The organism is Streptomyces sp. NPDC031426, from assembly GCF_055581585.1.
Window position 1 is genome coordinate 1 of sequence record NZ_JBVIJE010000020.1, and the last position, 57,385, is coordinate 57,385.

General features: G+C 69.4%; 49 protein-coding genes and 3 pseudogenes (1 of these 52 cut by a window edge). 30 read left to right on the forward strand and 22 right to left on the reverse strand.

The window, feature by feature from the left end; translation table 11 throughout:
• Nucleotides 1-546: KUP/HAK/KT family potassium transporter (locus ACZ5NH_RS31940; RefSeq protein ID WP_468780154.1), on the forward strand; the 546-nt coding region annotated here is incomplete at its 5' end.
• 46 nt (nt 547-592) lie between these two features.
• Here ACZ5NH_RS31940 and ACZ5NH_RS31945 read toward each other — a convergent pair.
• The gene (locus ACZ5NH_RS31945) at nt 593-889 is read right to left on the reverse strand and encodes a DUF3147 family protein (protein ID WP_468780350.1); all 297 of its coding nucleotides are present in this window, start codon (nt 887-889) and stop codon (nt 593-595) included.
• Between the two features lie 523 nt (nt 890-1,412).
• Nucleotides 1,413-2,198, reverse strand: a pseudogene (locus ACZ5NH_RS31950) (transposase); the annotation flags it as partial.
• On the opposite strand from ACZ5NH_RS31950, the pseudogene ACZ5NH_RS31955 reads away from it, so the two are divergent.
• Nucleotides 2,165-2,281 (forward strand): annotated as a pseudogene (locus ACZ5NH_RS31955) (transcriptional regulator); the annotation flags it as partial. The pseudogenes ACZ5NH_RS31950 and ACZ5NH_RS31955 sit on opposite strands and share 34 nt — an antisense overlap.
• A 54-nt stretch (nt 2,282-2,335) precedes the next feature.
• Here ACZ5NH_RS31955 and ACZ5NH_RS31960 read toward each other — a convergent pair.
• Entirely contained in the window at nt 2,336-2,467 is a 132-nt protein-coding gene (locus tag ACZ5NH_RS31960; RefSeq protein ID WP_468780155.1) for a hypothetical protein, read from the reverse strand.
• Nucleotides 2,468-2,772: 305 nt separating this feature from the next.
• On the reverse strand, nt 2,773-3,006 hold the full coding sequence (locus tag ACZ5NH_RS31965; protein WP_468780157.1) for a hypothetical protein: 234 nt from the start codon (nt 3,004-3,006) through the stop codon (nt 2,773-2,775).
• Between the two features lie 41 nt (nt 3,007-3,047).
• On the opposite strand from ACZ5NH_RS31965, the gene ACZ5NH_RS31970 reads away from it, so the two are divergent.
• Nucleotides 3,048-3,662: a hypothetical protein gene (locus ACZ5NH_RS31970; protein WP_468780159.1), complete on the forward strand. Its 615-nt coding sequence runs from the start codon at nt 3,048-3,050 to the stop codon at nt 3,660-3,662.
• Between the two features lie 56 nt (nt 3,663-3,718).
• Here ACZ5NH_RS31970 and ACZ5NH_RS31975 read toward each other — a convergent pair whose 3' ends face one another.
• The 3 genes from ACZ5NH_RS31975 to ACZ5NH_RS31985 all read right to left on the reverse strand — a co-directional run bounded on the left by ACZ5NH_RS31975 (nt 3,719) and on the right by ACZ5NH_RS31985 (nt 7,711).
• Nucleotides 3,719-5,014 carry a NucA/NucB deoxyribonuclease domain-containing protein gene (locus ACZ5NH_RS31975; protein WP_468780161.1) on the reverse strand — a complete coding sequence of 432 codons (1,296 nt, stop codon included), beginning with the start codon at nt 5,012-5,014 and terminating at the stop codon, nt 3,719-3,721.
• 699 nt (nt 5,015-5,713) lie between these two features.
• Complete coding sequence (locus ACZ5NH_RS31980) at nt 5,714-6,346, reverse strand: amidase domain-containing protein (RefSeq protein ID WP_468780163.1); 633 nt, start codon at nt 6,344-6,346, stop codon at nt 5,714-5,716.
• A 546-nt stretch (nt 6,347-6,892) separates the two neighbouring features.
• Nucleotides 6,893-7,711, reverse strand: a complete 819-nt coding sequence (locus ACZ5NH_RS31985; protein WP_468780165.1) for a COG4705 family protein — start codon at nt 7,709-7,711, stop codon at nt 6,893-6,895.
• 303 nt (nt 7,712-8,014) lie between these two features.
• Between ACZ5NH_RS31985 and ACZ5NH_RS31990 the strand changes: the two genes are divergently transcribed.
• The 10 genes from ACZ5NH_RS31990 (at nt 8,015) to ACZ5NH_RS32035 (ending at nt 18,711) form a co-directional block, all read left to right on the forward strand.
• On the forward strand, nt 8,015-8,335 hold the full coding sequence (locus tag ACZ5NH_RS31990) for a hypothetical protein (protein WP_468780167.1): 321 nt from the start codon (nt 8,015-8,017) through the stop codon (nt 8,333-8,335).
• Nucleotides 8,336-9,123: 788 nt separating this feature from the next.
• Nucleotides 9,124-9,693 carry a winged helix-turn-helix domain-containing protein gene (locus ACZ5NH_RS31995; RefSeq protein WP_468780169.1) on the forward strand — a complete coding sequence of 190 codons (570 nt, stop codon included), beginning with the start codon at nt 9,124-9,126 and terminating at the stop codon, nt 9,691-9,693.
• Nucleotides 9,694-9,706: 13 nt separating this feature from the next.
• Nucleotides 9,707-10,936 carry an acyl-CoA dehydrogenase family protein gene (locus ACZ5NH_RS32000; RefSeq protein WP_468780171.1) on the forward strand — a complete coding sequence of 410 codons (1,230 nt, stop codon included), beginning with the start codon at nt 9,707-9,709 and terminating at the stop codon, nt 10,934-10,936.
• Nucleotides 10,937-11,420: 484 nt separating this feature from the next.
• Nucleotides 11,421-12,464 (forward strand): ABC transporter substrate-binding protein, encoded by a 1,044-nt coding sequence (locus tag ACZ5NH_RS32005; RefSeq protein ID WP_468780173.1) that lies wholly within the window; start codon nt 11,421-11,423, stop codon nt 12,462-12,464.
• Nucleotides 12,465-12,468: 4 nt separating this feature from the next.
• Entirely contained in the window at nt 12,469-13,329 is an 861-nt protein-coding gene (locus ACZ5NH_RS32010; RefSeq protein WP_468780175.1) for an ABC transporter ATP-binding protein, read from the forward strand.
• Nucleotides 13,326-14,294, forward strand: coding sequence for an ABC transporter permease (locus tag ACZ5NH_RS32015; RefSeq protein ID WP_468780177.1), 969 nt, complete (start codon nt 13,326-13,328; stop codon nt 14,292-14,294). Before ACZ5NH_RS32010 ends, ACZ5NH_RS32015 begins: the two co-directional genes overlap by 4 nt.
• Before the next feature lie 112 nt (nt 14,295-14,406).
• A complete protein-coding gene (locus tag ACZ5NH_RS32020) occupies nt 14,407-15,771 on the forward strand; it encodes an LLM class flavin-dependent oxidoreductase (RefSeq protein WP_468780179.1) in 1,365 nt (454 codons plus the stop codon).
• Nucleotides 15,768-17,390 carry an FAD-dependent oxidoreductase gene (locus ACZ5NH_RS32025; protein WP_468780181.1) on the forward strand — a complete coding sequence of 541 codons (1,623 nt, stop codon included), beginning with the start codon at nt 15,768-15,770 and terminating at the stop codon, nt 17,388-17,390. The genes ACZ5NH_RS32020 and ACZ5NH_RS32025 overlap by 4 nt, the downstream gene beginning before the upstream one ends.
• Nucleotides 17,387-17,755, forward strand: coding sequence for a 4Fe-4S dicluster domain-containing protein (locus ACZ5NH_RS32030; RefSeq protein ID WP_390855333.1), 369 nt, complete (start codon nt 17,387-17,389; stop codon nt 17,753-17,755). The genes ACZ5NH_RS32025 and ACZ5NH_RS32030 overlap by 4 nt, the downstream gene beginning before the upstream one ends.
• A 56-nt stretch (nt 17,756-17,811) precedes the next feature.
• Nucleotides 17,812-18,711, forward strand: a complete 900-nt coding sequence (locus ACZ5NH_RS32035) for a TauD/TfdA dioxygenase family protein (RefSeq protein WP_468780184.1) — start codon at nt 17,812-17,814, stop codon at nt 18,709-18,711.
• 100 nt (nt 18,712-18,811) lie between these two features.
• Here ACZ5NH_RS32035 and ACZ5NH_RS32040 read toward each other — a convergent pair whose 3' ends face one another.
• Complete coding sequence (locus ACZ5NH_RS32040; protein WP_468780186.1) at nt 18,812-19,915, reverse strand: IS110 family RNA-guided transposase; 1,104 nt, start codon at nt 19,913-19,915, stop codon at nt 18,812-18,814.
• A gap of 391 nt (nt 19,916-20,306) precedes the next feature.
• Between ACZ5NH_RS32040 and ACZ5NH_RS32045 the strand changes: the two genes are divergently transcribed.
• The 5 genes and pseudogenes from ACZ5NH_RS32045 to ACZ5NH_RS32065 form a co-directional block, all read left to right on the forward strand.
• Nucleotides 20,307-20,720 (forward strand): hypothetical protein, encoded by a 414-nt coding sequence (locus ACZ5NH_RS32045; protein WP_468780187.1) that lies wholly within the window; start codon nt 20,307-20,309, stop codon nt 20,718-20,720.
• Nucleotides 20,721-20,964: 244 nt separating this feature from the next.
• Nucleotides 20,965-21,387 (forward strand): SsgA family sporulation/cell division regulator, encoded by a 423-nt coding sequence (locus ACZ5NH_RS32050; protein WP_391335123.1) that lies wholly within the window; start codon nt 20,965-20,967, stop codon nt 21,385-21,387.
• 40 nt (nt 21,388-21,427) lie between these two features.
• The gene (locus tag ACZ5NH_RS32055) at nt 21,428-21,757 is read left to right on the forward strand and encodes an NIPSNAP family protein (protein ID WP_468780190.1); all 330 of its coding nucleotides are present in this window, start codon (nt 21,428-21,430) and stop codon (nt 21,755-21,757) included.
• 513 nt (nt 21,758-22,270) lie between these two features.
• Nucleotides 22,271-22,696 (forward strand): SsgA family sporulation/cell division regulator, encoded by a 426-nt coding sequence (locus ACZ5NH_RS32060; protein WP_468780192.1) that lies wholly within the window; start codon nt 22,271-22,273, stop codon nt 22,694-22,696.
• Nucleotides 22,697-23,160: 464 nt separating this feature from the next.
• Nucleotides 23,161-23,340: pseudogene (locus ACZ5NH_RS32065) on the forward strand (ATP-binding protein); the annotation flags it as partial.
• A gap of 310 nt (nt 23,341-23,650) precedes the next feature.
• On the opposite strand, the gene ACZ5NH_RS32070 reads toward ACZ5NH_RS32065, so the two are convergent.
• Nucleotides 23,651-24,610, reverse strand: a complete 960-nt coding sequence (locus tag ACZ5NH_RS32070) for an amidohydrolase family protein (protein ID WP_468780194.1) — start codon at nt 24,608-24,610, stop codon at nt 23,651-23,653.
• A 151-nt stretch (nt 24,611-24,761) separates the two neighbouring features.
• Between ACZ5NH_RS32070 and ACZ5NH_RS32075 the strand changes: the two genes are divergently transcribed.
• Nucleotides 24,762-25,526 carry an IclR family transcriptional regulator gene (locus tag ACZ5NH_RS32075; protein ID WP_468780196.1) on the forward strand — a complete coding sequence of 255 codons (765 nt, stop codon included), beginning with the start codon at nt 24,762-24,764 and terminating at the stop codon, nt 25,524-25,526.
• 538 nt (nt 25,527-26,064) lie between these two features.
• Here ACZ5NH_RS32075 and ACZ5NH_RS32080 read toward each other — a convergent pair.
• From ACZ5NH_RS32080 to ACZ5NH_RS32095, 4 genes are all read right to left on the reverse strand, one after another.
• Entirely contained in the window at nt 26,065-26,661 is a 597-nt protein-coding gene (locus tag ACZ5NH_RS32080; RefSeq protein WP_468780198.1) for a TetR/AcrR family transcriptional regulator, read from the reverse strand.
• A 119-nt stretch (nt 26,662-26,780) separates the two neighbouring features.
• On the reverse strand, nt 26,781-28,289 hold the full coding sequence (locus tag ACZ5NH_RS32085) for an MFS transporter (RefSeq protein WP_468780200.1): 1,509 nt from the start codon (nt 28,287-28,289) through the stop codon (nt 26,781-26,783).
• A gap of 73 nt (nt 28,290-28,362) precedes the next feature.
• A complete protein-coding gene (locus tag ACZ5NH_RS32090) occupies nt 28,363-28,518 on the reverse strand; it encodes a hypothetical protein (protein WP_468780202.1) in 156 nt (51 codons plus the stop codon).
• Between the two features lie 177 nt (nt 28,519-28,695).
• Nucleotides 28,696-29,349: a TetR/AcrR family transcriptional regulator gene (locus ACZ5NH_RS32095; RefSeq protein WP_468780204.1), complete on the reverse strand. Its 654-nt coding sequence runs from the start codon at nt 29,347-29,349 to the stop codon at nt 28,696-28,698.
• Nucleotides 29,350-29,603: 254 nt separating this feature from the next.
• Between ACZ5NH_RS32095 and ACZ5NH_RS32100 the strand changes: the two genes are divergently transcribed.
• From ACZ5NH_RS32100 to ACZ5NH_RS32110, 3 genes are all read left to right on the forward strand, one after another.
• Nucleotides 29,604-32,825 carry a bifunctional cytochrome P450/NADPH--P450 reductase gene (locus ACZ5NH_RS32100; protein WP_468780206.1) on the forward strand — a complete coding sequence of 1,074 codons (3,222 nt, stop codon included), beginning with the start codon at nt 29,604-29,606 and terminating at the stop codon, nt 32,823-32,825.
• A gap of 160 nt (nt 32,826-32,985) precedes the next feature.
• Entirely contained in the window at nt 32,986-34,032 is a 1,047-nt protein-coding gene (locus ACZ5NH_RS32105; RefSeq protein ID WP_468780208.1) for a zinc-binding dehydrogenase, read from the forward strand.
• Nucleotides 34,033-34,140: 108 nt separating this feature from the next.
• Entirely contained in the window at nt 34,141-34,791 is a 651-nt protein-coding gene (locus ACZ5NH_RS32110) for a TetR/AcrR family transcriptional regulator (protein ID WP_468780210.1), read from the forward strand.
• On the opposite strand, the gene ACZ5NH_RS32115 is transcribed toward ACZ5NH_RS32110, so the two are convergent.
• Nucleotides 34,757-35,395 (reverse strand): TetR/AcrR family transcriptional regulator, encoded by a 639-nt coding sequence (locus tag ACZ5NH_RS32115; RefSeq protein WP_468780212.1) that lies wholly within the window; start codon nt 35,393-35,395, stop codon nt 34,757-34,759. The two genes, ACZ5NH_RS32110 and ACZ5NH_RS32115, sit on opposite strands and share 35 nt — an antisense overlap.
• 138 nt (nt 35,396-35,533) lie before the next feature.
• On the opposite strand from ACZ5NH_RS32115, the gene ACZ5NH_RS32120 reads away from it, so the two are divergent.
• The 6 genes from ACZ5NH_RS32120 to ACZ5NH_RS32145 all read left to right on the forward strand — a co-directional run bounded on the left by ACZ5NH_RS32120 (nt 35,534) and on the right by ACZ5NH_RS32145 (nt 42,384).
• Complete coding sequence (locus ACZ5NH_RS32120) at nt 35,534-36,679, forward strand: VOC family protein (RefSeq protein WP_468780214.1); 1,146 nt, start codon at nt 35,534-35,536, stop codon at nt 36,677-36,679.
• On the forward strand, nt 36,676-37,614 hold the full coding sequence (locus ACZ5NH_RS32125; protein WP_468780217.1) for a fumarylacetoacetate hydrolase family protein: 939 nt from the start codon (nt 36,676-36,678) through the stop codon (nt 37,612-37,614). The genes ACZ5NH_RS32120 and ACZ5NH_RS32125 overlap by 4 nt, the downstream gene beginning before the upstream one ends.
• Nucleotides 37,611-39,233 (forward strand): bifunctional 3-(3-hydroxy-phenyl)propionate/3-hydroxycinnamic acid hydroxylase MhpA, encoded by a 1,623-nt coding sequence (gene mhpA / locus ACZ5NH_RS32130; protein ID WP_468780219.1) that lies wholly within the window; start codon nt 37,611-37,613, stop codon nt 39,231-39,233. Before ACZ5NH_RS32125 ends, mhpA begins: the two co-directional genes overlap by 4 nt.
• A complete protein-coding gene (locus ACZ5NH_RS32135) occupies nt 39,230-41,263 on the forward strand; it encodes an acetoacetate--CoA ligase (RefSeq protein ID WP_468780221.1) in 2,034 nt (677 codons plus the stop codon). The genes mhpA and ACZ5NH_RS32135 overlap by 4 nt, the downstream gene beginning before the upstream one ends.
• Nucleotides 41,260-41,607: a DoxX family protein gene (locus ACZ5NH_RS32140; protein ID WP_468780223.1), complete on the forward strand. Its 348-nt coding sequence runs from the start codon at nt 41,260-41,262 to the stop codon at nt 41,605-41,607. Before ACZ5NH_RS32135 ends, ACZ5NH_RS32140 begins: the two co-directional genes overlap by 4 nt.
• Nucleotides 41,608-41,679: 72 nt before the next feature.
• Nucleotides 41,680-42,384 carry a hypothetical protein gene (locus ACZ5NH_RS32145; protein ID WP_468780225.1) on the forward strand — a complete coding sequence of 235 codons (705 nt, stop codon included), beginning with the start codon at nt 41,680-41,682 and terminating at the stop codon, nt 42,382-42,384.
• Nucleotides 42,385-42,523: 139 nt separating this feature from the next.
• Here the strand turns inward: ACZ5NH_RS32145 and ACZ5NH_RS32150 are convergent, their stop codons facing one another.
• From ACZ5NH_RS32150 to ACZ5NH_RS32175, 6 genes are all read right to left on the reverse strand, one after another.
• Nucleotides 42,524-42,844: a hypothetical protein gene (locus tag ACZ5NH_RS32150; protein ID WP_468780227.1), complete on the reverse strand. Its 321-nt coding sequence runs from the start codon at nt 42,842-42,844 to the stop codon at nt 42,524-42,526.
• A gap of 222 nt (nt 42,845-43,066) precedes the next feature.
• A complete protein-coding gene (locus ACZ5NH_RS32155) occupies nt 43,067-44,218 on the reverse strand; it encodes a VOC family protein (RefSeq protein WP_468780229.1) in 1,152 nt (383 codons plus the stop codon).
• A 153-nt stretch (nt 44,219-44,371) separates the two neighbouring features.
• Nucleotides 44,372-46,135 carry an FAD-dependent monooxygenase gene (locus tag ACZ5NH_RS32160; protein WP_468780231.1) on the reverse strand — a complete coding sequence of 588 codons (1,764 nt, stop codon included), beginning with the start codon at nt 46,133-46,135 and terminating at the stop codon, nt 44,372-44,374.
• A 443-nt stretch (nt 46,136-46,578) separates the two neighbouring features.
• A complete protein-coding gene (locus tag ACZ5NH_RS32165) occupies nt 46,579-46,929 on the reverse strand; it encodes a DoxX family protein (RefSeq protein WP_391335145.1) in 351 nt (116 codons plus the stop codon).
• Nucleotides 46,926-48,863: an acyl-CoA synthetase gene (locus tag ACZ5NH_RS32170; protein WP_468780233.1), complete on the reverse strand. Its 1,938-nt coding sequence runs from the start codon at nt 48,861-48,863 to the stop codon at nt 46,926-46,928. The genes ACZ5NH_RS32165 and ACZ5NH_RS32170 overlap by 4 nt, the downstream gene beginning before the upstream one ends.
• A gap of 95 nt (nt 48,864-48,958) precedes the next feature.
• A complete protein-coding gene (locus ACZ5NH_RS32175; protein ID WP_468780235.1) occupies nt 48,959-49,912 on the reverse strand; it encodes a fumarylacetoacetate hydrolase family protein in 954 nt (317 codons plus the stop codon).
• Between the two features lie 154 nt (nt 49,913-50,066).
• Here ACZ5NH_RS32175 and ACZ5NH_RS32180 point away from each other — a divergent pair, with 154 nt between their 5' ends.
• Nucleotides 50,067-50,738, forward strand: a complete 672-nt coding sequence (locus tag ACZ5NH_RS32180; RefSeq protein WP_468780237.1) for a TetR/AcrR family transcriptional regulator — start codon at nt 50,067-50,069, stop codon at nt 50,736-50,738.
• A 613-nt stretch (nt 50,739-51,351) separates the two neighbouring features.
• Nucleotides 51,352-52,431, forward strand: a complete 1,080-nt coding sequence (locus tag ACZ5NH_RS32185; RefSeq protein WP_468780239.1) for a PP2C family protein-serine/threonine phosphatase — start codon at nt 51,352-51,354, stop codon at nt 52,429-52,431.
• 678 nt (nt 52,432-53,109) lie between these two features.
• Here the strand turns inward: ACZ5NH_RS32185 and ACZ5NH_RS32190 are convergent.
• Both ACZ5NH_RS32190 and ACZ5NH_RS32195 read right to left on the reverse strand, forming a co-directional pair.
• Entirely contained in the window at nt 53,110-55,200 is a 2,091-nt protein-coding gene (locus ACZ5NH_RS32190) for a SpoIIE family protein phosphatase (protein ID WP_468780241.1), read from the reverse strand.
• Between the two features lie 486 nt (nt 55,201-55,686).
• Nucleotides 55,687-57,385, reverse strand: the 3' portion of a protein-coding gene (locus ACZ5NH_RS32195; RefSeq protein WP_468780243.1) for an MFS transporter. The gene runs 941 nt beyond the window's last position; only the last 1,699 of its 2,640 coding nucleotides appear in the window; its start codon lies beyond the right edge, outside the window; it ends in the stop codon at nt 55,687-55,689.

Here is a 57,385-nt window from a genome sequence, read left to right on the forward strand (position 1 = left end):
GCCGAACGGGTACAACTTGAGGGACCGCTCCCCGAGTTCATCGAAGACCTCCGCTCGGAGAAGGTGTCGACGCTCCGGATCCCGGGAACGGCCGTGTTCCTCAACCGGGGCAAGCAGACCGCGCCCCTGGCCATGCGGGCCAACGTCGAGCACAACCACGTGCGCCACGACCAGGTCGTGATCCTCTCGCTTGAGACAGAGCCCGTGCCCCGCGTCCCGGCCGACCAGCGGATCGTCGTCGACGACCTCGGTTACGCCGACGACGGGATCATCCACGTCACCGCCCGGTTCGGTTACATGGAGACACCGGACGTACCCAGCACCCTGGCCATGCTCGCCCCGGCCCAGACCGAAGGACCGTTGAACCTCGACCAGGCGTCCTACTTCCTGTCGAAGATCGATCTCCGGCGCGGCAAGTCACCGACGATGGCGCCCTGGCGCAAGCGGCTGTTCATCGCCACCTCCTACATCACCGCCGACGCCGCCGAGTACTTCGGCCTGCCCCGCGACCGCACGGTCATCATGGGCTCACACATCGAGGTGTAGACGCGCTCCAGCCGCTGATCGTCGGGCGGAGCGGGCCCGGGATGCACTACGCACCAGGTTCTTCAGGTCCGGTTTCGTCGCTTCCCGCTCCTGCCGCGCGGCCGACGGCATACCCACCGAGTGACACCACGGTCCAGGCTGCCGTCGCCACCGCCAGGGCGAGCCATGCCGAGTGGTGGCCCAGAAGGACGGCGGTGGTCAGTGCGACCAGAAGGCCGATGGTTCCCAGGGCGGCGCAGCGGGCGTCGTCGCGGGCGCCGCGCAGGCCCTCCTCCTTGGCCACCAGGGTCAGACTGGCCGGCAGGATGGCGGGAAAAGCGAATAAGACCCCGCCTACTGGCAGTCGCCGCGATGGCGGGGAGTACGCCGGTCAAATCAAGGACGGGACAGCCGACGATGAAGACGACGGCGCTTTGGCCACGGTCTGGGTGACGAAGAAGAAGGCGCAGTTGATCACCTGGTACCAGCGCCGTGAGGGCAGTGCGGCCACCGCCTCGTCTGCGCACCAAAATCCTGGCACGGACGCCCCTATTACGAGGGGCGCTTGAAACCTGTCTCACCAGGTTGAATACCCGATCCTGCCATCCACGCCCCCACCCGCGCGTGGCCGGCCGCGCCATGTGCTACGCGTATCGTTACGGACGAGTGGGCGGGTGCGATCGCAAATCAGGCACTCCCAGATCGTCGCAGGAACCCGGACTGCGTGAGGCGCCGACTGCATCGTCCGCGCCAGCGCAGCCGATCTCACGGCGCAGCCGCACCGGAGCGATCCGGTGCGGCGGCAACGTCTCAGGGCTCCGAGTAGAGTCCCGGAAGGAAAGACCCCGGCGGGGCCTCGCCGTATCACTCGTCTATCACAGACGCCCCTATAACGCGGGGGCGCGGGAAACCGGTCTGACCAGGTTAAAGACCTCGCGGGCGACATACCGCTTGAGGCATCGGATGATCTCGCGCCGGGTCTTGCCTTCCTGGGTGCGGCGTTCGTAGTACGCCTGGGTGCGCGGGTCGTGGCGCAGGCGGGTGAACACGATGCGGTGCAGGGCGGCGTTTGCCTGGCGGTCGCCGCCGTAGTTGAGCCGGCGCGTGCTCCGACGGCCCGACGAATACTCGACGGGGCTGACTCCGCAAAGGGCAGCAAAGGATGCCTCAGTGTTCAGCCGCTCGGGGTTGTCTCCCATGGTGATCAGCAAGGTGACTGCGCTGTCCGGGCCGATGCCCACCGGTACGAGTAGCTGTGGGGCGTGGTGTTCGACGAGCTGGGTCAGGCGTTGGTTCAGCTCATTGATCTGCCCGGTGAGCTGTTCGATGCGCTGGGCGAGCATGCTCAGGGTCATGTGGGTGGCCTGGGCCACCGCGTCCTCGTTTCCCTCACTGTCGGGTGGGCTGAGGCGTGCGCAGGTGCGGAACAGCTCGGTGTTGCCGAGGCTGGTCAGCCGTTCCCGCAGGGCGGGGTCGGCTATGACCAGGACGGCCTTGAGCTGGTTGATCGCCTGGGTGCGGGCCTTGACCGCGGAGTCTTTGGCGAGCTTGAAGATCCGGGCGCTGTGCACCGGACCGTCGCCCGACTTGGCCCGGGCCCGGGCGCGGCCACTGAGCACGGCTCGCGCGGCGGCCTGAGCGTCGAGCGGGGCGCCGGGTCGTCTACGGCCTGCGCCACGGACACTTGCGCCGCCTGGTCGACGAGGCGCTGAACGTCGCCGACCACCAGATCGGCCACCTGCCGCCCCACGACTGACGCCCCACCGTGCAGGGGATGCCGGCTGGTGAGGCGGTTACCGGATCGGACGGGTCACGGTTCGACGGCTTGGCGGATGCGGCGCGACAGGCTGGAGGCGTACAGGTCGAGGACACCGGGAGGGTCGGCCAGGCCCGGCCCGTCGGCCTCGGCCCAGGCCGCTATGTCGTCTGCGGCGTCCGGCACCACGTACCGCCACCCCTCCCTGGCCCACCTGCCTCGTTAGCCGGGCCGCCAAGTCACCCGGGTCCACTCAGTGGAGCAGCAGGCCGAGGACCCCGGCCACCCCGACGACGTAGGGTTGGATCGTGAGACAGATCTGACGTGTCCCTTGAACGAGACGGCGGACGAAGCCCAGGTCACCACGCCGGAACGGGACAATCCGATTGCGGGCCTACACCACCGGCTCGGTTCGGCCTCCGACGGCGGCACAGGTGCGAGATGCGCGAGGCTCGGACCAAAACTGGCGGGCGGGGGGATCGCCTGAAATCTCAGCCCTCGATGTGATAGCGGCTCTGGGCCACGACGGCTTGGCGGATCTTGGTGGTGAAGTCGGCGGTACGGGCGATCCGGTGATCGTCTTCCACCGGCCGGGCGGCGGCGCGTGCATCCGGTTCGTGTGGACCGACCCGGGCCCCGCGCTCGGCGAGCGCATCGACCAGCTCGCCCTCGCCTCGGCTCCCTCGCTCCCCGGCTCGCTCCCGCAGCTTCACTCTGACCGACACAGATGCTGCGTGGCTGCTCCATTCCTGAAAGGCTTCAAGGCATGCGAGAGATCAGCGGGGTTGGTGCCGTCAGTATCGAGTACAGCCACTTCTCAGTAGGCGAGCATTGGGAGCGAGGCTTCGAGCGCAGGAAGAGCCAGCCGAATTTCCAGACCGACGAAGAGGTAATCGTCGTGCCCGGCCAGCTCGTCGTGACGTCGCCGGTTCAGGAGCATACTGCGCCGGTCGTTTTGGCTGTCAACGACCAACTGGACGAGGCACCGGGATCGGCCTGGACGCTGGTTGCTTCTGTGGACTACCAGCCGGTCTACAAGGGCCGCATGGCAGCCTTTGACACGATGAACGGCCCGGCTCAGCCTGCCCGTGCATCGGTTGAGGTGTTCGGTCAGCGAGTCGAGCCGGGTGAGCCGTTTGTGGCCTTGGACCCGTCTCGTACCTATCGCGCGCAGGTGTGGTCACAAGGTCGGAGTGACTCCCGCGAACGGTTCAACGCTGCCATCGAGCGCACAGAATGGGGTGTTCGTGAAGGTTTCGAGGCGTATGCGATTGTCTTCGTTCCCTCCGGAACGCAAGAACCGCCGGCTCCCTCCGAAGCCGGGAGCCGACGAGAGCGCATGGCCCGTACGAGTGGGAAGCCTCCCCTGAACATGCGCTGATCCATTTGGCAGGTCGGGGACGGCCCGAGGGCCGCCCCCGTTCCGGCGTAGGCCGGCTACTTCACGAAGATGCCGTATGCGTTGTTGTGCAGGATCCGGTCACTGCCGTACCAGTCGGACAGCTCCGTTCCCGCCTTGCTGTTCTCGGTGCCCGGCACGTAGCGCACGGAGAAGTTCCCGTCACCCAGGCCGGCGCCTTCCATGGTCGAGGCGAAGGGGAATTCGTCGCACTGGTAGCTGTCGTTGGGACGACTCAGGCCCCGGCACGCGGCGTCCTTTGCGTTCCGGTTCTTGCGGGCCGTTTCGGCTGCGGCAGCGTCGTAGTTGGCCCAGTTGCGGTGCAGGGGCGGTCGGCCGTTCCAGATGTCGCCCGGGATCACCTTGTTGGCCTTTTGCGGGTAGGTGGTCTGCGGCCTGTACAGCGCGTCGTATACATGGTTCGCGACGCCCTTGGTGTCGCTCTTGGCGCGGTCGTAGGAGAACACCGGTATGACCCGATCGAAGATCACTCCCTCGTCGTAGAACTTGCTGCCGAGAGACTTCGAGGAGTCGAAACGCAGCCCGTTCTCGGGGCCGCTGCTCCACGGCGTGGTTGCGCCGTCACCGGTGACCTTCCAATTGTGCTGGTACACGCAGGTGGCTATGTCGTCGGGGCCTGTGCCGGTGCCCTTGGCAGACACCAGGCCATAGGCGATGTACTCATCGCGCCAGGCGCCGACCGTCTCGGTGAAGGGGTTCGAGGAGATGTCGGTGACCTTGCAGGAGTTGGACGACGGCCAGCCCGCCTGCGTCACCTCGAAGCTCATCAGCGCCGAGTCGTTGAACACGCCGGACGACGTGAGCTGGTCGGTGTGGTCTTCGATGGTTGCGTCCCGCACGTTGTCGGAACCCGTGCCGATTTCCGTCTCGCGGAACCGGACCATGCCTTCGACCTCGCCCTGCCCGTTGAGCTTGATGGCCGTGTTGTAGCCCCAGCGGCAGAAGCTGAAGTGGTTGATCACCTTGCCGGCGGTTGTGTGCGCGTCCGGCATCGCTCGGCACTGTTCCTTGGTGAGGGCCGCAGCGGTGACGATTCGCTTCTTAGCGGCGGCGTTGCCGGACTCGGCAACGTACTTCTGGCCGCCATCCTGAGCGATCTTCTGCTCCTGGGCCTCGCTGGACGGTTGTGGGGCTTGCGGTGTCTCGCTGGTCTGCAGCCTTTGAGCGGAGACAGACGAGCGTTGCTTGGCCAGGGCGCTTTGGTACTTGGTGCCCAGCGGTAGGTCGATGGGCTTGCTGGAGCGCAGCCAGATGACCTGTCCCTGATCGCTGTCCGCACTGGGGGCAGCGTGCGCAGTGGTCCCGGTGAGCATCGCGGCGAGGCTGCCGATACCGAGAGCTATGGCGGTTAAGCGTCTCTTACGCATCGTGGGTGTTCTCCCATCTCGTGAACGGGAAGATCACCCCATCAGAGTGAGAACAGGTGAGCCATGCCTGATATCACGGTTTGCGTATGACCCTACAGATTCGGTCAAGTATTCGACCCGAGTAAGCGATTGAGGTGTGGCCACATCTCGTCCCAGCCTTACTGGCGCCTCACCCAGCCCCGGAAAGTGTCATCCTCTGGTCAGGACTGGTGATCAGTGCTGACGCAGAGCCCCGCCTTGTGCCCGGGGGGACAGGGGAATGCGCGACCGCCATGGACGGCCCTGAGCGCTGCCACTGCCAGTCCGGATCAGCCATCAAAAACCGGGCGCAATCCACCCTCATTTACCAGAAGACGGTGTATAACATCGCATGGGGCCACATCTCTTGAGTCCGACACACACGTAGGTGAAATCAACCAACTCATGTCCGGGTTCGCCCTCACGGGCCTTCGAAGGTGAGCAGGATCCGCGACAGGACGCCCACGTGGTCGTCGTGCAGCACGACGACGGCTTCGTTGGAGTGCTTCTCGGCGTCCACGATGGCACTGCGCTCGCACATTGGATAAATGGCTCCGGGCCGCTCCCGCCCGCGTAAGGCACCACGACGAAGACCCCGCCACTTCCGCGACGGGGCCCACAAAAAGGTCAGAAGCTCGGCAGATACGTCGTGTCGACGTGCCACAGCCACGCCTTCACGTACGGGTGCTTACTCTGCAACCAGCCCGGATCCTTCTCCGAGTACGTCCACCCGCGCTTGACGTACCTGGTGGGGTTGGTGCCGTCCGTGCCCCACTCTGCGACCTCGGGATACTGGCCGGGGGCGATGTCGACCACCAGGGCCAGGTGATCGATGGTCCCGTCTCCTTCCCAGTCGTAGGCGACGATGTCCCCCGGCTCGGCCTGCGGCACCGCATTCGCCGTGAAGTCCATCCCAACCGGCTTGGTGTACGGGTACCGAGCACTCAGGTAGTCCAGCAGCGGCTGCGCCGCAGTGGCGGAGGGAGTGCCCGGCCGGGGCTGCAGGTGTCCGTGGCTTCCGGCCGCGTTCCAGCCGGCGTCCTGCGACAGGCCACCCGCCCACAGGGCGTTGGTGACGAACCACGTGCAGGACGCCGGGAAGGGCTCGGCGTCCTGGGCGTGCTGTTCCGCCCAGTCCACGGCGGCCTGCCGGTTGTACGCATAACTCACGCCGGTGTCGTCAGCCACGGCCGAACCGGCCAAGCCGACCACCAGTGATACGGCCAGCGCCGCAGTGGCCGCCGTGCGATTGATCTTCAATGGTGCCATCCTCGCTCGCTTGTGAAGCCGTTCACTCAATCGTGCGGGCGTGTATCGCGAGCACACAAGAGGCTTAAGTGCAGGAAGAGTTACCGAACGAGTGACAGGCGATGATAAACACCGAAGTCAGGCGTATGCGGGGGGAACTCGCAATACGCCATCCTGTGTAGCCAGGGCTGATGCCATGACGCAGGATTGATCACGTTGAGTACGCATCCTTGCCACCGGGCCAACTCACGACATCGCAGGCAGCAATGGCATGTGGAGTCAGCGCGGCCACTATCCGTGACTCAGTGCGCAGAGGGGTGCTGAGCCGATGCGGCGACTCTCGCCGACGCCCCGTCTACCGCGTAAAGGGCGTCAGGGCCGCCGGTATGCGGGCACACTCCATCGCAAGTAGGGACTGTTGGCGGCACCGATGCCGCGGTTCGGGTACGGCGAGCCCCACCGCCGCGTCGCGATCACAGATCACAACCGACGACCAACGTAGCGCCATCCCGGATCACCCGGTGCCCGGCGTCCGTCACCTGGACGATCAGTCGGCTTTCACCGCCTCGGAGCCGCCTCCAGCTGCTGATCGGCTTGGCCCTCGGCTCGGGGAAGACCGTCCAGCGTGATGGCTTGCTCCTGGTGAGTGAGCTGCTGGTAGACCACCAGAACAGCCAGCACAGCGAGCAGGGCACCGGAGGTGATGGTGGTCCCCACCCCGAGGCCGCCCTGCGCCACAGGTTTTTCCACGGCGTTCTCCGCGACCGCCCCGAGGGGCCGGGTCAGGACGTAGGCCGCCCAGAACAGCACTGTGCCCGAGATCGGTGAGAAGTAGTGGGCGCCGAGGATCAACAGCATCGCACCGCCCAGCACCAGGGCGCTGTCGCGGAATCCGATGCCCAGGCCGTCGGAGAGGAAGTCACCGCTGGAGGTGCCCAGCGTGTTGGACACGAGCGTCGCGGTCCAGTACAGGATTTCACCCTTGGTGGTGGCGATCCGTTCCACGTCCATGGTCTGGCCGGTCGCCCGCCACCCGATCAGTACGAGCACGAGCAGGGTCGTCAGCACGGTGGCTCCGCCGGCATAACCCAGGCCGGCGGTGCGGTTCATGAAGTCCGACATCGCGGTGCCCACGATGCTGGTCGTCAGGATCACCGACCAGAACACCACCGGCCGGAACCGATCGGACCTCAGCTGCATGGTCAGCGTGAGCGCGAAGGCGGCCAGGAAGATGAGTGCGCTGCTGGCGTAGCCAAGGTTCAGGGGTGCCATCGACACGAAGTTCGACACCGACTCACCCAGCGTGGTCGCCACGATCTTGATCGTCCAGAAGAGCACGCCGACCATCGGCAGCTTGCTCACAGGGACTCTGCTCACCGAAGCTCCTATCCGCAGCCGGCATGACGCACAACCGGGCGTACCGGGAGAGAACGAGACTCTCGGACAGACTCGCGCGGGGTACGCACTGCAGCCATGTGTTCAGGGCCGAACAGGGCAGCCTTTCGCTCCTTCAGCCGATCGCGCAGGGGGCCTTGCCCGTGCCGACTCGTGAACCAGGACAGCGGCAGCGTGCGGTCAGGCCGTTGACACCGAGAAGCCCCACCAGGAACGGGTCCAGCACTCAACGTCCTCCGGGCCCTGGCCTTCATGTGACAGAGCAGTGCCGCTGGCTTTCGTGACGTGGCACGCGACGAGGCAAGGCAGGTGGAGGTGGTCCACCGTCCCGGGGACCCGCCGGAACCGCCGCTGCATGTCCAGATGGGCGACGAGATCCACATCACCTTGCACGGGTCACCCGCATACGGGTGGACGCCGGTCGAGGTGGTCGCAGGTCCCTTGACGGTGACCGCGTCAAAAACGACGGACGGAACCGTACGGGCCACGGTCAATGCCGTCGCTGCGGGTGAGGCGGAGCTGCGGTCGACCTCGTCGTTTCGCGGGGATCGGTTCGGGCCGCAGACGCGGCTCTGGCGGCTGCTGGTGCACGTCGAACCGGCGTAGGCGTACGACGGTTACGGGACCACGGTGAGGGTCAGTTGCCAGGCCCTTGAGGGCGGACCGTGTGGGTCGGGCGGGTAGGTGGCGGCCGAGCTGAGCGTCGCGGTCCCCGCAGAGGCGGCGCGCGCGGTGGCGGACCGGGTGCCGTCGGACGCGGTGTGGTCGTCAGGAACCCAGACTGCATGAGGCGCCGACTGCATCGTCCGCGCCAGCGCAGCCGATCTCACGACGAAGCCGCACCGAAATGCTCCGGCGCGGCTTCGTCGTCTCACGGTCCGCCCAGAGGTTCTCGTCAGGATGGATCCCGGCGAGGCTTCGCATCACAACCGTGCTCAGCGCGGGGCAGTTCTACGTCGAGCGCTCCTACGCGCGTGGCTCCGCCCGCGCACTGCCGCCCACACCCCTGCAGAGGCTCCGAGTCCAGTTGGCCACACTCCGTGCCCGGTGGCGAAGGCGACCGCGCCCGAGGTCCACCCGGCGGTCGGCGGCGACCCGTGCGCCCACCCGCGATATTGCGTTCCCTACATTTCCCATCGATTTACTAGGGAAGCATTGACGCCCCACCCAATGGGTGCGCAGGATGATGCACATGTCCCACACGCAGCAGCGACTCGTTCGTCGTCGGCATGTCGACTTTGGTCACGTCGTCAGCGCCGCCTGCTGTCGCGTGTGAGACACGCGGTCACACGTCGCACGTGCCGTTCCGCTCCTTCTCCCTCATCCCTGGCCATCGGGCGCGGGCCCACCCGCAGCGCCTGATGGCCCGACGTACCCCTTGAAGGACGACCGCCATGACCACGGCACTTCCAGCCCAGGCCACTCCATCGAATTCGCCACTTCCCGACCTGCGCCATCTCCGCCTCGTCGGCGACACCACGCGGAGCGGCTCCGAGGAACACGCTTCCACACCAGTCGTCGGCTACCTCGTGCTCACCCCCGAGGGCACCGACCCCGCCCAGCACTTCGCCAAGAACGTGCCACGGCCGGAGATCCGACCGGTCGCCCTCACGGACCCACCTCCCGTGCAGCAGACGAAAGGCAGTGCCATCCGCGTCGATTCCGCGCGACGCGTCGCCGACGTGGACGGGCACGAACTCGACCTCACCTACCTGGAGTTCGGGCTGCTGGCACATCTCGTGCGCCATCCACACCGGGTGCATTCGCGTGAGCAGCTGATGGCCGGCATCTGGGGCTACGACCACATCGGCGACGGCCGCACCGTGGACGTCCACATCGCGCGCCTTCGCCGCAAGCTCGGCACAACTCACCGGCATCGGATCGTCACCGTACGACGCGTGGGCTACAAGTACGTGCCCGACCGGCAAGAGAGCCCCAACACCGCATCTTGCCGCCGACCTTGAGGAGACCACCACCATGGGCATTGCCACTGCGCCGTCCGGCCCCGCCTCGGATTCCGACCGGACCGGGCCCGGCCGCGCGCACTGGCTGCGCGTGGCCCGGGAGACGGCGGACGACCTGGCCACGGACGCGGTGGCCAGGGAGCAGGCAGGCAAGGCCCCGTTCGATGAGGTGTCCCGGCTGCGCGAGTCGGGGCTGCTGACGCTCCTCATACCGGCAGAGCTCGAGGGAGGCGGCGCGGACTGGCCCACGGCCTACGCGGTCGTCCGGGAGATCGCCGCCGCCGACGGTGCGATCGGTCAACTGCTCGGCTTTCACTACTTCCTGTCGTGGAGCGCCCGGTTCTTCACCGAGCCCTCTCTCGCCGCTCAGGTCGAGCGGCAGTCCGCGGCGGAGCAGTGGTGCTGGGGCGGTGGTTTCGCCCGCCAGGAACCACCTCTGACGCTGGCCAGCAGAGCCGCCGGCTTCGTGCTCGACGGTCGGCAGAGCTACACAACCGGGGTCCTGGTCGCCGACCGCCTCGCCGTGCGGGCCGTACGGGCCGACACCGGCGAACCACTCGCCGTCGCCGTCGATCCCGCCCATCACGGGGTGGGGATCGACGGCGACGCCGACACTTTCGGCCAGCGGCTCGCGGCCGGCGGGAGCGTGGAGTTCGACGGTGTACCGGTCGCCGCCGACGACGTACTCGGCTCCCTGTCCGCGGACGAGGATGTCCTGTCGCCCCTGACTGCTCTGGCATCGCCGGTCGGGCGTCTCCTCTCCGTCCAACTCCGCCTCGGCATGGCCGAGGGAGTGCTCGCCGAGGCCCGTGACTACAGCAGGGCGGGCCACTCACCCTGGCACCCGGACTGGCCGGTCGGCTCCCCCCAGGACCCGCAGGTGCTCACCGCCTACGGAGAACTCACCGTCCTCACCCGCGCCGCGTCCGCGCTCACCGATCAAGCACAGGCAGCCGTGCACGACGGCCTCGTACACGGCGAAGACATCACCTACGACGAGTACGCGGAGATCTCCGTCCTCGTGGCCATGGCCGAAGCCGCCGCCTCCAGGGCTGCACAGGAGTCCACCGCCCGCGCCCTCGACATCATCGGCGCCCGCTCCGCGTCCTCGCGGCTGGGCTTCGACCGCTTCTGGCGCAATGCCCGGACGCACACCCTGTACGAGCCCGTCGCGCACCGGCTCCGCGATGTCGGGGACTATTTCCTCAACGGAGCACACCCTCCGTTCGTCCTGCCTGTCTGACCTTGCGATTCCGCTGGGCTTTCCCCGGCGGACTCGGCATGATCGGCAATCCGCCGCACAACCCGGCATCCAGACAATTGTGAACGCCGCACTTCGCTCACATGTCGGTCGGTTCAGAATACGAGACGCCCGCGCAGGCGACATTGACTTGGCCGGATTCCGCTGCAACTCTCTTGGCTGTGAGCAAGTCCGAGAACCTCGCCGCGCGCCTGCACGTCGATCTGCGACGTCAGGCCAGCGCCATCTGTGCCGTCGGCCGCTGAACGCACTGACGGGCGCCGCTCTCCCGCTCCGTTTTCACCATCGGCCACCACGACCGTTGTCGGCGTAGGCGGCTGATTCCTCGCAGGCATTCCTGGCGAATCTCTTTCTCCTTTCGCTGTCCGCATTGCTTGCGCCCAATTGCCGAGCACCCCTCTCGGTCACGGCTTCCTCATGCCATCGATTCCGCCTCAGTCCCCATTCGCGTGAACAGGACCTTTCCATGGCCACTACGGCATCGACCCGACGCCAGTTCCTCTCCCTGCTCGGTCTTTCTGCGGTGGCCGTGAGCTGCGGCACGACCGCCGGAGCCGCTTCCGGCAAGGGCCAGACCAAGACGCTCCGGTATCAGGGCTGGGCGGGTCAGGTGACCTTGCCCGAGCTGGCCGAGGATCTCGGCTATCTGGAGGACGTCAAGCTGAAGTGGGTCGGCAACACCATCAGCGGTCCGCAGGACATCCAGTCCGCGGCCACGGGTCAGGTCGACTTCGGCGGCGCGTTCAACGGCGCGGTCGTCAAACTCGCCGCGAACCACGCCCCCGTCAAGGCCGTCATCAGCTACTACGGATCCGACAAGTACGCCTACAACGGCTTCTACGTCCTCAAGGACAGCCCGATCCGCTCGGCCCGGGACCTGCTCGGCAAGAAGGTCGGGATGAATACCCTCGGAGCCCACGCCGAGGCCATGCTCGACATCTATCTGCAGCGAGGTGGTCTGTCCCAGGCGGAGATCGGCAAGGTCGAACCCCTCGTGGTGCCTCCGGTCAACACCGAGCAGTCGCTGCGACAGAAGCAGATCGACGTGGCCGTGCTCGGCGGCATTCTGCGTGACAAGGCACTGGCAGCCGGGGGCATCCGCCCGCTGTTCACCGACTATGAACTGCTCGGCGCATTCAGCGCAGGCACCTACGTGATGACGGACCGGTTCCTGAAGCAGAACCCCGGCACGGCCCGCATCTTCGTCACCGGCGTGGGGCGTGCCATCGAGTGGTCCCGTTCCACTCCGCACGAAGAGGTCATCGCCCGGATGACGGACATCGTGAAGAAGCGCGGCCGCAACGAGGACACCGCACCCCTGAAGTACTGGCGCTCCTACGGTGTCGCCGAGAAGGCCGGCCTGATCACCGGCAAGGAACTCCGGCTGTGGGTCGACTGGCTGACCGACCGCGGTGACATCAAGAAGGGCCAGGTCACGTTGTCGGACCTCTACACCAATGAGTTCAACGGCAACCAGAAGTCCTCCTCCGCCACCAAGAGCGGGAGCTGATCCCATGCCGGAATCCACCACGCAATCCACCACGCAATCCACGACGACCAAGATCGTTTTTGAAGGCGTGCGGAAGGACTTCACCGTCAGGGACCGCAGAGGGGATCGGCAGGCCACCCGTTTCACCGCCCTCGACGGCATCGATCTGGAGATAGCGGCCGGCGAGTTCGTCGTCCTGGTCGGTCCCAGCGGTTGCGGAAAGTCGACTCTGCTGGAGCTGCTCGGCGGCCTCGCCCAGCCCACCGGCGGACGGATCCTGCTGGACGGTCAGCCCGTCAGCGGCCCGGGCCTGGACCGGGGCATCGTGTTCCAGCAGTACGCGCTGCTGCCGTGGCGCACGGCGCAGGGCAATGTCGAGTTCGGCCTGGAGGCCACAGGCGTCCCACGGCGTCAACGGGCCGGACGTGCCCGCGAGTTCCTGGATCTGGTCGGCTTGACCGGGTTCGAGGACCGCCATCCGCATGAGCTGTCCGGCGGGATGCGGCAGCGGGTGGCGATCGCCCGCAGCCTCGCCTACGACCCCGACGTACTCCTGATGGACGAGCCGTTCGCCGCGCTGGACGCCCAGACCCGGGAGTCGCTGCAGGACGAACTGCTGCGCATCTGGCAGCGCACCGGCAAGACCGTCGTCTTCATCACACACGGCATCGACGAGGCCGTCTACCTGGGACAGCGCGTCGCCGTCATGACGTCCCGCCCGGGCCGCATCAAGCAGATCGTGCCCGTCGCCTTCGACTCCCGTACGGCGACGGACGACCTCCGCTCCAGTCCCGAGTTCGCGCGACACCGGCACGAGATCTGGTCGCTGCTGCACGACGAGGTGGCCAGGGCCCAGCAGTTGGAGAAGGAGGAGGCTTCCGTATGAGCCCCACAACCGGCACGGCCACCGAGAAGACCACGGCGCCGGGCTCGGCGAGCACCGCCGACCGCGTCCCGGCCGTTTCCCCCACTACGTCCACAGTGTCAGCTACATCCGCTGTGTCCGCACCCCATGACGCATCGCCGTCGAGCGTGCGCCAGGTCCGCTCCACGGCGACCCGGTTCCGCCGGGCGGTCCGCCGACTGCCCTACCTGCTGGTCAAGGGGGCGACCAGGTCCCTTGCGATCGTGGCTCTGCTCCTGCTGTGGGAGACCGCACCACGACTGGGTCTGGTCGACCGCACCTTCCTGCCTCCGTTCAGCGAGGTCGCCCACGCCTGGTGGGGACTGGCCGCCGGCGGTCAGCTCGCCGACAACACCCGCGCCAGCCTCGTGCGCTCCTTCAGCGGATTCGGTCTCGCCGTGGCCGTCGCCGTGCCGCTCGGCCTGCTGATCGGCTGGTACCGGCCGGTCGCCGACGTCCTCGGTCCGCTGCTGGAGGTGTTCCGCAACACCGCCGCCCTGGCCCTGCTGCCGGTGTTCGTCCTGCTGCTGGGCATCGGCGAGACCTCGAAGATCTCCATCGTGGTGTACGCGTGCACCTGGCCGGTCCTGCTCAACACCATCAGCGCGGTCCGCAACGTCGACCCGACCTTGCTGAAGCTGGCGAAGTCGATGGATCTGTCCGCGCCCCGGCTGTTCCAGAAGGTCATCCTGCCGGCCTCGGTGCCCGTGATGTTCACCGGCATCCGGCTGGCCGGAGCGGCGTCCATTCTGGTGCTGGTCGCCGCCGAGATGATCGGGGCCAAGGCGGGCCTCGGTTATCTGATCAACGCCTCCCAGTTCAACTTCGCGATCCCGCAGATGTACGCGGGCATCATCACGATCTCCGCCATCGGCGTGATCTTCAACCAGTTCCTGGTGGCCATGGAGCGGCGGCTCAGCTCCTGGCGCGTACCGGCCGACGCCTGACCCGGCCGCCCGCTCGTCTCACTGCCACCCGGTCCCGTCGCGCTGCCCCGCTCGCCTCCCGCCCGTGGGTCTCACTGCCCCTGCGTCTCACCGCCCCGATCCGAGGTACCCCATGACCGCGACCAGCCCCCGACGCCTGCATCTCAACGCCTTCCTGTTGAACGCCGGCCACCACGACGCCGCCTGGCGCCACCCGCGTACCGAGCCCGAACGGGTCACCGATCTCCGCTATTTCCAGCAGCTCGCGCAGACCGCCGAGCGGGGCCTGCTCGACTCCGTCTTCCTCGCCGACGGCCTCGCCCTGTGGGGCAAGGTCCGGCACAACGCGCTCGGCGGCTTCGAACCGCTCACCCTGTTGTCGGCCCTGGCGGCGGTCACCGAGCACGTCGGCCTGATCGCCACCGTCTCCACCACCTTCAACGAGCCCTTCCACACGGCCCGCAAGTTCGCCTCCCTGGACCACATCAGCGGTGGCCGGGCGGGCTGGAACATCGTCACCTCCGGCACCGTGAACGAGGCCCGCAACTTCGGGCAGGACGAGCACCTGGAGCACCGGCTGCGCTACGAGCGGGCACGGGAGTTCGTCGAAGTCGCCACCAAGCTGTGGGACAGCTGGGAGGACGACGCGATCCTGCTCGACCGTGAGCGCGGCGTGTACGCCGACACCGAAAAGGTGCGGGAGATCAACCACCGCGGCGAGCACTTCGCCGTGCAGGGCCCCCTGAACGTACCGCGCAGCCCGCAGGGCTACCCGCTGCTGGTGCAGGCCGGTTCGTCGGAGGACGGCAAGGAGTTCGCCGCCCGGTACGCCGAAGCCGTCTTCACCGCCCAGCAGACCCTCGCCGACGGCCAAGCCTTCTACAAGGACCTCAAGTCGCGGCTCGCCCGCTACGGCCGTACCGAGGACCAGTTGCTGGTGCTTCCCGGCATCGCCCCCGTCATCGGCTCGACGGAAGCGGAAGCCCGCGCGCTGGAACAGGAGCTGACGGATCTCCAGGTGCCCGAGTATGGGCTCGCCCAGCTGTCCGGGATGCTCGGCACCGACCTGACCGGGCTGCCGCTGGACGGGCCGCTGCCCGAGCTGCCCGAGGAACGGGACATCAACGGCAACAAGAGCCGTTTCACGCTCGTCGCCGAACTCGCCCGCCGCGACGGCCTCACCCTGCGCGAGCTCATCGCCCGGCTCGGCGCCGGCCGCGGTCACCGGGTGTTCGCCGGCACCCCCGAGCGGATAGCCGACCAGCTCCAGGAGTGGTTCACCCAGGGTGCCGCCGACGGCTTCAACATCATGCCGCCCCATCTGCCGGGCGGCCTGGAGGACTTCGTCGACCATGTCGTGCCGATCCTGCAGCGGCGCGGCCTGTTCCGCACCGAGTACACCGGCCGCACCCTGCGCGCGCACTACGGCCTGGCCCGCCCCGCCAACCGGCTGACCGCGACCACCGTGACGGCCGCGGCAGAAGGGCGGCCCGCATGACCGGACTCGACCTCACCACGGACGTCCTGGTGGTCGGCGGCGGCCCCGCGGCCACCTGGGCCGCGCTCAAGGCGGCCCAGGACGGAGCGGACGTCGTCGTCGCCGACAAGGGCTACTGCGGCACCAGCGGCGCCACCGCCTCCGCCGGAACCGGCGTCTGGTACGTCCCCCCGGAGCCCGCCGCGCGGGAGGCTGCCATGGCGAGCCGGGAGGCACTGGGCGGATTCCTGGCCGACCGGCGCTGGATGACCCGGGTCCTGGACCAGACGTATGCGGGCATGAATGAGCTGGCAGCGGCCGGACGCTACCCCTTCCCCACCGGGCCGGACGGAAAGCAGCTCAGAAACGGACTGCAGGGACCGGAGTACATGCGCAGGATGCGCATCCGCGTCCAGCGCGCCGGGGCCCGCATCCTCGACCACAGCCCGGTCACCGAACTACTCACCGACCCCTCCGGAGCGGTCGCCGGAGCCAGGGGCCACCGGCGCCAGGCCGGTCAGCCCTACCGGGTGCGCGCCGGGGCGGTCGTCCTGGCCACCGGCGGCTGCGCCTTCCTCAGCGGCGCACTCGGCTGCAACGTCAACACCGGGGACGGCGCCCTGTTCGCCGCCGAGGCGGGCGCGGAGCTGTCCGGGATGGAGTTCTCCAACGCGTACGGCATCGCGCCCGAGGGCACCTCCGTCACCAAGACCGCGTTCTACTCCTTCGCGACCTTCTACCACGAGGACGGCACGGTCCTGGAGGGTGCGGCCAGCCAGGGCGGCCGGTCCGTGATCGCGAAGGCGCTACTCAGTGAGAAGGTGTACTGCCGCCTCGACCGGGCGGACGCGGCGGCCCGCAAGGCGATGCGGCTGGCCCAGCCCAACTTCTTCCTCACCTTCGACCGGCTCGGCATCGACCCCTTCACCCAGCACTTCGCCGTCACGCTCCTCGCCGAGGGCACCGTGCGCGGCACCGGCGGCATCCGCATCACCGGCGACGACTGCTCCACCACCGTCCCCGGACTGTATGCGGCCGGGGACGCGGCGACCCGTGAGCTGATCTGCGGCGGCTTCACCGGTGGCGGCAGCCACAACGCCGCCTGGGCCATCGCCTCCGGCACCTGGGCCGGCCGGGGCGCGGCCCGCCATGCCCGCTCACTCGGCGTCCGCGCCGGTACGAGGCGCCTGGTGGCCGCGGGCGGAGCCGGGCTCCGGCCCACCGGCACCCCAGGCTCCGCCAACGGCTTCCGGGACATCATCGCCGCGGTTCAGGGCGAGGTGCTGCCGTACGAGAAGAACTACCTGCGCCGAGGCGACCGGCTCACTGCCTCGCTGGAGGTGCTCGACGGCGTGTGGGAAGACTCGCGCGCCTCCCTGCACGCCGACGGCGGAGACACCGTACGGGCCCGGCAGGCTGCGGCGATGGCGGCGCACGCCCGCTGGATGTACGCCTCGGCGCTGGCGCGCACGGAGACCCGAGGCATGGCCAAGCGGCTCGACTTCCCCGCGCAGGACCCCGGACAGCACCACCACATCGTCACGGGCGGCCTCGACCGGGTGTGGACCCGCACCGAACCCCTGACAACCGCCCCGTCGGCATCAGCGACACCAGCCGCACCCCTGGAGGTGGCCTCATGATCGAACTGGTCTCGGCGGAACGCTGCATCACCTGCGACAAGTGCATCAAGGTCTGCCCGACCAACGTCTTCGACCGCGGCGAGGACGGCATCCCCGTGCTCGCCCGCCGCGACGACTGCCAGACCTGCTTCCAGTGCGAGGCCAACTGCCCGGCCGACGCACTGTATGTCGCGCCCGTGACCCGCCCGCTGCCCGACGGCTCCACCGCCCGCGACGAGGAGCACCTGGACCGTACCGGCCTGCTCGGCAGTTACCGCCGGCACATCGGCTGGGGACGAGGCCGCACACCCGGCGCACTACGGGCCGTCGGCCCTCCCCTCGGACCACCGGGGTCCAAGGGACCGTCCCTGCCCATCACCTCCTGATGACCTCCCGACTGATCACCTCCCCGCTGATCACATCCTGAAAGGAACACCCGCACATGAGCACCAGCATCGGCTTCGACATCCGCAGGATCGGCGGCCGTATCGGCGCCGAGATCCTCGGCGTGGACCTCTCCACCGACCTCGACCCCGCCGTCGTCACCGAGATCAACTCCGCCCTCCTGGAACACAAGGCGCTCGTCTTCCGCGACCAGAACCTCGACGACGCCGGCCAGCTCCGCTTCGCCTCCCTCTTCGGCGAACTCACCACCGCGCACCCCACCGTCCCCTCCGTCGACGGCCAGCCCCACATCCTGCCCGTCGACGGCGACGAGGGCATCCGCGCCAACCACTGGCACACCGACGTCACCTTCGTCCGTACGCCCCCGAAGGCATCCACGCTGCGCAGCATCGTGATCCCGCCGTACGGCGGAAACACCCTCATCGCCAACGCGGCCGCCGCCTACCGGGACCTGCCCGAGCCACTGCGGGAGCTGGCCGACAAGCTCTGGGCCGTACACACCAACGACTACGACTACGCCGCCCCGAAGAACGAGAAGGCGGCCGAGCACCGCAGGCGGTTCGTCTCCCGGAAGTACCGCACGGCGCACCCCGTCGTCCGCGTCCACCCCGAGACCGGGGAGCGCGGGCTGTTCATCGGCGGCTTCGCCCAGAGCATCGTCGGCCTCGGCCCGTCCGACTCCCGCGACCTGCTGCGCATCTTCCAGTCGCACGTCACCCGCCCCGAGAACATCGTGCGGGTGGCCTGGACGCCGGGCGACCTCGTCCTCTTCGACAACCGCATCACCCAGCACTACGCCCCCGACGACTACGGCGACCTGCCGCGCCGGCTGCACCGGGTGACCGTCGCGGGCGACATCCCCGCCGGTGTGGACGGCACCCTCAGCCACGTCATCGAGGGCGACGACGCCGCCCACTACACCCCCGCCGCGGCCTGACCCCCACGGGCTGCCGGGCAGGGACACCCGCCACCTGCCCGGCGGCCCGCCCGCAAGGGACACCGACCGAAGCCGTACGGGATAATGCGCACAGACGCCCCTATAACGGGGTGACGCTGGACACCGTCCTGACCAGGTTGAATACCTCTCGGGCGGTATATCGCTCGAGGCATCGGACAATCTCACGTCGGATCTTGCCCTCCTGAGTGCGACGTTCGTAGTACGCCTGGGTACGGGGGTCGAAGCGCAGCCGGGTGAACACGATGCGGTGCAGAGCGGCGTTGGCCTGCCGGTCGCCGCCTTGGTTGAGCCGACGCGAGGTCCGGCGGCCCGAGGAGTACTCGATGGGACCGACTCCGCACAAAGCGGCGAAGGACGCCTCCGAGTTCAGCCGCTCGGGATTGTCTCCGATCGTTATCAGCAAGGTGACGGCGCTGTCCGGGCCGATGCCCACCGGTGAGAGCAGCTGCGGGGCGTGGCGTTCGACGAGCTGGGTCAGGCGCTCATTGAGCTCATCGATCTGTCCGGTGAGCTGCTCGATGCGCTGGGCCAGCAGGCTCAGGGTGATGCGGGTGGCCTGGGCCACGGCGTCCTCATCGCCCCCGCCGTCTTCGCCGTCGCGCGGGCTGAGGCGCGCGCAGGTGCGGAACAGCTCGCGGTTGCCCAGGCTGGACAGCCGCTCCCGTAGAGCCGGGTCGGCTATGACCAGGACGGCCTTGAGCTGGTTGATCGCCTGGGTGCGGGCCTTGACCGCGGAGTCCTTGGCCAGCTTGTACATCCGGGCGATCTCCACCGGTCCGTCGCCTGCCTTGGCCTGGGCACGCGCTAGCCCGCTCAGCACCGCCCGGGCCGCGTTCTCGGCATCGAGCGGGTCGGACTTGCCGCGCCGACGGCGACCGGCCCGGTCGAACCGATTCACATCCAAAACGTCCGCGCCCTGGGCCAGCAGGTAGCGGGACAGGGCCGCCCCGAAGGAACCGGTACCTTCCACTCCGGCCCGCCGCACCGTGCCCGACGCCCGGGCCCACCCCAGCAGGTCTCCGTATCCAGCCGCAGTGGCCGGGAACTCCTCGGTACCGATCACTTCTCCCACCAGGGAGAGCACGGCGGCCACATGGGCATCCCGGTGCATGTCTACACCGAGGATCACCTCCCTCTCCGGCCGGCGCCGACGAGGACGCGAAGCGGAGGGTGTGCCGATCATGTTCGTATCCCTCACTCGCCGGGCTGAGGCGATCTCCGGGCCAGTGAAGCCACCGATCACCAGGTCCCGCTCCGACCGCCGTCCCGCCGTCCGGCCAACCCGACCGCGTCTGGCGTGTGCGCCGGGTGGCCACACACTGCAGGCGAGGAAGGCCAGGGTGCCGAGGGGACGGCGACGGGCAGCTCGTGCTGAAGAGCGACATCTGTTGGCGCTTGTGCCAGCCGGTCAACGGTTACCTTCGTCACTTCGACATTTCCATACGTCGTATGGTAATAATGAAAGCGCGCTTCCATACGACGTATGGAACTGCTCGCTCGCATCACACCGGGAGTGATACATCGCCTGGCAGAACCGCCGTTGGCGCAGATCACCCCCTCGGGAAGGAAAGATCATGAACAAGCTCGCGAAGCGCATCGCCCTCACTGTCTCCTCCGTCGCGGTCGCCGGTGCCGCCGTCCTCGGTGCCGGTGGCACCGCTTCGGCCGCACCCCTTGCGTCCACGCACGCCCAGCACCCGACCGACGGGGCCGTGGCCGCTGATTACAGCTGGGACCACGGTGTCGGCTACCTGCTCGAGCGGGGCTACTCCTGCGACGAGGCCCACGGCTGGCACCAGGACCGCCACGGCAGCGATTCGACCCGGCACGACTGCGACGGGCTCTACTACCGCGATGGTCACTTCTACCGCTGGGAGGGCGAGGGACACGGCTGGACGTCCGACAGGTCCTACCGCCACGACGGGAACCGCTGCGAGCGCGACGGCGGGGGCAGGCACCACCATGACCTGAGCCGCGACGACCGGTGAGACGGGTATCGGCCATGTGCGCAAGCAGTTCCCCTCGGCCCCGTTCCTGCCGGCGACGGGGATCCCGCTGGCGGTCGGGGGGCCGCGTCCCCGAGCGCCGGCCGAGTGAGTGCAGCGCCGCTCCTCATGCGGTGCGCCGGTGCCGTCCGGCGCCCGCGCCCTGCTGCACCGCCTCCGCCCGCGCTGCCTCTTCGCCACAGGCCGGTGTGAGAGACCGCCGAGCCATACCCGGGACCGGAAGCCGATGAAGAAGTCCTTGAAGGTCGTAGAACGGCAGGTGGCCGTGCAGCTGGTCGTCTCGCACGTCTACTCGTTGCCCCTCTGCGTACGTCTGCGCTACGAGCCCGCTGATCCCTATGTCGTCCGTGCCGCCTTCTTCGTCGACTGCGACGAGCCGGTCGAATGGGTCCTGGGGCGGGATCTTCTGGCTGACGGTCTGGAGGGTTCCGCAGGCCACGCGGACGTCCGGATCTGGTCGGCCGCAGGGCGGGGCGACGAGTCGATCTACATCGCCCTCGGTTCTTCCGCAGGCACCGCCTTGCTCGAGGTCCCCGTGCAGGACATCTCGTCCTTCCTTCAGGACACCCAGGCTCTGGTGCCACGTGGGACCGAGTCCGGACTCATCGACTGGGATGCCGAACTGGCACACCTCCTCCCCCAAGGCTGACCGCCGACCATCCATGCTCAGATGTAAAGGAACCAGTGTCATGTCCCAGTACCAGCTTCGCGTCTACACCCTGCGCAGCTCCGACGCGCTCGCCGCCTACGAGAAGATCTGGGCCCAGCACATTCCCGGTATGGCCAAGCACCGGATCACCACCCACGGCGTCTGGACGGTGCCCGCGGCGCCCGGAAGCGACACTCCCCGGCTGTACGCCCTCGTTTCCTACAAGGACGCCGACGACGTGCAGGAGCGGCTGGAGGCATACCTGTCGAGTCCTGAATTCCGCGCGGACATGGAGGGCTTCGACATCAGCCAGATCGTCGGCCTCGACGAGACTTTGCTGGCGCCGACCGTGGACTCTCCCTTGCGCTGACGGTCGGCCTGCGACGAGTGACGCGGCCAGAAGGGCCGGTATCCGGCGGCCCTGCGATGGTGGTCCCGGTGTCGTCGATGGCGACCCACCAGTGGTGGCCCTTGCCGGCATCGCTGATACCGACCCATGAGCAGGGCACCTGTGTGGCCATGTGCGTCTCCTCGGACTCGGACAGCGTGCCGTTCCGGTCCAAAGACGGCTCTGCCCTGCGTGACCGGGCCCCGGCAACCACGACCGGTACAGAGTCGATCGCTGAGACCAAGGGCGCCCTTTGTCCGGCAACCACCGTTGGCCACATCTCCGTGATGGCCCCGGCCAAAAGTAGTGGCCTCGCCTGCTCCCGTCGGCCGGGCGCCCTTGCCGACGGCACGAAGAACTGCTCCTGCGGGTGTCCTCGTGCCGACCGCCACCGGTCCTCGCAGTAACCGCGTCTCTGTGCAGCCCCTTTGAATCCGACGACAGCCCTTCCGATGGTCCTTCCCGGATGACTCGAAGCACCAGGAGTAAGACCCGATGAAGTCATTGAGAACTGTGATCCAGGGGCTACCTGTGAAGCTTGTCGGCGTGCATGCGACGTCCCTGCCCCTGATCATGAATCTGCGGTACGAGCCGAGTGATCCCTATGTGGTCCATGCCGCATTCACCACCGATGCCGACAGCGACGAGCCGATGGAATGGATCATCGGGCGCGATTTGCTGATCGACGGCCTGGAGGGCCCCGCCGGCGAGGGAGACGTTCGCATATGGCCCACCGGCGAGGAGGGCTGCCGCGACTTGTACATCCTTCTCAACCCGCCGTCCGGTACGGCCCTGCTCAAGGCCCCAGCGCAGGAATTCAAGGCGTTCCTGCAGGAAACGGAGGCAGTGGTACCCCGGGGGGCCGAGCTCGGCCACAGTGACTTCGACCGCTTGCTGGCGCACTTCCTCGCCGAAGGGTGAGTCCTGGCCGGGTGCGACCTGAGGCAGGCACACGGACGTCTGCGCCTCGGTGTTCACCGCCATGGTGAGTGGATATCCGCAGTCGTGGCGTCGAGGGCGGCCGGGTCGAGGCCGGCCTCGGTCAGGATGTTCGCCGCGACTGCGCGGCCGACCCGCCGCTGGTGAGACCAGCCGCCACGCGGCAACCCGCTACCTGCGTCGCATAGCCCACCTTCCCGCGCTCCGTAGCTCGCCGCTCATCGGCAGGTTCTGCCGCAGGGACGCATCTGAAGGCGTCTACGTCGTCGTGGTGCGCTCTGCAGCGGAAGTCTGGCCGCCGTTTGTCCGCTTCGCGCTCGCCCCGCAAGCCCACTGGTGGACGACGGCCGAGTTGCGGTCAGCCGGAGTGCTGGCCGAGCCTGCTGAACTGTTCGACTCATGGACGGCTGCTGGGAACGGGCGGCTGCCCGATGAAGAGATCTCGCAGTAGCACGACCCCTCACCTGCGCCGGGCCCGCACCTACGACGAGGGGGGACGGGGTCTGCTCCTGGTCGCTCAGTTCGCCAAGCGCTGGGGAACGCGGCACGCCCGACACGGCAAGACGGTCTGGGCCGAGCTGAGCGAGAAGGAGTCCGCTGGATTCCCGGCATGGGATTCCCTGTAGGCGCGACGACGGACGGAGCTCTGCGGTGAGCGGATGCGTCGACCACGAGCTCGGGGCGCAGTAGGAACGACGTTCGATGCGCTGCTCGAACCGGATCGTCTTGCGGCTCTGGCTGTGGCGGCAGCCCCAGCGAGCGGTGAGGCTGGGTGCTGCTGGAGTCGGTGACCTCGCAGACCAGAACGCTGTGGCGGATCAGCCGCAGCTCCGCCGGCTGACGACAGAGCCGCCCGAGCAACCCGGACCGCGGTGCTGCTGTGACGACCGCGGTCGTCGGACCCATGTGCTCACAACGGTCCTTCAGGTCGGGCGGTCACCGTGCGTCGGTGTCGAACAAGCGGCGAGCATTGCGGGTGGTGAGGTCCCGCCAGGTGAGGGTGGCGGACGGCTGCACCGCGGAGTCGATGGAGGTGACCTGAGCGAGCACCGCGTCAATGGGCGTCCAGCAGTAGTCGCTGCCATAGAGGAGACGCTCGGTGCCGAAGGCCGCGCCGAAGGCCGGGACCTGGCGCGGGAATGGCGTGCCGGCCATGTCGTACCAGAGTCGGCCGAGCTGCTCAACGGCGCTCGGCGCGTCGACGGCGCCGCCGCCGACGTGGGTGCGGAAGAGTTCCATCCGGTCGGCGAGCAGCGGCAGCACACCTCCGCCGTGTGTCAAGATCCAGCGGATCCGCGGACGGCGGGTGAGGACACCGCGCAAGAGCAGGTCGCTGGCAGTACGGGCAGTGTCGAAGAGGAACTCCAGCATCGGCCGTGGCCGGCCCAGCGCAAGCTCGTCGGCGTGGGGCGCTGACGTGGGGTGAACGAAGACGACGGCGCTGCGGCGGTCGAGCTCCTCCCAGAGCGGCTCGAACCGGGGGTCACCGAGGTAGAGGCCATGGTGGTTGGTTTCCACCACCACTCCGTCCGCACCGAGGACGTCGAGCGCGTGGGCGGCCTCGGCGAGCGAGCCCTCGACGTCCGGCAGGGGAAGGGAGGCGAAGAGACCGAACCGCTGCGGGTCCTCCGTGCGGACCCGGGCGCCGAACTCGTTGACCTCACGTGCGAGAGCGCGGGCCTCGCTGTCGTCCCCGAAGTGCACTCCGGGCGAGGAGATCGACAGGTAGGACTTGTCGATCCCTGAGCGCTTCATCATGTCGAGATGCTCTTCGACGCTCCACGCGGGCCAGCCGGGCATCCCGTCGGGATGTTCGACACCCGCGGCTCGAGCCGCCGCCACATAGCTGTCGGTGACGAAGTGGGCGTGCACATCGATGAATCCGGTCGCGGCCATACCTTCTCCCTTTTTGCGGGGTCCCTGTCAGTGCCAGCCACCGTAGGAAGCGTGCCGTACATTGGCAGCGGTGATTCCGATGAATGAAATGGCGACCGCCGACGGTGGTGCCACCAGGAGACGCGGGGGCAGGCCGGCTGAGGGACAACCGGTGATCGACCGGGCTTTCGCCCTGCTCGGCAGCTTCGACGGTGACCATCGTGCGCAGACGCTTGCCGAACTCGCACAGCGAAGCGGCATCCCCCGCAGCAGTGCTCTCCGGCTCGCCCGGTCTCTGATGAAAGTGGGCGCTCTGGAACGCCTCGGCGACGGCCGGTTCGTCGTGGGTCTTCGGCTGCTGGAGACCGCTTCCCTGGCCCCGCGTGGTCACGGGCTGCGATCGGTGGCGATGCCGTTCATGGAGGATCTCTTCCACGTCACGCGTCAGCATGTCCTGCTCGCCGTGCGGGACCAGGGGGAGGCGCTGCTCGTCGAGCGGCTGTCAGCGCGTGATGCGAGCCCCGTGCGCTACCGCGTGGGGGGCCGCCTTCCTCTGGCGTCCACCGGCGTAGGACTGGTGCTTCTCGCCTTCGCACCGCCGGCCGTCCAGGAGCAGGCCATCGCCGCCTATGCGCCGGAGTTCGGCGACGACGACATCCGCACCCCCGCCGACCTGCGTCGCGTGCTGGCGGAGGTACGACGCGGCGATCACGCTGTCGGCCACCAGAACCGTCCATGGCAGGTGAGCACGGTGGCCGCGCCGGTACGTGACGGCGGCGAGGTGGTCGCGGCGTTGTCGGTCGTGGCGCCCGGCACCGGTTCGCCGAACCCGGGGTACGGACCGGCCGTGCGCGCGACGGCGCGTGCAATTTCCCGCCGTCTCGTCGAGGACGGTGGTCGGAGCATGCCAATCGAAGCCACAGACGGGCACCGGTAGCCTAACCGGGCCGCCAGCGCCGGCTGCCGTTGTGCGTCCCGCAGCTCTCCGGCTGGGAGGATCAGTCGGTGCTGGTATCGAGCCTCGGGCGTGGCGAAGCCGGTCCCCTCCTCCCTGATCCTGCGGTCGATCGTCTCTGCCTGCACACACGGCCCCGCCGACTGCGTGGTCCCAGGGACGAAGCCGACGGTGCTCCTCGCCGTCCTCGGTAAGCACAGTAGGGAAGTCGTTACGGTGCACTCGATGGGGTGTCGGGCTTGGCCGGTTCCAGGCGCTGCCGCCGAGGTCTGAGCGGGTCCGTGGTCCGGAGCGAGCGAGCCGAACGCTGGCCTCCAGGGTCCTGGCCACTGCCAGAGGCTGCGGTTCCCGGAGCCCTACGAGACCGGGGCCATATACACCGTCCAGGCGAGCTGAGCATCGGCGAACGTGGTCGGCGAAGCGCTGCGGAAGGAAGGCGTAACCGGCTGCGAAGAATTGAGAGCCGGAGACTTTGTCAGACGGATGGCCTGGCTTGCTTCGCGACCGCAGGCCGATACACCTAGGACCAACCTCGCAAAGCGGCGTCCACGACGGCCTTCACGGTGTCGCGTCCCAGGTGGTTCCCGGCGAAGAAACGCTCGAAGAACAGCGGTCCGGCGGTGGCCATGGCGAATGTCTCGGGGGTGACGTCGGGCCGGAGCTGGCCGCGCTCGACGGCTTTGGTAACCGCGGGACGCAGGGCGTCGGCGATCTGGTTCAGCAGTGACTCCCGGAGGCGGCGCATACCTTTGTCGTGCCGTGAGCCCCCGAGGACCGCGGCAAGGACGGCCCCCGATTGCTCGTCGTCCCAACGCTCGGCGAGCACGTTCAGACGGTAAATGAGCTCCGCTCGCGGATCGTTGCCCGAAGCGGCCCGAAGCTCCTCGGGTACCGGAGGGAGAGGGGGCATGCCGGCCTCCAGCGCGGCCAGGCGAAGCTCGAGAAGGCTCGGCCAGTGCCGGTAGACGGTTGCCCGGCCGACGCCGGCACGAGTCGCAACCGCTTGATGTGTCACGGCCTCCAGCCCACCTTCCGTGAGCAACGCGGTGGCCGCCGCGACCATGGCCTCACGACTGCGCAACAGACGCGGATCTGTTCGATCTTCCACCTGGTACACCTTCCGCTGATAGAACCCGAATCGCGGCCGCTATGGGACATCCATTGAACAGGGGAGGGGACCGCAAAGACCCTGTTCGCCCCCCTTGAAGGTGGGCCCTCAAAGCACTGCTTGTCCTGCTACATATGAACGGCGGGTGCGGCGCTCTCGTCGTGCTGCGGTACGCCACGGCGGTACAGCAGTACGGTCACCACCAGGCCGACCACGAAGACGGCCGCGGACCACCAGTAGGCGGTGGAGTAGCCCTCGAGGCCGGCCTGGGCCAGGACGCCGGGGTCCTTGGGATTGCGGCCGGAGAGGTAGTTGGTGGCTGCGTCGGAGGCCATGGTGCTGAGCAGGGCGACGCCGATGGACCCGCCGACCTGCTGGACGGTGTTGACGGCTGCGGACGCGACCCCGGCATCGGCCGCGGTCACACCGGAAGTGGCCAGGCTCATGGCCGGCGCGATGACGGTGCCCAGCCCCACGCCGACGAGCACCAGCTGGGGCAGTACCTGCGCCATGTACCCGCTGTTCAGGTCCAGCTTGGTCATCCAGACCAGGCCCGCTGCCGCAACGGCCATGCCCACCGGTACCACCGGCTTGGGCCCTATACGCGGCACCACGACGTTGTTGGCCACGGCGGAGGCGAACGACGACGCAATGATCATGGGCAGGAAGGCGAAGCCCGTCTTCAGGGCGCTGTAACCGAGGCTCTGCTGCAGGTAGTAGGTCAGGAACAGGAACACGCCGAACATGCCCGCGCCGGTGACGAAGAGGGCGGCGAAGGAGGCACCCCGATTACGGTCCAGCAGGACCCGCAAGGGAAGCAGCGGAGACGCCGCCCTGCTCTGCCACCACCCGAAGACGGCCACCAGTACGGCACCGGCCACCAGCATGCCCCAGGTCGCAAGCGAACCCCAGCCGTGCGTCTCGGCGTTCGAGAACCCGAAGACCAGACAGAACAGGCCGGTGGAGACCAGCAGGGTGCCGGGGACGTCGAGCTTGGAGGACGTGTCACGCGGGGTGCGGTGCAGCAGTGCCACGCCGCCGACGAACGCCACCCCGGCGAAGACCACGTTGACGTACATGGTCCAGCGCCAGTCCAGGTACTCGGTCAGCACTCCGCCAAGGATCAGGCCGATGGCTCCGCCGGCACCCGCGACCGAGCCCGCGACGGTGAAGGCTTTCGCCCGCTCGCGCGGTTCGGTGAAGGTGGTCATCAGGAGCGACAGTGCGGACGGGGCCAGCAGGGCGGCGAACAGGCCCTGGACGGCGCGCGCGATGACGAGCATGGCGAAACCGTTCGCCGCACCTCCCACCATGGAAGCGACCGCGAAGCCGGCCAGACCCACCAGGAAGGTCACCTTCTGCCCGACCAGGTCCGCGACCCGGCCGCCGAGCAGCAGCAGGCTGCCGAAGGCCAGCGCGTAGGCGGTGACCACCCACTGCCGGTCGGCGTCCGAGAAGCCCAGGTCGCGCTGGGCGGACGGCAGGGCGATGTTCACGATGGTGCCGTCGAGGACACCCATCAGCATCGACAGGGAGATGACCAACAGAATCCACCAGCGACGCAGGTGCGACAGGTCGGGCACATTCTCGGGTGTGGTCTCGGCGCCGCAAGCAGCGACGGTGGCGTTCTGGGACATGGGGGCAGCCCTCCGGACGCGGGTGGGGGATGGAGGAAGAGAGAAAAGATCGGAGCGAGAGATCGGGTATGTCTCATCCGGTACGGGGCGCCACTTCGCGCTCACGGGCGGGAGCACTCGGCGGCGTAGCCGCCTCGGTGAACGGATGACGCGGGTGATTCAGCTCGACGAGGCCGACGGTCTCCCCCTTCAGGAGGGAGACCAGGAACAAGCCAACGACCATGGTCATTTCACGGTTCAGCGTAGGCATACGGCTGCCGTGTAGAGGCTGGATGTGGAACCACCCCGCCGGGCGGTCTCACCCGATGTGACGGGGTGGCTCCCCTGTGTCGCAGCCTGATATCACCCGACTGCGGGCGCGCCTCAGCCGCCAGTGCCTGGGGCGCAGCGTCTCAGGCTGACTGGCTCAATGGCCGGCGTGCCGGCCGTCACGACCGGCGGTGAGGCGGCTTTCCAGGCCCGTGATCAGCGTGTCCATCACGAGGCGGAACATGTGGTCCTGGTCAGGGCCTTCGGGGGCCGCACCCGTAGAGCCAGGGTGTGCGTCCGTGCCCCCGTCTTCGTCGGCTTCAGGGCCGTGGGGCTTGAGGGTCGACCACTGGTGGAGTGCGCCGTTGAGTTCTGCGGTGAGGACACCAATGACGACGGCGACCATGAGTGCGGCGATCTTCGAGACCTCTGACTGCGGTACCCCGGCAGCGGCCACGATGGCGGTGAGGGCGGTCCAGAACGGGTCGTCGGGCTGGATGAAGTCCGGCTGGTGGCTGAACGAGTACGCCAGCAGCTTAGGGTGACGGTGCGCCAGGGCCCGGAAGTCCGTGGCGAGCAGCCGGATCCGCTCCTGCCAGGGAGCGTCCTCCAGTATCACGGTGCGGAACTGCGCTCCGACCATTCTCGTCACGCCGCGCAGCACGGCTTCCTTGTTCGGCACGTGGTGGTACAGCGACATCGGGTTCGCGTCGAGCGCGGTGGCGAGTTTGCGCATGGTGAGCGCCTCGACGCCGTCCTCGTCGATGAGCCGCAGGGCGGCGGCATAGATACCGGCCTCCGTCAGAGGCACGTCTCTCTTCCTCGTTCCCCGCGGGGGACGTCTCACCTTCTTTTCCATACCTCGTACGGTACCAGTTCCGTACATGGTACGGAAATGAGCTTCACCACACCCCCACCTGGACTCCCAGGGTTGCACTCCACTTTCCGTACCGCGTATGGTTTCAATTCCATACGACGTATGCTTCCGTACGGCGCCACGGCATCGACCTACGCAGCGCGCCCTTGCCCATCCCCCTCCACCCCCTCCGCGCAGAGGAGCAAGACATGACCACGCACTCCGCGAACGACCTTCGCCCCATCCGGTCCCCGCGCGGGATCCCCCTGCTCGGCAACACGCCGCAGATCCCCGACACCAACCCGGTCGAGTACTTCGCCGAGCTGTCCAAGCAGTTCCCCGAGGGCATCTACGGCTTGGACATCGCCGGCATCGAGCAGATCTTCGTCTACGACCCGGACCTGGTGGCCGAGGTCTCCGACGAGACGCGGTTCTTCAAGCAGATCGAGAAGACGCCGCTGCAGCATGTCCGGGACTTCGCGGGCGCGGGCCTGTTCACGGCCCACCAGCACGAGGAGGAGTGGGGCATGGCGCACCGGATCCTCCTGCCGGCGTTCAGCCAGCGGGCCATGAGGGCGTACTTCGGGCAGATGCTGGAGATCGCCCAGAACCTGGCGGGCAAGTGGGAGCGCAAGGAGGGTCAGTCGGTCAACATCACCGACGACTACACCCGGCTGACGCTGGACACGATCGCCCTGTCGGGGTTCGGCTACCGGTTCGACTCCTTCGAGAAGGAGGAGCTGCACCCCTTCCTCAACGCGCTGCTGGGCGCGCTGGTGGAGTCGCTGCGGCGCTCGCAGGAGCTGCCGATGATGACCAAGCTCCGCAAGGCCGATGCCAAGAAGTACGGCGAGAACGTCCGGCTGATGCAGGAGCTGGTCGAGAGCGTGATCAAGGAGCGCCGCGAGGGGAAGGGCGGCGGTGAGGAGGACATGCTGGGCCTGATGCTGGAGGCCACCGACCCGGAGACCGGCAAGCGGCTGTACGACGACAACGTCCGCGACCAGGTGCTGACGTTCCTGATCGCCGGCCACGAGACCACCAGCGGCCTGCTGTCCTTCGCCACGTACTCGCTGATGCGCAACCCGCACGTGCTGGCCCAGGCGTACGCCGAGGTGGACCGGCTGATGCCAGGTGACACGGTCCCGGACTACGACACGATCATGCAGCTGGACGTCATCCCGCGGATCCTGGACGAGACCCTGCGCCTGTGGGCTCCCATCCCGTCGTTCGGCAAGACGGCGCGGGAGGACACCGTCATCGGCGGCCACTACGAGCTGAAGAAGGGTGCGAAGGTCCTCATCCTGGAAGGCCCGCTGCACACCCACCCCAAGGCGTGGGAGCGGCCGGACGAGTTCGACATCGACCGCTGGCTGCCGGAGAACCGCGTCCAGCACCACCCGCACGCCTACAAGCCGTTCGGCAACGGCATACGTGCCTGCATCGGCCGCCAGTTCGCGCTCACCGAGGCCCGCCTGGCCCTCGCGCTGGTGCTGCAGAAGTTCAAGTTCTCCGACACCAACGACTACAAGATGGACCCCCGGGAGGCGCTGACGCGCAAGCCCGGCAACTTCGAACTGATCGTCCGCCGTCGTCAGGAGCACGAGCGGACCATCTTCGGCGCCGCGGACGTGCAGACCGGGGACACGCAGGCGCCGGCAGCGGTCAGCGGTGTCGGGGTGAACCTGACCGTCGCCTACGGCTCCAGCCTGGGCTCCTGCGAGGACCTGGCCCGGACCATCGCCGACCGCGGCGAGCGCTCCGGCTTCGGCACCACCCTCATCAGCCTGGACGAGCTGGGTGACAACCTGCCCTCCGAGGGCCTGCTCGCCGTCGTCGCCGCCAGCTACAACGGCAAGGCCCCCGACAACGCCCAGCGCTTCGACGACCTGCTCTCCGCCGGCCTGCCCGAGGGCTCGCTGTCCAACGTGCGGTACGCGCTCCTGGGCGCCGGCAACACCCAGTGGGTGGCCACCTACCAGGCATTCCCCAAGCGGATCGAGGAAGGTCTGCTGGCCGCCGGCGCCACCCCCATCGTCGAGCGCGGCATCGCGGACGCCGCCGGTGACTTCGACGGCATGGCCACGCGGTGGATGAACACCCTGTGGGCCACCCTGGCCGAGGAGTACGCCGCCGACACCTCCCAGGCGAGCGGCCCCCGCTACCAGGTCCAGCTGCTCACCGAGTCCGACGTGCGCCCCGCCATCGTCTCCGAGCAGGCGTACCCGCTCACCGTGGTGACCAACGACGAACTCGTGGCCGACGCGACCGGCCTGTGGGACTTCAGCATCGAGCCGCCGCGCCCGTCCGCGAAGTCCATCACCTTCGAGCTGCCCGAGGGCGTCACCTACGACACCGGCAACCACCTGGCCGTCTTCGCCAAGAACGAACTCGCCCTGGTGGAACGCGCACTGAGGCGGCTCGGCGTCGACTACGACCAGGTGCTCCGGCTCGACCAGCCGGCCGGTGGCCGCACCCACCTGCCGGTCGGCACCCCGGTCACCGCCGGCATCCTGCTCACCGAGTTCCTCGAACTGCAGGACGTGGCCACCCGCTCCCAGATCCAGACGCTCGCCGAGCACACCGAGTGCCCGTGGACCCGGCCGCAGCTCCAGGCGTACACCGCCGACACCCAGGAGGCCGAGGAGCGCTACCAGAAGGAGATCCTCGGCAAGCGCATCTCGGTGCTGGGCCTGCTGGAGCGCTTCCCCGCGGTCGAGCTGCCGCTGGCGGTCTTCCTGGAGATGATGGGCCCCATCCGACCCCGCTTCTACTCCATCTCCTCCGCCCCGTCCGCCAACCCACGCCACGTGCGCCTGACCGTCGGCCTGCTGGAGGGCCCGGCCCTGTCCGGCGACGGCCAGTACCGCGGCACCTGCTCCTCCTACATCGCGAGCCTCGAACCCGGAGACGTCATCTACGGCTACGTCCGCGTCCCCTCCCCCACCTTCGCACCGCCCGCCGACCCCGCCACGCCGCTGATCCTCATCGGCCCCGGCACCGGCATCGCGCCGCTGCGCGGCTTCCTGGAGGAGCGGGCGACACAGCACGCCAACGGCACCCAGGTGGGCCTGTCCCAGGTGTTCGTCGGCTGCCGCCACCCGGAGCACGACTACTTCTACCGCCAGGAGATGCAGGACTGGGAGCAGGCCGGCATCGCCCAGGTGCACACCGCCTTCTCCGCGGTGACCGGCCACCCGGCCCGGTTCGTGCAGAACGCCATCGCCAATGCCGCCGACACGGTGTGGCAGGCCATCGAGGACGGCGCCTACGTCTACGTCTGCGGTGACGGCCGCCGCATGGCCCCCGCCGTCCGCGAGGCACTCGCCGCCATCCACCGCCAGAAGACCGGCAGCGACGACGAGACCGCCCAGCAGTGGCTCGCCCAGCTCGAAGAGGACGAGCGCTACCAGCAGGACGTCTTCGCCTGACCGTCGCACGCCGTCAAGGCGCGCTGACCCCCAGCCGCCGGGAGGCGTGCGGACGTCCTGCCTCCCCCGCACGCCTCCCGGCCGCACCAGCCATTCAGACACCCCATGGCACCCATGGCCCGAACCACCGGGCCGTGCCGCTCACAGAAAGCAGATCACCATGGACACCATGCTCGCCGGACGCTTCCACCTGGACAGCAAGAAGTTCGCCGTGGAAGAGGTCCCGATCCCCGTGCCGGGCCCGGGCGAGGTCCTCATCGAGGTCAAGGCCGCCGGCGTCTGCCTCTCCGACGTCCACCTCCTCGACGGCTCCCTCGTCCCGCTGTTCGCCACCTCCGACACCATCACCGTCGGCCACGAGGTCTCCGGTGTCATCCACACGCTCGGCCCCGACCTCAAGCGCGGCCTGGCCGTCGGCACCCGCGTCACCCTGGAGGCCGGCAAGACCTGCGGCAAGTGCGCCGGATGCGTGCGCCACCGCCCCTGCACCCAGATGCTCACCGCCGGCATCGACTACGACGGCGGCTGGGCCGAGTACGTGATCGCCCGCGAGGACACCCTCATCCCCATCCCCGACAGCCTCCCCTTCGACCAGGCCGCGATCATCCCCGACGCGGTCTCCACCCCCTACGCCGCCGTCGTCGCCACCGCGGGCGTCCGTGCCGCCCAGTCCGTCGGCGTCTGGGGCGTGGGCGGAGTCGGCGCGCACAACGTACGCCTCGCCCGCCTGGTCGGCGCCGCCCCGATCATCGCCGTCGACCCGCTGCCCAGCGCCCGCGAGCGCGCCCTGGCCTTCGGCGCGGACCTCGCGCTCGACCCGGCAGCCCCCGACTTCGCCGACCAGGTCCGCGCAGCCACCGGCGGACGCGGCCTCGACTTCGCCTTCGACTGCGCCGGCGTCCCCGCCGTCCGCGACCAGGCCGCCTCCGTACTCGGCCTGGGCGGCTCCCTGATCCTGGTGGGCATCACACCCCGGCCACTGACCATCACCGAGGGCCTGACCTTCAACTACCTGCAGAAGCAGGTGCGCGGCCACTACGGCGGCTTCCCCGAGTCCGTCTCCGAGCTGGTGCAGCTGACCGCGGCCGGCCGCCTCGACCTGGCCCCCTCCATCACCGACCACATCCCGCTCGTCGAGGCCGCCGACGCCGTCCACCGACTGGAGAACAAGATCGGCGACCCGATCCGCCTCATCCTCGTCCCCTGACGCCCGTCAGCAGGACGACAAGCCACCCTGGGCAGGGGTGAGTGGGCGCCGGTGCGTGAGGGAGCACCGGCGCCCACGGCTTTCCGGCAACCGTGGAGAGAAAGAACCATGAAGACGACCGACACCCCGGGCCGTACTTCGCGGCGCAAGGATGCTCACTGCAACCGCCGACGCATCCTCGCGACCGCCCGGCAGAAACTGCGCGACGACCCCGACGCGAGTCTCGACAGCATCTCTCAGGCGGCCGGCGTCGCCCGGCGCACCCTCTACGGACACTTCCCCAGCCGGCATGCGCTGATCGCCGACCTGACACAGGAAGCAGGCCATGAACTCCGGCAGGCGTTCGCCAGAGCCCGTACCGCGGATGCCGACCCGGTCGAGGCGATAACACGGATGGTGCTGGCGGCATGGACGGTGGGCGACCACTACCGCATGCTCATCACCTTGGGACGGCGCCATCTGGGAGAGGACGAGATCCGCACCACCCTGGCACCGGCCCGCGCAGAAGCCGTCGCAACCCTACGGCGCGGTCAGCGCGAAGGCGTCTTCGCGGACCACCTTCCAGCACCCGTCCTCGCCCAAGCACTGGAGGCACTCATGCTGGCCCTCGCCGAGGAGAACGCCGCATGCCCGTGGGCGGACCCCACTGGTGAGGCCGCGGCAACCGCGTTCCTCGTCGCCGCCGGCGTAGCACCACAAAGGGCCGCGCTTCAGGTGCAGGAGGTCATCGGGCGAGATCGGGCAGCGGGCGACGGGTGACCTCGTGGGCGTCGTCCGCAGCGAGGCCGAGCATGCGCAGGACCATCTCGGCCAGGTCGGAGGCGGCCTCGTCGCCGTCGAGGTCCGGGCGGTCCAGCCGGAGAGCCACCAGGGAGAGCAGGGTGCCGCCCAGGGCGGACAGGGCGGTGGTCGCGTTGCCGCAGGTGAAACGGCCCGACGCGATGCCGATCTCCAGGTCGCGCAGGGCGCGCGGTGCGAGGCCGCTGTCGGAGTGGATGTGGGCCAAGCCGCGGTCGCGCAGGATTCGCATGAGTTCCGGGTGGGAGTCGGCCATCCGGGCGGTGAGCCGGAAGCCGGCCGCGACCAGCTCGGCCGGGTCGTCGATGCCTTCCACGCGCGCATCGATGACCTGCCCGAACTCCTCCAGGGCGTCCGTCACCGCCGCGTCGAACAGCTCCGTCTTCGACTCGAAGTGGTTGTAGAAGGACCCGAAGCCGACATCGGCGCGCTCGGCGATGGCCTGGATGCTTGCGCTCATGTCCCCGGTCTCCGCGAGGATCTGCCGGGCCGCGCGGACAAGCGCCTGGCGGGTCTCGGCACGGCGTCGCTCGAAGCGGTTCTTGGGCGGGGCTGACGTCGGCATACGGCCCAGTGTAACCGTCGCAACGATGACACTACCATTACTGATGAGATCCTCAATTATTTGGGCTGCACCTATTGACGACGAGAAACGGCAGAGTTGATGATTTCCTCATTACGGCAGTGTTGCTTGGAGGACACCATGTCCCACATCCCCGTTAACAAGGGCGGTCCTCTGACGCCCCACCAAGACCTCCACAGTGAGCAGGGCGCCCTACGCGGTGAGCACCCCGGACGAGCCCGGAATCCCGTGATCAAGGTGGCGGACCTGGCCTGGCTGGAGTTCGAGAAGCCGGACCTGGACCGGGCCGAGGTGTTCGCCCGTGACTTCGGCTTCGCGATCGCCGCCCGCACCGATCACGAGCTGTGGCTGCGCGGCACGTTCGCGGGCTCGCCCTGCATGGTCATCCGGCGTGGGCGGGCGTCCCGCTTCCTCGGGCCGGCGTTCCGCGCGGCCGAGCGGGCCGATGTGGACCGGCTGGCCGCCGCCGTCGGACACACCGTCCGGGACATCGACGTCCCCGGCGGCGGCCGGTCGGTCGCCCTGTTTGATCCCTCGGGCCTCCCGGTCCGGGTCGTGCACTGCGCAGAACCGCTGCCCGCGCTGCCCGGGCAGCAGCCGCTGATCCTCAACACCGGCATCGACGGCCGTCGTACGAACACCACCCAGCGCCCGCCCCGCGAGCCGTCCCGCATCCAGCGCCTCGGCCACGTGGTGCTGGAGACGCGGACGTTCACCCGCACCCTGGACTGGTACCTGGACACCCTTGGCATGATCGTGTCCGACTTCCTGTTCCTGGACGGACAGCGCCAGCGCGGGCCGACGATGGCGTTCATCCGTTGCGACCAGGGCAGTGTGGCCGTCGATCACCACACGCTGGCCCTTCATCTGGGGCCGGGCACCGGCTATGTCCACTCCGCCTACCAGGTGACCGACCTGGACTCGATCGCCGCCGGCGGCGAGTACCTGGCCGAGCGCGGATACAAGCGCAGCTGGGGCATCGGCCGGCACATCCAGGGCAGCCAGCTCTTCGACTACTGGCGCGACCCCGACCACTTCATGCTGGAGCACTTCGCCGACGGCGACCTGTTCTCCTGCGACCTCGAACCCGGCTGGGCACCGATGTCGGCGAGCGGCCTGGCCCAGTGGGGCCCGCCCGTCACCCGCGACTTCCTGGGCACCAGTCCCTCCCCCGCCAAGCTCCGCGAGGTCATGACGGCCCTGCGCGACGACAACGAACTCGACCCCGCACGCCTGCTGGGCCTGATGAAAGCGATGAGCTCATGAGCACCAACGTGCTGCGCACCCCCGACGGCTGGTGGGCCGTCCGAAACGAGCGCGCCGTCCGCATCGAGACCAAGGCGGTCACCACCGCCGAACTGCTCGCCGACCGGGCCGCCGTCCGGGAGGCCGCCGCCTCCGGCGAGCGCGGCACACCCGTCGCCGACCTGGTGGCGCTGCCCCCGGTCACCACCCCCTGCCGGGTGGTCGCCCAGATGGTCAACTACCGCAGCCACGCCAAGGACTCGGGCTTCACGGGCGACATACCGCCCACCTTCTTCCGCAAGGCGTCCGGCTCGGTCAGCGGCCCGCACGACACGATCGTCCGCCCCACGCACGTGAACTTCCTCGACTACGAAGTCGAACTCGGCCTCGTCATGGGCGCGACGCTCCCGGTGGGCACGGTTGTGGAGGAGCAGGACCTTCCTTCGTACGTCGCCGGGCTTGTCCTCACCAACGACGTCAGCGCCCGCGACGTCCAGCTGACCAAGACCCAGTTCTACGAGAGCAAGTCCTACCCCACCTTCACGCCGACGGGTCCGTACCTGGCCCTGCTGGAGCCGGAGGACTTCGACCGCCTGATCGACCTGCGACTGCGGCTGTCCGTGAACGGCGTAACGCGTCAGGACCGCACCTTGGCCGACATGATCGTGCGGCCCGCGCAGGCGCTCACCCTGCTCGCCCGCTTCCAGACCCTCGACCCGGGCGACCTGCTGCTGACCGGTACGCCCGGCGGCACCGCCCTGAAGGCCCCGCCCAAGCCGGTCGAGAAGATCGCCGCGCTGCTGCCGCCCGCGCTGAAGTGGAAGGCGTTCTTCAACGGCCAGGCCAAGAACCCCCTGTACCTGCGCGACGGTGACCTCGTCACCGCCACGATCGCCACCCCCGACGGGCGGATCGACCTGGGCGAGCAGCGGACCGCTGTGGCGGACGCGACGTGAGCGCCGCATCCCGGAGACCGGTAGTGATCATCGGCGCGGGACCCGTCGGAGTCACGGCCGCGCTCCTGCTCGCCCGGCACGGAGTGCCCAGCCTGCTCCTCGAACGGCACCGGGACGTCTACCCCCTGCCGCGCGCCGTCGTCGTGGACGACGAGGTTCGCCGGATCCTGCAGAGCGTCGGCGTCCACGAGGAGTTCGCCACCCTCGCCAGGCCGGCGCCCGGGTTGCGGCTGCTGGACGCCCGGCGCCGCGTGATCGCCGAGTTCCCACGGTCCCTGCACGGCCACCACGGCTTCCCGCAGACCAGCATGTTCGACCAGCCAGAGCTGGAACGGCTGCTGCGCGACGCCCTGGCCCGTCGCCCCGAGTGCGAGCTGCGGGGCGGGGTGGAGGTCGTGTCCGTCAGCCAGGACACCGACGGAACGGCTCCGGTCCGGGTCACCTTCCGCCGCGACGGCAGCGACGAGGACGAGCACGTGTGGGCCGACGCCGTCCTCGGCTGCGACGGCGCGGGCAGCATCACCCGCGACGCGATCGGCGCCGTGTGGGAGGACCTGCATTTTGAGGAGAGCTGGCGGGTCATCGACGTGCGCACCAGCCTCCCGGTACGCACCTGGGAAGGCGCCGAGCAGATCTGCTGCCCCACCCGCCCGGCCACCTTCATGCGAGTCGGCGAGGACCGCTACCGATGGGAGTTCCGGCTGGCCGAGGGTGAGACCTTGGACGGCCCGGAAGGGCTGGAGCAGCTGCGCGAGCTGGTCGCCCCCTGGGTGGACCTGCCGTCCGCTGCCCACGGGGGCGACGACTTCGAGGTGATCCGGCAGGCGCAGTACACCTTCCGGGCCCGCCTCGCCGACCGGTGGCGCCGTGGACGCGTCTTCCTGCTGGGCGACGCCGCCCATCTCACCCCGCCCTTCATCGGGCAGGGCCTGTGCGCGGGCCTGCGCGACGCCCGCAACCTCACCTGGAAACTCGCCCGCGTCCTTCAGCAGGGCGCGGACGGCCGGCTGCTGGACACCTACCAGCAGGAGCGCAAGCCGCACGCCCGCCACGTGATCCGTGTCGCGGTCGCCGTCGGCTGGGCCATGACCGGCGGACAGGACCGCGGTGCGGCCATCCGCCGGGCCGTGGTGGGCGCGGCCTGCCGCATCCCCGGTGTGACCGCGGCGGTGAGCCGCGACCTCAGTCCCGCGCTGACCGCCAATCCGCTGGTACGACGCCGCCCCCGGCTGACCGGCCGCTCACTGGCCGGCACCTTCTGCCCGCAACCCTGGGTGATCGTCGACGGCAGGCGAGAGCGCCTCGACGACATACTCGGGGACTCCTTCGCCGTGCTGACCGCCCTGCCGCCCACGGCACGGATGACGGGCGTGGCCACGGCCCTGGGCGCATCCGTGATCCATGTCGGCGACCTGGACGACGACGGCACGCTGGCCGCCTGGCTGGCACGCGGCCGGGCGGACGCCGTCCTGCTGCGCCCCGACCGCGTCGTGATGGACACCGTCCCGACCGGCACCGGCGACTTCACCGACGCCGCCGCCTGGGCTCCCCTGCTGCACACGGCCCGCCGCACCGCCGAAGCCCGGCCCGACCCCCTGCCGAGGAACACCACACCATGACCACCCCGCACTCCACGCCCTATCCGGAGCCCTTCCTGCCGCCCGACCCCCAAGCGGCCGCCGGCAGCCGCATCGCGGACTTTGCCCGCTGGGCCGCCCGACACCAGGGCGCCGACAGCATCCAGGACCCGACCGACTACCAGGCACTGCACCACTGGTCCGTCACCGACCTGGAAGGATTCTGGGCCGCGGTGTGGGAGTACTTCGACATCGACGCCACCACTCCGTACGAGCGGGTGCTCGCCGAGGAGACCATGCCCGGCGCCCGCTGGTTCCCCGGCGCCACCCTCAACTACGCCCACCACGCACTGCGCAACCTGCACCCCGACGCACCCGCGATCACCGCGCTGGACGAGACCGGAGCCGCCTACGAGATCACGGGCCGGCAGCTGCGCGCCCAGGTCGCCTCCGTCGCGGCCACCCTGCGCGACCTGGGCGTCGGCCAGGGCGACCGGGTGGTCGGCTACCTGCCCAACACCCCCCACGCCGTCATCGCCTTCCTCGCCACCGCCAGCCTGGGTGCGGTGTGGTCCGTGTGCGGCCAGGACTACGCACCCAAGGCCGCCGCCGACCGCTTCGCCCAGCTCGAACCCACGGTGCTCATCACCGCGGACGGCTACCTCTTCAACGGCACCCGTCACGACCGCCGCGCCGCCTCCCTCGACCTGGCCGCCGCCCTTCCCACGCTCAAGGCCACGGTTCTCGTGGATCACCTGGGCCTTGTGTGGCCCGCGACCCGGGCCGCGGGGCTGACGGTTCCCTGGGAGGACGCGGTCGGCCGCGCCGAGTACCTCGCCATCGCCCCGGTTCCGTTCGACCACCCGCTGTGGATCGTCTTCTCCTCCGGCACCACCGGGCTGCCAAAGGGCATCGTCCACGGTCACGGAGGCGTCCTGCTGGAGCACCTCAAGATCCTCGGCCTGCACTGCGACCTGGGCGTCGGTGACCGCCTGCTGTGGTACACCACCACCCACTGGATGATGTGGAACCTGGTCGTCTCCACCCTGCTGACCGGAGCCGCCACCTGCACCTACGACGGCAGCCCCGCGCCGGTGGCGCGCCCGGACGTCCTGTGGGAGCTGGCGGCCCGCCACAAGGTCACCGTCTTCGGCACCAGTCCCCAGTACCTGCTGGCCATGGCCAAGCTCGGCGTCGACCCCGCCGTGCACGACCTTTCGGCGATCCGCGTCATCGGCTGCACCGGCTCCGCCCTGCCCGCCTCCGCCTACCCCTGGGTCCGCGACCACGTCGGCGCAGGCGTCCAGTTGGCCTCCACCAGCGGCGGCACGGACGTCGTCTCCGGCTTCGCCGGCAGCGCCCCCACCACCCCGGTGTGGGCGGGTGAACTGTCGGCCCCCAACCTCGGCGTGGCGCTCGCGGCGTACGACGGCGCGGGACGGCCGGTCGTCGACCAGGTCGGCGAACTGGTCGTCACCCGGCCCATGCCGTCGATGCCGCTGCACTTCTGGAACGACCCGGACGGCAGCCGCTACCGCGACGCCTACTTCAGCGCCTATCCGGGCGTGTGGCGGCACGGCGACTGGATCACGGTCACGGGTCACGGCTCGGTGATCGTGCACGGACGCTCCGACGCCACGCTCAACCGCAACGGCGTACGCCTGGGCAGCGCCGACATCCACGACATCGTCGAACACCTCCCTGAGATCGCCGAGGCCCTCGTCATCGGTGCGGAGGAACCCGACGGCGGCTACTGGATGCCGCTCTTCGTGGTCCTCGCCGACGGGATCGAGCTGGACGATTCCCTGCGCGAGAAGATCCGCGACGCGATCCGCACCGGCGCCTCACCCCGCCACGTCCCCGACGAGATCCTCGCCGTACCGGCCATCCCGCACACCAAGACCGGCAAGAAGCTCGAGGTCCCGGTCAAGCGCCTCCTCCAGGGCGCCCGCGCCGACCAGGTCCTCAACCCCTCCGCGGTCGACAACCCCGACCTGGTCGCCTACTTCGCCAGCCTGGGAGCCGAACGCCGCCAGGCCCGCCGCCCGCACACCCCCGAGGGCGTCTCGTGATCCTCTCCGCCTCGCTGACCTGTCTCATCGCGTTGATCTTCGCCCTGCTGGGCGCGGCCAAGATCCTGGCCCTGGGTCCGATGCCCGAGCTCGCCGCCCACGCCGGCTTCACCACCGCGGCCTACCGGGTCATCGGCGGCCTGGAGCTGGCGGGCGCCATCGGCGTGGCCCTCGGCCCGGTCGTACCGCTGTGCGGCGGCCTGGCCGGTATCGGGCTGCTGATGCTGCTCGCCGGTGCCGTGACGACGCACGTACGCAAGGGCGACGGGCTGACCAAGCTCCTCCCCTCGGTGACATGCGCGGGCCTGGTCGCCTGGTATCTCGTACTCCTCGCCGGCCTCTGACCCGTTCCGGGAGACTGTTGGCGGCCACTCGTCCTGTTAGCGAGCCCACGGCGGGGCTGGCAGACTGACTCTGTGGTTCCGCTGATGGTCGCGGCGGATCAGATCGCGTCCTCATCGCTTACCGGCGCCAGTGTGGTGTCAGTCTGCGCACTGCTCTTCACCGTCGCGTCGTTCTGGTGGCTCAACGCCCGACAGGGACGCCTGCAGGCGTGGGAACCTCATTCCTTCGCGGCCATCGTCCACGGTTCCACGGCACGCCTACGACTGCCGCTCGTCCTGCACAACACCGGTCCCAAACCGATCGTCGTGCAGGACCTCATCCTGACCTTCCCCGATGAGCCCGCCTCTCATCTGCCACTCCTGTGGGTGTCCTCCCCGTCCCGGCTCCAACCGGGGCCGGACGAGGAGGCGAAGCTGCCCGCCGGATTCGTCGTGCCCGGCAGAGAAGCGCAACAGCTCTTCCTCGAGTTCGAGGCACCGTTTTCCGGATTCCTCCCGGAGGCCCGTGACTACAAGGCCCAGATACAGGTGCGGGTCGGCCACCGCAAGGGTTGGCGGCCCCTGCTGACGTTCAGCTTGAGGGCCGCCAACATCATCGATCCAGGTCGCTACACCGTCTACAACAACGCACCGGTCGAGCTGACGAAGGAAGATCAGAGGAGAGCGGATGCCGCGCTCCTCGAACTGCTGGAAGAGCACGGGGACGGCTCCCCTCCGGGCGGCAGGAGACAGGGAGACCCTCCGAATGACGAAGGTGACGCCGACACGAGCCGCTGACATCGCCGTCCGTCCTCTGACGTGGACAGCGGTGGCACCGGCCCCGCCGGGCCACCACAGCCACCGCATAGATCAGGCCCGCTCCGAAGGTGCCAGTGCCCTCGACACCGGCCCGGCGCACCGTCCCCAGCTTGCGGACTCAGACGAGCAGCCGACGGTAACCGGCCGCCGTGGCCGGAAAGGACTCGGTGCCCAGGACCTTCCCCAGCGGGGTGACCGCGGCGGCAGGGCATCGCGCGTTCCCGCGAGCAGGAAGATGCGGGTGCGCCAGCGGTCGGCGACCTGGGCACGGAGGGTGTAGGAGGCGGTGCGCAGGACGTACGTGCAGTTCGTCGTCGGGGATGCCTGGCGTCCAGGGGGCGATCAGCGCGAGCAGGCGCCGCCGGTCGGTGAGTTCCTCCGGTTGCTCGTCGGTGGGCAGGCCGAGCTCCCAGCGGTAGCGGTCCTCGCCGACACGCATGTACGTTGCCGCCCGTCAGGGTCCGCAGATCTGGTGAACGCCGTCCCAGGCGGGCACCGGCGGCGGACGTCGACGACCAGCCACTGCTGGGAAGGGGCGAGGTCCTGCATCCGGGAGCCGATGGAGGCACGGACCAGGTGGCGGGCGAGGAGGGTGGCGGCGGTCAGCCCGGTGGGCGCGGCACCGATGACCACGACGGGTACATGCTCAGGGTGGTGGCGGTCACTTGCTCAGGGCTTTCATCAGGCCCATCAGGCGGGCGCGGTCGATTTCGTTGTCCTCGCGCAGTGCGGAGATCGCCTGGAGGAGCGCCCCCGGAGTGGGGGTGGTGCCGAGGAAGTCGCGGGTGGCGGGCGGGCCCCACTGGGCCAGGCCCGAGGCGGACATGGCGGCCCAGCCGGGTTCCAGTGTGTCGTCGAAGACGTCGCCGTCGGCGTAGTGCTCCAGCATGAAGCGGTCGGGGTCGCGCCAGTAGTCGAAGATCTGGCTGCCCTGGATGTGCCGGCCGATGCCCCAGGAGTGGTGGTAGCCGCGTTCGCGCAGGTACTCGCCGCCGGCGGCCAGCGCGTCGAGGTCGGCCACCTGGTAGGCGGAGTGAACGTAGCCCGTGTCGGGACCGAGGTGCATGGCCAGGGTGTGGTGGTCGGCGGGTTCGCCGCCGCGGTCGCAGCGGATGAAGGCCATGGTGGGGCCGCGGTCGCGCTGCCCGTCCAGGTAGAGGAAGTCGCTGACGATCAGGCCGAGGTGCTGCAGGTACCAGTCGAGGGCGCGCCGGAAGACCCGGGTGGAGAGCACCACGTGGCCCAGGCGCTGCGCCTGGGCCGGTGCGCGAGGCGGGCGCTGGGTGGCGTTGATGCGGGCGGCTGCGGTGGCGGTGCCGGTGTTGAGGACCAGGGGCTGTTGCAGCGGTCGCGCGGGCTGCTCGGTGACGCCGTGTACGACGCGGACCGGGATGCCGGAGGGATCGAGCAGGTCCACGGCGCGGCCTCCGGCGTAGTCGGTGAGGGCCCGGACCTTGTGGCCGGTGGCGCGGGCGAGCCGGTCGAGGTCGGCGGCGTCGGCGGCCTGGAAGGCGGGGCCGATGAATCGCGATGCGGGACCGCGGCGGATCACCAGGCAGTGCGGTCCGGCCAGGGCGCCGCGCAGGTAGAGGGTGTCGTCGGTACGGGCGGCGGTGGTGAACCCGAAGTCGTGGGCGAAGGTCTCGGCACGGTCCAGGTCGGGCTTGGTGAACTCCAGCCAGGCCAGGTCGACCACCTTGATGACGGGCTGGGCGGCGCGGCCGGGGTGTTCCCCGCGCAGGGCGCCCTGCTCGCTGTGCAGACCCTGATGGGCGTCGGCGGTGGGGACGGGGGCGGGTGTCGGGTCGTTCACGGGGGATTCCTTCCTGTGGCCTCCACGACCTGTCGTGAGGGTGGGGTGGGTGGCTCGGTGCCCCGGAGGCGAGACGGGGGTGAGGGTTGCGGGCCCGGCCCGCCGACTGCGGCGGTGATCGGCAGGCCGGGTGGCACGGCAGGTGAGTGGTTCCTACCGTGCGAGGAGGGAGTCCAGTGCGGTGCTGAGTTCGGCGACCGGGTCGGTGGCCGCGCCGTGGGCGCGCCAGCCGATGAAGCGGTCCGGGCGCACGAGGACGGCGCCTTGCGGTGTGTGTCCGCGTGCGGCGGTCCAGGTGGAGCGCAGGTCGCGGTAGTCGCCTTCGAGGTGGCCGATCCGGATGGCGTCCAGCGGCAGCCCGCTCTCGGCGGCGATCTTCTCGGCGGCCTCGCGCCAAGCCTGGCCGTCCTCTCCGGTGATCAGCAGCAGGCGGCCGGGGCGGACCAGGCGTGCCAGGGCCACGCGATGGCCGTCGAGGTCCTCCAGCCAGGCGTGGGGCAGCGGGTGCCCGGGGCGGGCGGCGGGCTGGTAGATGCGGACGGGGTCGGGGTTCTCGGGTGCGGGAGTGCCGTCGGGGACGACGGCTGCGGCGTACGTGTAGCCGAACTCGACGCCCAGTTCGTTGAACTCCATGGACTGAGCCGCCACGGCGGCCAGGAAGGTACGGCGGAAGTCGGCATCGGCGGGGTCCTCGCTCCACAGGCGGCGGGCCTGCCGCCAGTTCTCCTCCTCGCCGGCCTCGGGCCCGCCGCCGAAGAGGGCGTTGATGGCGATGTGGTTCATGGCGTTCTCCAGCGAGCGCTGGACGTTGGTGGCGTCCGCCGGTCGCCGCTCGGCCTCGTAGGTGTCCAGCAGGGCGTCGCCGGCATGGCCCTTCAGCACGGCGGCGAGCTTCCAGGTGAGGTTCTGGACGTCGTGCATGGCGGAGGTGAGGCCGAGGCCGCCGGTTGGCGGATGCCGGTGGGCGGCGTCGCCGGCGATCAGGACGCGGCCGGCGCGGTAGCGGTCGGCGACCACGCCCTCCAGGGTCCAGCGGGAGATCATGTGGACCGTCACGTCCTCCTCGCTCAGGCCCAGCCCTGTGCGCATGTCGGCCAGTACGGACTCGTCGTCCAACGCGCGACCGTCATCGGGCCCGTAGTTGAGGTGGAAGACCCACTCCTCGGACTCGGGACCCCAGTGCTTGGGGCCCATGGGCACGAGAACACCGGGGATGCCGAGGTCGGGCAGCCACAGCCAGCGGATCAGCACCTCCGGGTCGGTCGCCACCTGGGACAGGTCGGCGGAGAGGTGGAAGGAGACCACGCGGGCGAGGTTGCGCACGCCCTCCTGGACGATGCCCACGGCGGGGCCGACGGTGCGGCCGCCGTCGCAGCCCAGCAGGTAGCGGGCCCGCACCCGGTAGGTCTCGCCCGTGTCGCGGTCGGCGACGGTGGCGGTGACGCCCTCGTCGTCCTGGGCGAGTTGGGTCAGCTCGTGGTGGAAGCGGACCCGGCCGGGCGCGAGTTCCTCGGCCCGGGCGCGCAGGACCGGCTCCAGGCGGATCTGGGGCAGGTTGGCCTGTCGCTCGGGGCTGGCCGCGAGCCACTCGGGTGAGTTCCCGCCGGCTCCCCAGGCCTCCATCCTGGCGACCCGGCGGCCGTAGTCCGCGTTGTCGCCGGCCAGGCCGACGTACCAGGCGGTGTGGGACATCTGCTCGGCCGGAGTGGAGGCGGCGTAGATGGTGTCGGCCACGCCGGCGTCGCGCATGATCTCCATGGCGCGCTGGTTGAGGACGTGGGCCTTGGGCAGGACGGAGGTGCTGGGCCAGGCGGTGACCAGCAGGGACTCGATGCCCATGCGGCTGAGCAGCATGGAGGCGGTGAGCCCCGCACCGCCTCCGCCGACGATGAGGACGGGGACGTCGATGTCGTTCATGGGTACTCCATGGGGTGTCACGGCTCGGGGCCATGGGGTGGGGACGGCTCAGGAGCGGCGGGGGAAGAGCGCCAAGGGCGTTTCCCCGGTCGATTGATCGAGGCCGGGTGTCCGCGGATTGAGCGGGCGGCGGCGCACGGATGCGAAAGGCTGGTCGTTCCGAGAGGCGCCCGCTCGCTGCGGGCGGGCGTCGGCAACCCGGACGGCACGGAGGGGACGCCGGAAACAGTGGTGTCGATTCAGAGGCCGCACCCGGCCTCGGCGGCCAAGGCGGTGAGATGCGGTGGGTGCCGTCCGAGCCGTGCGAAAGGCGGCCTGCGGAGGCGGGCTGGGTATGAACGCTGTGCTAGGCCAGCCATCGGGTGGAGGCGCAGGGCGGCAGATGCTGGCGGACGTCGATGCGGCTCATCGTGATGCTCCTCGGTGCCCAGGCGGCGGCGATGCTAGCCGCCGACCAGCGCGACGAGATGGGCTCCGGCCAAGGCACCCGCGATGACGGCCGGCAGGCAGCGGGCCGCCGGATCGCCGCTGCGCAGGTGGACGACGACGGCGCCGGCCATGAGCAGGATCAGGCCGATGGATGCGGCGGCGCCGAGCGCGGTGATCCGCAGGCCGAGCAGCAGACCGGCCGCTGCCGCCACCTCGAGAGCACCCAGCAGGCGGTAGTGGGTGGTGGTCATGCCGACGTGGGCCGCGGCCTGGCGCATAGCGGGTACTGCCGCGAGCTTGGCCGACCCGAGCAGGAGGAAGATCCCGGCGAGGAGGACGGCGAGGACGATGGCGGTGGTGCTCATGGGGTTTCTCTCTCAAGTGGCTTGCTGGGGGCGTACTGCCAGTGCAGGACGTACCGGTCGAGGGCTGCGGTGACCCTGCGTTGTACCGCCTCGTCGGCAGGGGCGGGCACCGTGACGCGGACACCGCCGTCGTGCGGCCGGCACAGGATGCGTTCCGGGTCGCAGTCCGCGCCCTGGGCGGCCAGTTCGGCGTGGACCGCGCGGCGGGTGGCGTCCAGGCGAAGGCCGAGCTTGTAGGGCTTGCCGACGGCGGTGAGCGGGATGGCGTCGATCACGAGCACCTCGCGCGGGGTGGCGGCGCGTTCGGGGACCCGTTCGGTGGCCCAGCTGAGCAGTTCGGCGGGGTCGGCCTCGGCGCCGGGGGCGAGGGTGACGTAGGCGACGGGCACCTCGCCGGCGTGCGGGTCGGGACGGCCGACCGCCGCGGCGGCGGTTACCTCGGGGTGGGCGAGGAGGGCGTCCTCGATCGCGGCGGGGTCGATGTTGTGGCCGCCGCGGATGATCAGGTCCTTGGCGCGGCCGGCGAGATGGATGAAGCCGTCGGCGTCGATGCGGGCCAGGTCGCCCGTGTCCAGCCAGCCGTCGCGGATCTTCCCGGCGCTCTCCAGGCGAGGCCCGTGGGCGGTGTGCTCGGCGACGTAGCCGGCGAAGAGGACCGGGCCGCTGATGGCGAGCACCCCGGTGGCGCCCGGCGGCAGGTCGTGCCACTCGCCGGTGTCCGGGTCGATCCGCACGGTCTTGACCTGCTGGTAGGGCAGGCGCCGACCGACACTGCCGGGCCGGGTGTGACCGGGCAGACCGAGGGCGGAGGCGCAGGTCGCCTCGGTCAGCCCGTAGCCCTCGCACAGGGGGATGCCGGTGTGCTTCTCGAAGGACTCCCGTACGGCGGGCGGCAGCGGGGATGCGCCGACGGCGGCGAACCGCATGCTGGAGATGTCCGCGTCGACGGGGAGATGGGCGAGGACCGAGTACACGGTGGGCACGCCCGACATGGCGGCGATGCGGTAGTGCTCCACCAGCTTCCAGAACACCGGATACAGCTCGGAATCGCGGTAGCCCAGCGGCCCGGCCCACACCACTCCCCGGCCGCGCAGCAGCGGGCCGAGCAGGGTGACGATCAGGGCGTTGACGTGGAACAACGGCAGCGCCGCGAACATTGCCGAGTCCTCGTCGAGGGGGATGCTCGCGGCCACCATCCAGGCGTCGACGACCTCGTTGGCGTGCGTGTGCGCGGCGAGCTTGGGAGTGCCGGTGGTGCCGCCGGTGTGGAAATAGGCGGCCAGGTCGTCGGCGGTCGGGGGCTCGATGTCGACCAGCCGGTCGGCGGGATGGGTCGCGGCCAGCTCCGTGAGGTAGCCGACGCGTACGCCCTCGATGGGTTCCAGAGCGGGGGCGGGGCCGTCGGCCAGGGTGGGGGTCAGTGCCAGTAGGGCGTCCAGCCGCAAGGCCGCGGCGACCTGCCGGGCCGTGGCCCACACCTCTGCATCCAGCTGTGGACCGGCGGCGATGAGCACCCGTGCGCCGCCGCGCCGCAGCAACTGCTCGACGTGCTCGGATGCCAGGCCCGGGTTGACCGGGGCGGCGATGCCGGCGGCCTGCGCGGCCAGCAGGGCTGCGGGCAGCTCCGCGGTGTTCGGGGAGAGCAGGCCCACGGCAGCCCGGCGGGTGACGCCGAGCGCGCGCAGCAGGTTGGCGGTGCGGTGCACCTGGTCGCGCAGCTGCGCGAAGGTCACGGTGGCGGGGCTCAGGAAGCGCGCGGCGTCGGGCAGCACCGTCAGGGCCGGGCGGTCGGGCCACAGGCGGGCGGCGCGCAGCACGGTGTCGTAGGTGGTGGCGGGCAGGCCGCGCTCGTGCAGCGGAACGGCCTCGATCGTGGACAGGTCCGCGGTGCTGTCGGCGGCGGACCACAGCAGGTCGGTGGGTGTCAGTGTCACCGGTGCGCCTTTGCAGGGTGAGGGATGAGGGTCTAGTGGCCGGCCCGGTACGGGGCGCCGGGCCGGCCGGTCCCGGGCGGGGGTCCCGGGAGTCGTCAGCGGGCGCGCACCACCGTGCGCTGCTCGCCGAGATCGAGTGCGCCGTCGTCGGTGGCGATGCGGGCCGTGACGATGTCGCCGTCCTTGAGGTAGTCGGGGTTCGCCTCCTGGCGGGCGAAGAACTTCTGCCAGCGCTTGTTCGGGGGCAGCAGGGCGGCGAGCGTGGTCAGGAGCTTGCCCGGAGACTTCAGGGCGGTGCCGCCGGGCGTTCCGGTGAGCAGGACGTCACCGGGCTGCAGCGTCTGGAAGCGGGCGAGCAGGCTGAGGGCGCGGGCGGGCCGGACGATCATGTCCGTGGTGGTGCGGTCCTGCCGGGTGGCCCCGTTGACCTTCAGCCTGAGCCGCAGGTCCGGCAGGCGGGCCAGATCGTCGGCATCGACCAGGAGCAGCCGGGGCCCGAGTGGGGTGAAGGTGGGGTACGACTTGGACTCGTAGAACTGGGTTTTGGGCAGTTGCAGGTCGCGGGCGCTGACGTCGTCGGCGACGACCAGTGCGGCGACGAATTCCGGCAGGGTGGAATCGGTGACCTCGGTGCCGACCGGCAGGTCCGCGCCCATCACCAGCCCGAGTTCCACCTCGTAGTCCAGGAAGCGCACGTGCTGTGGACGCACGATGTCCTGGTACGGGCCGCTGACGGACCCGGACGCCTTGCGGAAGAACGCGGGCGGGACCGTGTCCGGGTCGAATCCGGAATCCACCGCGTGGGAACGGTAGTTGACCATCTGCGCCACCACCCGGCAGGGCGTGGTGACGGGCGACAGCAGCTCCGCTTCTCCAACGGAAAGCCCGGCGGCGGGGTCACCCGCGGCGCGGGCAGCCGCCTGCTGCACTGCGGAACGGTTGGCGAGCAGGCCGGCGGTGGTGTCCGCGTCGCTGTCGACGCGGTGCAGCCGTCCTGTGCCGCTCTCCACCCACCAGCCGTCTGTGGTGCGGACGACCTGGATACTCATCGGCTCTCCTGAGTCCTGGACAGGCACCGACCGGACCACTCCCGCGAGCAGCTCAGTCAGCAGTGATGAGAGAATCAGTCCAGATGTCAGCCCCGTCAACGGCCGTCAGTGGTGACGAAACAATCAAAGCTGATGTATTGAGTAAGGTGGAGGGATGAGTATCGACCGACAGGGCAAGGCCAACAGTCGGACGCCCAGCCACACGCCCAACCGCGTGGACCGACGCAAGGCGCGTACCCGTGCCTCGCTGATCGCCGCCGCGCAGCGGTTCCTCGCCGAGCAGGGGCGGACGGAAGTGAGCATCCAGGAGATCACCGAGGCTGCGGACGTCGGCTTCGGCTCCTTCTACAACCACTTCACCAGCAAGGACGAGCTGTTCGACGCGGCCGTCGCCCGCACCCTGGAGGAACACGGCGCACTCCTGGAATCCGTCGTGGGAGACCTGAAGGACCCCGCGGAGATCTTCGCTGCCAGCGTCCGCCTGACCTGCCGACTGCAGCGCACTCACACACAGATCGCCAGGATCCTCGTGCGTACGGGCATGCCCTATCTGACCTCCGACAGCGGCTTGGCACCTCAGGCGATGCGGGATCTGAGGGCCGCCGCCGACAACGGACGGCTGGACATCGAAGACCCGCGCACTTCTGTGGCCATGGTCGGCGGCGCTCTGCTCGGAGTGCTCCACCTACTGGAGACCCGCCCGGACCTCGATGCCGAGCATGTTGCCGACCAGCTGGCCTTCCGCCTGCTGCGGATGTTCGGCATGACGCGCGCCGAAGCCCAGGAGATCGCCACTCGGCCCCTGCCATTGCTGCCCCGGACCTGACAATGGTGAGCAAGATCGGCGACGCATGAGACACGTCGCCCATGTCCGCGAATGTGACGCTCAGGGGGCGCGGCGGATCCCCGACGGATCTCGGCATAGAGGACGGTTTTGCCTGCCCGGGAGGCGCTGCCCCGGGCGACGACTTTTCCGTCCACCAGCACCTCGATCGAGCAGCTGAACCCCGCTGCTGAACTCCGCAGCCCTTTACAGGTTTCTCCACCCCATCAAGCACCCGTCGTCGCTTCGCCCCTCCGGGCGGGCGCGGGCGGCCGGCGGCGCCCGCGCTCATGTCTCCGCCCCGCTCGGCACCGTGCACCACGAGGGACGGCGGGTCAGTCGTCACCCCAGCGGCGGAGACTCGCCCTGATCAAGCCCGGCCGGCATCCACAACGCTTGTGACCTGCCACACATGACCTTGCATGCCCATATATGTCCGTTTTAATTGATGGAACCATCAGAACCGACGATATGATCCTAGACGGAGCAGCACATGGCATTCACGTTCCGCGACCCTGCGTGTACGGCTCCGGGTTGCGTGCAGGAGCCACACCTGATGCATCACCGAGCGAGGCCGTCACTCGTTCACTCGCGCACCTTGCCGCAACCACGATCCGTGCTGACAGTCGCCTTGCTGTTCATTCTGGCGATCACGCTCATCGATCTTCAGGTGCCTGGCGCAGTTCATCTCGGCGACTTGCTGATCATGGTGCCTGCACTCACTTCCTGGTACGCGAGCTCCCGGGTGACCTCACTTGTCGCCATCGTGGCCGTGTCGGCTTTGATGGCCATCTTCCTGGTCCGCCACTCGGTGAACCCGCCACAGGCGGCTGCCCTCATTGCGACCTCGGTGGCCGTCGTGATCGCCCGGTACCTGACGGAACACGGACAGCGAAAGCTGGTCCAGCTGCGCGCAGTCGCCGAGGCCGCGCAACGCGCCATACTGCCTCCCCTCCCCCACCGACTCGGCCCCCTTCGCCTGGCCTCGACGTACCTGGCGGCAGAGGACGAAGCACGCATCGGCGGAGATCTCTACGCCGCCGTGCGCACGCCCACGGGGACACGGTTGATCATCGGCGATGTTCGAGGCAAGGGCCTGGCGGCGGTCGGCACCGCTGCCCACACCATCAGCACGTTCCGCGACGCCGCCCGCCGGCTGACCACGCTGCCGGAACTCGCCGCCTACCTGGATTCAAGTGTCCGCAGCAACGCATCCGAAGCAGTGAGCCCCGAACAGACCGAAGAGGCGTTCGTCACCGCCACTCTCCTCGAAATCCCCGACGCCGAGCCCCTCGTATGGAGCGTCACCTGCGGACACCCCCCACCGCTACTCCTACGAGCGCACGACGTCGTGACCCTGGAAGCCGGCCAACCCGCGCCCCCGCTGGGACTGGGCGCACTGACGCAAACCACCTTTCACCTCGACACCTTCGCCCTAGGGGCCGAAGACACCTTCCTCCTCTACACCGACGGTGCCATCGAAGCCCGCAATACCGACGGCGAGTTCTACCCGCTCGCCAAACGACTCACCCACCAGAACCACCGCCATCCCACGGCACTCCTCAACCACCTCCGCGGCGACCTTCTCAACCACGTCGGCGGCCGACTCGACGACGACGCCGCCTTGATCGCAATCAAACGTCAACCCGCTGACGGCACAGCGCCATCGGCTGACCAATCGACCTGTGCTGAGTGAGGCGTCTCGATGTCCTTCGATATGCGGTCACGCAGCACTGCTGACCTGGGGCAACGACCCAGTGCAGTACAGCAGTGAAGTACAGCAACCACCACGACCGCCACCGACCGCCACCGGTCCTTGACGACCAGTTGACCAGCCCACCTGACCTCAATGACCATCCTGCCCATAGTTCGCATCGAGGGCACTCGCGACACCCCCGCTCGGGCCGTCTCTGGGCCGTGCGGGGGTGCTCAACGAACGACCAACGCTGACAACCGCCGACAGCTAAGTCGCAGGTCGCAGCGTTGCTCGTTTACATGGCCGCAGGTCAGAGACCCGGCCCTTCGCTTCTATGGTTGCGATGGAGGCGAACGGCATGGCCACGTTCCTCGGCCCGGTCGCACTGCCCGAAAGCCGTGACGCCCGGACTACCTCGCGAACCGGAGCCTCCAGACGCCTGGTGACCTCGAGCGCGACCGAATGCCGTGGCGGAGTTCCCCGGCTGACAGCGCCAGCGGCTCCCCCGTTGCTGAATCCGGGCGATTGCCCTGGCCAAGAGCGGAGCCGTGATGCTCGTGCTTCGCGGCGCCTGCGGCGTCTTCGGCGAAACCCGGCCGAGCAGCTGCAGTTGCAGCTGCACCGCCGCGCTCTCGCCAGCACGGCTGGCCGAGGACGATCCGGGCGCGCTCGGTAACGCTATGACCGCTGTTGGGGATGGGGCGAGGTTGCGGGCGGGAGAGTCTGCTCGGCCCAGACGGTCTTGCCGTCGAGGGAGTAACGGACGCCCCAGTTCTGTGCCAGTTGGGCCATGATGAACAGGCCGCGCCCGCCTTCGTCGATGGTTTTCGCGTGGCGCAGCCGTGGCGCGAGGGCATTGCTGTCGTGGACTTCGCAGGTGAGCGTGCGGTCCTTGATGAGCCGCAACTGCACAGGCGGTGTGCCGTAGCGGATGGCGTTGGTGACCAGTTCGCTGACGATCGTTTCGGTGGTGTAGGCGGTTTCCTCGTCCACTCCCCAATGGGTGAGTTGGTGTTGGGCGTGGGTGCGCGCCGTGGCAACGGCTTTGGGGTGGGGGTCGAGTTGCCATGCGGCGACCTGGTCCGCGGGGAGTGTGTGGGTGCGGGCGAGGAGGAGGATGACGTCGCCGTGGCGGGTGTCGTTCCGTAGCCGGTAGAGCACGTCGTCGCACAGATCCTGCAGTGGCCGGTCAGTGTGGGCCAGCACTCGTTGGAGGATCTCCGGGGACTGGGAGGTGTGCAGGAGGGACGGCGTGTAGAAGGCGAGGACGCTGCCGTCGGGGAGAGGGACCGTGGTGGCAGCGAAGGGAGGTCCTTCGGTCCTGCCCAGGGGAGGTCCGCTCGGTAGGTGAGGGATCTGGGTGCTCCCATCGGGATGGGCGATGACGGGTGGGGGGTGGCCGGCCAGGGCGATGGTGCAGGTCCCAGCGAGCGGGTCGTAGACCGCGTACGCGCAGCTTCCCGTGAGCGGCATGGGGTCGCCGGGCGGCAGAGCGGCGCGTTCCTGGGCCAGGCTGATGGCGGTGTCGTTGAGGCGGGCGAGGAGCTCGTCGGGCTCCAGGTCGAGCGCGGCCAGAGAGTGCGCGGCGGTCCCTATCTGTCCCATGGTGGTGGCCGCATGGATGCCTCGGCCGGCTACTTCGCCGACCACCAGTGCGGTGCGGGCGCCGGACAGGGCGAATGTGTCGAACCCGCAGCCTCCGCCGGTTTCAGAGGGCACCAGTATGTGCGCGGTTTCAACGGTCGTCTGCGTCGCAACCTCGGGAAGCAGCAGATGGCGCTGGATCGTCAGGGCGATGGTGTGTTCGCGGGTATAACGGCGGGCGTTGTCGATGCACAGCGCGGCGTGAGCGGCCACTGCCTCGGCGAGGATGACATCGCCCTGGTCGAAGACGTCGCCCTGGTCGGTGCGGTAGAGGCTCATCAGCCCCAGCACCTTTCCCCGCAGGGTCAGGGGAGTGGTAACAAGGCTCCGGGCGCCTGAGGCGCGAATCGCCTCGGCGCGCTGCGGGACGGCAGCCAGCCAAGGTGTTTCCGGACCCAGGGCAACGAGGCGCGGCCTGAGGTCGGCCAGTGTCTGGGCGTAGGGCGTCGGGAACGGCAGAGCACGCACGTCACCCACCGGATGTGCCTGGACCTGGTCCTCGCCGCCACTGCGGGCGAAGGCCGCACGGCGCAGCGGCACCTCCCGTCCGAGAGGACTCGGCGGAGGTTCCTCGCCACGCACCACTGCCTCCACCACTTCCACCACGGCGAGGTCGGCGAGGTCCGGCACCACCGCTTGCACCAAATCCTCGCAGGTGGCCACAACGTCGAGGGTCCGTCCCACGCGATCGCGCACCGAGCCGAGAAGGCGCAGACGGGCGCGTACCTTCTCGCATTCGGTGACACCAAGTATCTCCGTCAGCACTCCCAGGATCCTGCCCTGCGCGTCCTCAAGACGAGATGCCGAGACGGAGAACCGGTACTCCGGCCCCGGCGCGCCCTTCGGACGCACCTCCATTCGTCGCCCCCGAGCGGGCGCGCCGCTCTCCAGCACGCCGTGCAGCATCGCCTCGACCTCACCGGGCGCGGAAAGGTCATATACGTCGGTGAAGTGCCGGCCTATGATCTCTTCAGGGGTGCCCGATTTCAGGACCGGCGTGTTGACGTTGATCCATAGGATCCGCAGTTCCGTGTCCAGGAGCATCAGGCCGGTCGGGGATTGGTGGAACAGGGCTTCTAGTAGTGCCGCACCCTCGACGGGCGAAATGGCTTCGTTGTGCGCCACGGCAACCCACCTCCACTATCCAGACTGCGCCTGGCTCCTGCGCGCCGCGCCCTCGCATCGCGCGACGTGCCCGGACATGCCGCCAGATCTCCGCCGCGATCGGCTTCGCCGTCCTGGTCGCGGTGGTCGGCTCCCACGTCGGTGCCACCTCACGTCACGACTTCCGGATCGCCCGGTGCGCAGCCGCCGTACCGAGCCTGACGACGTCAGCGATCGGTGTGCACCTCAGCCGTGGCGGCGGCTCGGACCAGACGGCGCCCGCCGCATCGCAGAAGCCGGATGCGGTGCGCAGGCTCTGGCGGACGCGTCCTGCCCCGGCAGTCCCGTCAGGCCCTCCCACCGTCCCAGACAGTGCCTGACCACTATGTGTGACTGGTGCGGCTGGTGTCTGAGCCTGGACTCCCCGGGGCCGAGAGGCCGGCTGATCCAGCACCGCGACCGCGGTGTCGCCACCCCCGTGTTCCATGGCGCAGCGGGCCGTTGCCGCTACCGGGACTCCTCCTGGTGGGACAGCTCGACGTCGAAGCCGGTGACGCCGCTGCCGTCCAGGCGCACCGACGCGGCGACCGGGGCGTAGCCGCCGGCGATGACGGTGTACTCGCCGCCGTCGAGGTCGGTGAATCCGTAGGCGCCGTCGGAGCCGGTGATCGTGGTGCCGACCACGTTCCCGGCCGAGTCCAGCAGGGTGACCTTGGCGTCGTGGAGCGGCCGACCGGTCGCGGTGCTGACGACGCCGTGGAGCCGGGCGCCGGGTTCGAGGCGGATCTCGCAGACGTCGGCGCCGCCCGGGGTGACGTCGAGGGGGAGGGCGGCCGGGCGGTGTCCGGGCGCGTTCACCACGAGCGTGTAGCCGCCGGGTACCAGATCGGCGAGCACGAAGGCGCCGTCGGCGGCCGAGGTGCCGGAGGACACGACCTCGCCGCGCACGTCGGTGGCGACCAGCAGGGCTCCCGGCAGCGGCCGCCCCTCGACGGCCTCCCGGACCGTCCCGGTGAGCGCGACGGTGCCGCTGAGCACGAGGTCGCACTCGACCGGCTCGTCGCCGACCAGGACCGTGACCGCCTGTGGCTGCCGGGCACCGGCGGCGCCGATCAGCACGTACGTGCCGGGGCCGGTGACGGACATCGCGTAGTCCCCGTCCGCGCCGCTGACGGCGCGGCCGAACTGCCGTCCGTTGACGTCGATCAGGGTGATGACGGCCTGTGACACCGGCGCGCCCGCGCCGTCCAGCACCCGTCCGTGGACGCCGTGCGACGGGGCGCCGGGGACGGGTGCGAACCGATCGGCCGGCTCGGTGACGGGCTGCGTCCTTCCGGCCGGGGCGTCGGCGGCGGTCTCGGCGGTGGTGCGCTCCGTGGCGGCCGGCTCGGTGGCCGGGGTCGCGGCGGGCCCGGCAGCCGTGGTCTCGGCCGGCTCCGGGGCGGGGCCGGCGCTCTCCTCGGCGGCCCGTGCCTCCAGTCCGGAGACCTTGCGCAGCGGCACCTCCTTGGTCCACACCGCGACCAGGAAGGCCAGGACCATCACGGCCGCCGCGATGAGGAAGACGAGCTGCATCGAGTCGGTGAAGCCGACCTTGAACGGCTGAGCGAGACGCGGGTCGAGCTGCTGGATGAAGGAGGAGTCGTCGAGCACGCCCGAGCCGCTCCCGCCGCCCGCGCCGGGGTGCTTGAACATCTCCAGCACCGGCGCGTTCGCGGGGTTGTGCCGTACGGCCGGGTCATGGAGCGCGGCCTGGAACGCGGGCGTCTGCGCGGCGGACCGGAAGGCCGAGCTGATCTTGTCGCCGACCGTGCTGAACAGCACGGAGAGGAAGACCGCGGTGCCGGCGGTGCCGCCCATCTGCCGGAAGAAGGTGGCCGACGCGGTCGCCACGCCCATGTCCTTGGGCTCCACGGCGTTCTGCACGGCCAGCGTCAGGATCTGCATGCATCCGCTGAGGCCGATGCCGAACAGGGCCATGTAGGCCATGGTCTGCGGCAGTGCCGTGTTCCACTCCACCCGGTAGTGGAACAGCAGCATGGCGGCGATGATCAGCAGGGTGCCGATGACCGGGAAGACCTTGTACTTGCCGGTCTTCTGGATGATGCGTCCGACCACGATGGTCCCGGCGATCATGCCGACCATCAGCGGCAGCATCAGCAGGCCCGACCTGGTGGGGCTGACACCCTTCACGATCTGCAGGTAC

What these genes read in the sequence shown, in the direction of transcription:
- ACZ5NH_RS31970 (WP_468780159.1), top strand. Translation starts at nt 3,048, where the DNA reads ATGCGAGAGATCAGCGGGGTTGGTGCCGTCAGTATCGAGTACAGCCAC.
- ACZ5NH_RS31975 (WP_468780161.1), bottom strand. Translation starts at nt 5,014, where the DNA reads ATGCTCACCGGGACCACTGCGCACGCTGCCCCCAGTGCGGACAGCGAT.
- ACZ5NH_RS31995 (WP_468780169.1), top strand. Translation starts at nt 9,124, where the DNA reads ATGACCACGGCACTTCCAGCCCAGGCCACTCCATCGAATTCGCCACTT.
- ACZ5NH_RS32000 (WP_468780171.1), top strand. Translation starts at nt 9,707, where the DNA reads ATGGGCATTGCCACTGCGCCGTCCGGCCCCGCCTCGGATTCCGACCGG.
- ACZ5NH_RS32005 (WP_468780173.1), top strand. Translation starts at nt 11,421, where the DNA reads ATGGCCACTACGGCATCGACCCGACGCCAGTTCCTCTCCCTGCTCGGT.
- ACZ5NH_RS32010 (WP_468780175.1), top strand. Translation starts at nt 12,469, where the DNA reads ATGCCGGAATCCACCACGCAATCCACCACGCAATCCACGACGACCAAG.
- ACZ5NH_RS32015 (WP_468780177.1), top strand. Translation starts at nt 13,326, where the DNA reads ATGAGCCCCACAACCGGCACGGCCACCGAGAAGACCACGGCGCCGGGC.
- ACZ5NH_RS32020 (WP_468780179.1), top strand. Translation starts at nt 14,407, where the DNA reads ATGACCGCGACCAGCCCCCGACGCCTGCATCTCAACGCCTTCCTGTTG.
- ACZ5NH_RS32025 (WP_468780181.1), top strand. Translation starts at nt 15,768, where the DNA reads ATGACCGGACTCGACCTCACCACGGACGTCCTGGTGGTCGGCGGCGGC.
- ACZ5NH_RS32030 (WP_390855333.1), top strand. Translation starts at nt 17,387, where the DNA reads ATGATCGAACTGGTCTCGGCGGAACGCTGCATCACCTGCGACAAGTGC.
- ACZ5NH_RS32035 (WP_468780184.1), top strand. Translation starts at nt 17,812, where the DNA reads ATGAGCACCAGCATCGGCTTCGACATCCGCAGGATCGGCGGCCGTATC.
- ACZ5NH_RS32040 (WP_468780186.1), bottom strand. Translation starts at nt 19,915, where the DNA reads ATGATCGGCACACCCTCCGCTTCGCGTCCTCGTCGGCGCCGGCCGGAG.
- ACZ5NH_RS32045 (WP_468780187.1), top strand. Translation starts at nt 20,307, where the DNA reads ATGAACAAGCTCGCGAAGCGCATCGCCCTCACTGTCTCCTCCGTCGCG.
- ACZ5NH_RS32050 (WP_391335123.1), top strand. Translation starts at nt 20,965, where the DNA reads ATGAAGAAGTCCTTGAAGGTCGTAGAACGGCAGGTGGCCGTGCAGCTG.
- ACZ5NH_RS32055 (WP_468780190.1), top strand. Translation starts at nt 21,428, where the DNA reads ATGTCCCAGTACCAGCTTCGCGTCTACACCCTGCGCAGCTCCGACGCG.
- ACZ5NH_RS32060 (WP_468780192.1), top strand. Translation starts at nt 22,271, where the DNA reads ATGAAGTCATTGAGAACTGTGATCCAGGGGCTACCTGTGAAGCTTGTC.
- ACZ5NH_RS32070 (WP_468780194.1), bottom strand. Translation starts at nt 24,610, where the DNA reads ATGGCCGCGACCGGATTCATCGATGTGCACGCCCACTTCGTCACCGAC.
- ACZ5NH_RS32085 (WP_468780200.1), bottom strand. Translation starts at nt 28,289, where the DNA reads ATGTCCCAGAACGCCACCGTCGCTGCTTGCGGCGCCGAGACCACACCC.
- ACZ5NH_RS32090 (WP_468780202.1), bottom strand. Translation starts at nt 28,518, where the DNA reads ATGACCATGGTCGTTGGCTTGTTCCTGGTCTCCCTCCTGAAGGGGGAG.
- ACZ5NH_RS32100 (WP_468780206.1), top strand. Translation starts at nt 29,604, where the DNA reads ATGACCACGCACTCCGCGAACGACCTTCGCCCCATCCGGTCCCCGCGC.
- ACZ5NH_RS32105 (WP_468780208.1), top strand. Translation starts at nt 32,986, where the DNA reads ATGGACACCATGCTCGCCGGACGCTTCCACCTGGACAGCAAGAAGTTC.
- ACZ5NH_RS32110 (WP_468780210.1), top strand. Translation starts at nt 34,141, where the DNA reads ATGAAGACGACCGACACCCCGGGCCGTACTTCGCGGCGCAAGGATGCT.
- ACZ5NH_RS32115 (WP_468780212.1), bottom strand. Translation starts at nt 35,395, where the DNA reads ATGCCGACGTCAGCCCCGCCCAAGAACCGCTTCGAGCGACGCCGTGCC.
- ACZ5NH_RS32120 (WP_468780214.1), top strand. Translation starts at nt 35,534, where the DNA reads ATGTCCCACATCCCCGTTAACAAGGGCGGTCCTCTGACGCCCCACCAA.
- ACZ5NH_RS32125 (WP_468780217.1), top strand. Translation starts at nt 36,676, where the DNA reads ATGAGCACCAACGTGCTGCGCACCCCCGACGGCTGGTGGGCCGTCCGA.
- ACZ5NH_RS32135 (WP_468780221.1), top strand. Translation starts at nt 39,230, where the DNA reads ATGACCACCCCGCACTCCACGCCCTATCCGGAGCCCTTCCTGCCGCCC.
- ACZ5NH_RS32150 (WP_468780227.1), bottom strand. Translation starts at nt 42,844, where the DNA reads ATGCGTGTCGGCGAGGACCGCTACCGCTGGGAGCTCGGCCTGCCCACC.
- ACZ5NH_RS32160 (WP_468780231.1), bottom strand. Translation starts at nt 46,135, where the DNA reads ATGAACGACATCGACGTCCCCGTCCTCATCGTCGGCGGAGGCGGTGCG.
- ACZ5NH_RS32165 (WP_391335145.1), bottom strand. Translation starts at nt 46,929, where the DNA reads ATGAGCACCACCGCCATCGTCCTCGCCGTCCTCCTCGCCGGGATCTTC.
- ACZ5NH_RS32175 (WP_468780235.1), bottom strand. Translation starts at nt 49,912, where the DNA reads ATGAGTATCCAGGTCGTCCGCACCACAGACGGCTGGTGGGTGGAGAGC.
- ACZ5NH_RS32180 (WP_468780237.1), top strand. Translation starts at nt 50,067, where the DNA reads ATGAGTATCGACCGACAGGGCAAGGCCAACAGTCGGACGCCCAGCCAC.